This window comes from uncultured Xylophilus sp. (assembly GCA_913776965.1).
Taxonomy (GTDB): Bacteria; Pseudomonadota; Gammaproteobacteria; order Burkholderiales; family Burkholderiaceae_C; genus Xylophilus.
Map to the genome: position 1 here is coordinate 1 of CAJYQL010000019.1, position 54,374 is coordinate 54,374.

Sequence of the window (54,374 nt, forward strand, 5' to 3'; positions counted from 1 at the left end):
CCGCTGCCGCGGCCGCTGCTCTTCTGCGCGGCGCACATGCTGGGCAGCTGGCTCGCCGGCACCCTGGCCTTCATCACTGCGCAGCAGCAGGTGATGGACGTATGGCTCGGCCTCGGCCTGGTCATCGTCGCCAGCTTCATCGGCGCGAAGTTCGTCGAAGGCGCGGCCGAGCGCTACCTCGCCCGCGTACCGGGCCTGCCCGCCATTCCGCCCGTCATCCCGCCCGCCACCCCCACCAATGGAGACACCACACCATGAAGCTGACCGAGCACTTCACCTTGGCCGAGCTGACGGCCAGCAGCAAGGCCCAGACGCTGGGCATCGACAACACGCCCGAGCAGGCGATCGTGCCGCGGCTGATCCGCACCGCCGAGATGCTGGAGCGGATCCGCGCGACGCTCGGCCGCCCGGTCACCGTCACCAGCGGCTACCGCTGCGCCGAGCTCAACCGCGCGGTCGGCGGAGTCACCAGCAGCGACCACATGCAGGGCCATGCGGCCGACATCGTCTGCCCGGGCTACGGCACGCCGACGCAGATCGCGCGGACGCTGGCGCCGCTGGTGTCGGTGCTCGGCATCGGCCAGCTGATCCTCGAGGGGGTCAAGGGCAAGCAGTGGGTGCACGTCAGCACCCGCGTGCCGGCGATAGCGGCGAACCGGGTCATCACGATCACGGACCGCGGCACGCAGCTGGGCATCCAGGAGTTCGCGTAATGGGCTGGCCCGAAGCCATCGTCGCCGCGCTGGCGGCCACCGTGTTCGGCTGGTACCTCTTCACCGTGGTGCCGATGCTGCCCTACCTGTGGGAGACCGCCAGATGGTGCTGACCGATATCGCCACCGCGCCGGTGCGCGCGTCGATAGCCGGCTACCTGCTCGGCGCACTTGCCCTGCTGCTGGGCGTGTCGATATTGGGCAACGTGCTGCTGTGGAGCGCGCGCGATCGCGCCCTGCTCGCCGCGCAGGAGCGCGACCAGGCGCGCGACGCCGCGCGGATCTGCAGCGATGCCACCGAGGATCTGCGCGACCTGGCCGACGCCCGCGGCCGCGAGGCCAAGGCGGCACAGGCCTCGGCTCGGGCCCGGTCCGTCGACGCAGGCAGGCGGGCCACGCAGGAGATCGCCATGCCGCCGGCCGTCTCTGGCGACGACTACGCCAGCGCCCGGGCGCGGCTCGACCGCTGGCAGGCGGGGAGGGCGCAGCCGTGATCGCCTGCCTCATCGTCGTCGTGCTGGCGGTGCTGCTGGCCGGATGCGCCGCCGGTGCGCCGCAGCGGGTCAACGTGCCGGTGCCAGTCGAATGCCGCGTGCAGACGCCTGCACGACCAGCCATGCCGCTCGATGCGCTGCCGGCGAGTTATAGCGTCGATGTTTGGATAGCTCATGCTATAGCAGAAACCGTAATTCGTGAAAGTTATGAGAACGAGTTGATTGCTGCGTTGCGAGTCTGTCTGGGTATTAAGTACCCTTGAGCGGGGTAATTGTGAATTACTTCAACTTGCTTTCTATGCGTTCGACCAAATCGGTGAAGTGTTGCGTCGTGTGAGAGCAAATTATGGGAATAACTAGGTCGATGGTCTGCTGTCTGCTCAATCCAATATGCTTTGCAAGCTCGGAAAACTCTTGATGTTTACCGGCCGCCAAAGAATATTCTAAAAATGATGTTATCGAGTCTTCGTCGGATCCGACTGCGAGCGCAATTGCCAAAGGCATTGTTTGTGCATGCTGAATTAGCCATGACTCTGGCCAGGTTTCCCCCGGAAGATATGCCATCCGCCCAGTAATCCAGTCATTGAAATCGGCTTTCGGGGTTTCAGCCATATTCTTTGCATGGCCAATGTTATCCTCTTCCAGCTTTCTCTGATCGCCGTCGAATATTGCGATCATCTTTGTGGCATCTTGCCGTACATATGCCGCTGCGAGCTGTCGCGCCATAGCAGAGGCTGATCCAATTCTCAAAACATCGACCCGCGTACGTGTCTGGGCGTTCAGTGCCGCTGCAATGACAGCCTGAGCAATATCATCCTCGACAAGTATTTGAATCTCTTTTTTGGCTGATCCACCCATCTTGGCCATTGCAAAATCGGCAGAGATTCCACGAGTAACTTTTGTTTTGTTGTTTATACATTCCAGATAAAATCGTGCTTCGTCGGGCAAATTATTAAATATCTCAGCCGAGTGAGTTGTGCAAATTATTTGAGTCTGCTTTTTTAAACAGGCGCTTTTTAGTTCTTTCATAAATCTTTTTTGCGCCTCGGCGTGAAGACCGAGTTCAATTTCATCTATTACTATAAGCGCATTACCTCCAGATGCGTATATCGTGGAAAATATCTCGAATAATGCGTTTTCTCCCGCGCCCATATTAAATCCAGAGTACACGACGCCTTTCACTTGGACCAATGGTAAATTGTATTTTGAATGGGATAGCAATCGATATTCATCGTAATTTTTTTCAAGAATTTTTCCTACGATGATCTTTACGTCGTTTTCCCATCCCTGTACTTTAATATTTTTGAAAGATTTTGAATAGGATCGTGACTGGCTTCGCTCGCTATGAGGAACAATTCTCTCGATTCCTAGAAATACTACGCATTTTTCGAGACGCTCGTCGTAGTCATTCCATTTGCCTCCTTGGCTTTTCTTTCTAACTTGATAGCCTAAACCCTTGCCGTTCGGATAGTCTTCTGGTGAAAGATTGTTGACGGCGAACCCGTACCATATTTGGATGCCGGTGGGATTTTTTTCATCGGCAGATTGAATGAAAAAATCGCTGAATGTGTAATAGCTGTTTGTTCTTCGCGCAAGCTTATATCCTGTTTTAATATTGTGGTAAGCGCACGAAGCAATTGCAATCAAAGTAGACTTGCCCGCGCCATTTTTCCCTGCAATGGCGGCGATTGGGTAGTCGAAGTTAATTTCGAAGGGAGTTACTCCTCGCATAGAGCCCTCCATTAGCTCCATTGACCTCAACATTTGCTTTTCATATTCGCCGTTGAACCATTTTTTCAATGACTTGTCGACAGGTGAATCGTGATAGGGCATGAGTTCTCCTTGGTCACCTTTTGTAGCACATGGAGCTTCGCCTGTCTAAATTAGATTCGTGTGTACTTCCTGACCCTGTTCGTGGAACTCTTCGCTAGGCTCGCACAAGCGGTAGTTCTTTCCAAGAAGTGGTGTAGTGTGGCGTTTTTAAATCTTGACGCATCACCCACTGCCGACGCACTCCGGCTGTGCCAGCGCTCGCAATTTGGACGGTACCGCGTCCGTACCGGGCGTTGAGCTGATCAACAGCGGTCACTAGGTGGCCGCCGTCAGCGCCGCCTTCGTCGAGCGCCAGCTCAGCCTGTCCGATTGCGGCATCCTGTAGCTCTAGCAGGTGCACTCCCGCCTTAGCCATTTTGTACCCCGGACGATAGATCTGCCGCATGCCGGCGACAGCCGCCTGCACCAGCAGACCCGTATCGGCCGTCGGCCGACGCAGCGGCACGACAACGCTGCGGCTGTACTGAGGGTCCTCTCGTCTATGTGGAGACGTGTGCACGAACGTCAGCACCTTGCCCGCGTGCCCGTTCTGCCGCCGCAGCTTCTCGCCGGCTCGGGACGCGAACTCGGTCACCGCCTCGATCAGGTCCTCCAGCCGCGTGACCGGCCGGCCGAAGCTCCGCGTGCTGGCGATCTCTTTCTTAGCCGGCGGCACGTCCTCGAAGGCGATGCACGACAGGCCCTGCAGCTCGCGCACGGTCTTCTCGAGCGTGACGTTCCACCGGCTGCGGACCATCGCCGGACGGAGCCGCGCCACGTCGAGCGCCGTTGATAGTCCGGCGCCGCGCAACTGCTCGGCGATGCGTCGGCCGATACCCCAGACCTCGCCCAGGTCGGTGGCGGCCAGGACCGCATCGAAGTCCGAGGCGTGCAGGGCGGCCAGATTGGCGACCTGCGCCAGCTCGGCCGGGTAGCTGCCGGGCTTGCGCTCGGCGGTCTTGGCGACGTGGTTAGCCAACTTCGCCAGCGTCTTCGTCTGGCCGATGCCGATGCCGCAGGGGATGCCGATCCACTGGTGGATGCGCTCTCGGACCCTGCGCGCCCGGGCCGTCACGTCGCGCACGCCGGCAAGGCCGACGAAGCTCTCGTCGATGCTGTAGATCTCCTGCTCGGGGCCGAGGCCGGCCGCCAGGCTCATCATCCGATTGGAGATGTCCCCGTACAGCCCGAAGTTGGCCGACAGCGCCACGACGCCGGCATGGGGCATCTGCGTACGGATCTGGAACCAGGGCATGCCCATGGTGATGCCGAGGGCCTTCGCCTCGTTACTGCGCGCGATCGCGCAGCCGTCGTTGTTGCTCAGCACGATCACCGGCCGGCCGTTCAGCGCCGGGCGAAAGATCCTCTCGCAGCTGACGTAGAAGTTATTTCCATCGACGAGTGCGTACACGATCGGCCCCCTCCGTCCGCAGGTTTTTGAAGACGGTGATCGAGGACGTCACCACACCCCAGATCGTGAGCGACTGGCCGTCGCGCGGCACGATATCCGGATAGGTCGGGTTGGCCGCCACCAAGCGGATCTGGCCGTGGCGCAGGTGCAGGTACTTGACCGTGAAATCGTTGTCGTCGAGCACGGCGACCACGATGTCCATGTGCGCCGGCCGCAGCGCCCGGTTCACGACGACGACGTCGCCGTCAAGGATGCCGGCCTCGATCATCGAGGGGCCTGCCACGCGCAGCAGGAACGTCGCCTGCGGGTGCGTGATCAGCTGCTCGATCAGGTCGATGCGCTTGGTGTTGAAGTCCTCTGCAGGGGACGGAAAGCCCGCCGGAACGGTATGGCCGGGGAAGGGCAGCAGCTTGCGCAGCAGCACTTCCACCGCCACAGGCCGGCCAGCGAGCAAGTCGGCGTGCATGGATCGGCATCAGAACGGAACGGGGCAGGGCACGACCGCGATCGGGCCCGGGCCGCTGTAGACCTGCTCGCCCGTCTTGATCACGGTGACGGTCCAATCCTCGCCGGCGCGCCCGACCTGGTAGTCGCGAGCCGGCAGCGCCAGCGTGTTGCGCTCGGGCCAGCTGTGCATCAGGTCGTCGGTGACTTCCGCCGGAATGTCCGGCGTGCGCAGCAGCGACCAGCCGTAGCGCGGCCGGTACCGGGTGAGGTCCGCATCAGCCAAGGCGCACCTCGAAGTAGGCGATCTCGGCTTCTTCGCCCATGCCGCGCAGGCCTGCGTCGCGGGCGGACTGCGCCGACTTGCTCCACCGGGTGGCTGCGTTCGCGACCTCGGTGCTGATCTCGGACGCATCGGCATCGGCCGCCTCGCACCAGGCGCCATACGCGCGCGCCACGTCCTCCGGTCCACCGAGCAGCCGTTCCAACTCGGCGCAGTAGCGCGTCTCGGCCTTGATACGCGCGTCGGCCGGCAGGCCGTGCACGTCGCAGAGGGTCACGGTGTAGAGGGTGGTGTCGAGGGTGGCGGCGGCATTCATGGTCCAGGTCCTGTAGGCAGTGAGCGGCGTGGGCCGCGTTGTTGGGGTACTGGATAAGCATACAGGCCATGCGGCAGAATCTCGCCCCGAGATCGGGGGCTTTACCTGCCGAGCCCGCGGCGCGGCCATCTGGTTCGTCGTCACGCAACGAGTTTTGATGTTTGGCCTCACCGCAGGCCGGCATCAATGGATGGTCTAGAAGGGTGAATTCCGATTTTGTGAAGAATTGCCCACACTTGTGCTAATTTTCTAGCAAATATCTAATAGGAGTGGTATACCTGCGTTGTCCATTTATGCAAAGGAGTTATTGTGAAATCGGCATTTTCCGTTTTTGTAGGTCTGCTTGTTATTTCAGCATCTCATGCGGCCTCGGTATCAGATGTTGAGTACAAGAAAATTTCAGAATCCATTAGGATGAATGGATATTCTCCGGTGCTTATAAATATTAAATCTATTCCGCTGAGTCGTCTTGGTTCGGATTTGACTGGTGTCATTAGCGAAATTGAGAGCAGAACCAATAGGCTCAAGGCCGAATTGGGGGCTGGAATTGTCGATGGTGGCGTTTGGAGCAATGGGATCGGTCAGGTTGAGCTGAAACTCAATGCGAAGGGCTTGGAAACTCTGCGGCGTACTGTGTCTGCGGAAAGCTTTAGCGCTGGAGCTCCTTGGTATACCCGCAGTAGCTCGTCAAATTTAGACGGCCGGCTAAATTCCATCGACGAAGCATTAAAGGGTGGGCCTGTTGATGTTGAAATAATATTAAATACTGAAAATTTTCAGTTCGAACTGTCTGAGGATGGCTCAATCGCAGTTTTAAACGCAGGTGACGGCGTGAAAGATGCTCGTCAAGCCCTTTTGAAGAAAATGACATCATTAGATGTCATTGGTTTGTCGTCCTTGCAAAGCGAAGTTTTCTCCGCAAACTCTCCGATTGTTAAGTTAAAACTTACACGCCAAGGAATTGAGAAGCTTTCTCTCGAAAAATCGGTACGCAGCATGCGCTTGGTTGGTTACAAAGAACGTCGTCAGAGCGAGGTGTTGAATTTTGCGGATGCAGCAAAACCCAAGAACGGGCAGTACGATATTCTGATCACGATAGACTCTCCTGTGAGCGGAGGGCTTATTTCAAAAAGCAACGAAATCAATCAAACGGAAGCCTACACAAAGGCCGCGCGTCGATTGGTCAGCAAATATGGGGTTGATTTACGTCACCTTGACTTTATTAGGATGGGTATAGTTGCAGCGAAAGGCAGTGAGAAAAACATAGCTGCAATGGTGGCGGCCAAAGACCCATTGATCAAGCAGGTGAGTCTTAACAGGATTGCCGGGTACCCACAGCTAAATCAAAGTGGATTCACCATGAATTTGCCCGGGGCGTGGAACGTCGGCTATGTCGGTTCGGGTCAGAACATAGCAATCCTCGATACAGGCGTTCAACTAAATCACGACTTTTTTAAAGATGCTTCTGGGAACTCTCGGATATTTTTCCAAGCATGCTTCGGCACTAATTCTGGAAACGCACAATCTGTTTGCCCCGCGCAAGATGCAAATGGCGATAGCCCTTTGAACTATCCGAATTCGGGAGCACCTACGCCAAGCAACCTTTGTAGTCCGTACGCTGAGCCATGTTTTCACGGTACGCACGTCGCAGGAATTGCCGCGGGTCGTTATCAAACGACTCTGCCAACTCCGGTGCAGGGCGTAGCCTACGGTGCTCGAATTCTTGCGATTAAAGTCTCATCGTATGATCCGACCACGGCACCGAATCTACCCTATTTCACAGAAGACATTGTGGCAGCGCTCAATGCGATTATGTTAAATATGTCTGCGGGTACTACTAACAACCCATTTACAGTTAACATTAGCTCTGGTACTTCATCAACTTACGGAGGGCAATGCAATTATTTCAATGCGGCGGCAACTGCAGCAATTGACAACCTTCGCAATCTAGGTGTGCCTGTGGTGGTGGCAGCAGGGAACAGCGGCTCATACTCGTCAAATTCCCTAATCGCTTGGCCTGCTTGTATCGATGGTGCGATTAAAGTAGCCGCTTTGGACAACGACTCGTCGGGGGCAACTCTAGCCACCTACTCTAAACTGCCTTTGCCTTCTTCGTTCCCCGGGCAAGATTTGTGGGCTGCCCCCGGCGGAGGGAATACTAAAAGTATTCTTTCTTCTTCTGGTCCGGGCGCGTCTGAACTTTCCGGTGCAAGCGGTACGTCTATGGCCGCACCGCAAATCGCTGGCCTATACGCTCTTGTTAAAAGTGTAGTGCCGGGAATAAGCGTCTCGGGCGTAACAGCGTATTTGCAGGCAAGTGCCTCATTGACTGTCAATCTGCCAAGTTGCGAGGGAAGTTGCCAGCTAATTCCTTACAAGCGTCCATTAATGCCAAATTATTGAGCTCGTCCTTCACCCCGATCCTCTTGCTTTATTTTGGGCAGTTCGTCTTGTTCAATAAATTGCAGGTGACGGGATCGGGGATGTAGATGCACTAAATGTGCCCCGACAGAAGGTGTGAAGTCGTTTACTACGACGAGCTATGTGTAGCCACTACCGTACCCCCTAGAGCAGGCAGTCTTTCGCGGCACGTGGCCCGTCGAGACGCCGGCTCTCTGGACCAAGACCGACATATGGCCTGGCTACCGCGGCGTGTTCATGCGGCGGCATCCCCATGCCGACGTATGCGACGAGCCGGTGCCGCCCCTGGAGGCGCAGGCCGGTGTGTTTGGAATGCTGCCGCACTGGACCAAGGATGATGGCCTGGCAAAGCGAACCTACAACGCGCGCTCGGAAACCGTCGCCGAGAAGCCCAGCTGCCGCGATGCGTGGCGCAAGGCGCAGCACTGCATCATCCCGGCCGCCTCCATCTACGAGCCGGATTGGCGCTCGGGCAAGGCGGTGCCGACGCGGATTGAGCGCGCCGATGGCGTTGACCTAGGCATCGCCGGCCTGTGGGAGACGTGGCGCAACCCGGCCGGCGAGCTGATCTACAGCTACACGATGCTCACTATCAACGCCGACGAGCAACCGCTGATGCGGAACTACCACCGGCCCGCCGATGAGAAGCGCATGGTCGTGATCCTGCCGCGGCGGCTGTACGACCCGTGGCTCGACGCGACGACCAACCAGTCGATGGACTTCATGCGGCAATTCCCAGCGAACCGACTCACCGCCTGCGCCGAAGCGTGGCAGTAGAAGTTCGATTAAGCGAACTTGGGTCTTAAATGTGGGCAGCGCCTCAATGTATGGCCCGGCCGCTGATATGCATACCTCGGGGCACCCCAGCTCAATTTATCACCCAAAAATGAGAAAGCCTCGGAACCGAAGTTCCGAGGCTTAGGCTTATAGCTCAACCGACTACGCTAAGACGCGGTTAGACGATAGTGATGTCAGAAGCGTCCAGCGTGCCGGTCACGCCGGTAATCTTCACCACGACATCTTGCGCAGCGTCGAAGGTGGCGTTGCCGTCACCGTTGATGGCCAAGTACGTGTCGGTGCCGTAGGTGAAGATAGCAATGTTGTTCACGCCGCCAGCTGCCGTCAGCGCTGCGTTTGCAGCAGCTGTCAGGGTGGCAGCGCCGGTCACAGCAGTTTGCTGAGCAGTCGACAGGGTCACGACGGTCACCGGGGTTGCCGCGCTGGTGGTAGCCAGGTCAAACACGATCGTGTCGACACGGCCGCCGGCAGCGGAGCCACCCAGGTTCAGGTCGGTGATGGTGCTGATGTTGGCAATGGTGTTGCCTGCGCCGACGCCGAAGCCGAAGATGTCGTTGCCGGCGCCGCCGGTCAGGACGTCAGCCGAGGCAGAAGCGGTGGTGATCGCGGTGAAGGTACCGCCAGCGACCGTAGCACCCGTAGAGCCGGTGATGACGTCGTTGCCGGCGCCACCGGTGATGACGTCAGAACCTGCCGAGCCCAGCAGCGTGTCGTTGCCCGAGCCGCCGCGCAGCCCAGCACCGGTCGTCACAGCGTATGCAGCAGCATTAGCCGTCACGTTGCCGGTCGAAGCCGAAGCGTCGATCACCAGGTTGACAGCGGTGTGGCCGGCTGCAACCGTGACGGTGCTGTTGCCAGCGCTCGTCAGGGTGATGGAGTCGAGCGACGTGGCGTTCGTGGTGGTCAGCGTGACGGTGCCAGAGGTAGCAGCGACCGTGCCGTTGCCGGTCAGGATCAGCTTCTCGACGCCCGTCAGGGTCAGGCCGGTCAGGTCGATGTTGTTGGCAGCGCCAGCAGCGGTCGTGGTTGTCAGGGCAGCGCGAACCGTGTCGATCTGGCCCAGGTTACCAGCACCGTTCACACCGATGGTGATGACGCCTGCGCCAGCAGCGCCGGTAGCGGTGATCTGGACGTTGTTGGCTTGCGTAGCGGTTAGACCGGTCACGCCGGTGGCGCCAGCGCCGTCGGTGATGCGGATCGTGTCGATCGTGTTGTTGGCAGCCAGGAGGGACACGTCGGCGGTCACGCCGTCGACCACGCCCAACTGCTCGAAGCCGCGGTAGAACGCAGCGCTACCAACCGTCAGGTGCGTCGTGTCGGCGATCACCAGACGGTCGGCGGTGCCGGTGCCGGCATCAACGGACGAGCCAGCAGCCAGGACGGCGCCTGTGGTGATGACGTCGTTGCCGCTTCCGCCGACTACGGTCAGGGTGTTGGTCAGAGCGTTCAGCGTGGTGGTCAGGCCACCGGTGTTGCCAACGGCGCTGACGTTGGTGACGGTAGCAGCCAGGGTACCGATAGTGGCGGCGCCCGCACCGGTAACGGTGATGACAGCGTTGGCACCGAAGCCGGCGATGCTGGCGGCGGTAAAGTCCGTAGCAGCGTTGATGGTCAAGGCGGTCACGCCACCGCTGCCGAACGTCACAGCACCCAGGGTGTTAGCTGCGCCGGTGTTGTTGATCGTGGCGGAAGTGACAGCTGCGCCGTTGATGGTCACGGCGGGAGCAACTACGCCAGCAGCTGAACCGTTGATGCCGCCGGCTGCGTTTAGGGTAGCAGCCGATACGGTTGCGCCGTAGGCAACGGTTAGAGCGCCGGTCGCACCTGCGCCATTGCCTGCAATGCCTGCTTGCTGCCCAGCCGTGAGACCGTTGATGGTGACAGCACCGGTGGACAGGAAACTATTGACATTAGTTGCACCAAGGAAACCGCTTGCCGCATAGGTCGTTCCACCACCGCTCACGTTACGAAGGTTGATGATCTCAACGTTGCGAACCTGCCCAGCAATAACGGCACCATTGGTGTCGTTGAAGGTGAACGTATCCGTGCCCGCGCCACCGTCGACTACATCAGCAGCGCCGAAGGTTGCGCTATCGCCAACGAATGCATCATTGCCAGAGGTTCCGCCCAGGATGTCGATGCCGGTCGTCAGCACCACGGTCGATGCTGCCGACCCGCTGCCTGTTCCACCTGTCGAACCTGTGCCGCCCGTAGCGCCAGTAACGCCCGGCGTGGTGGGGCGATCGCCGACCGAATTGGCAGATGCGCTTTGTGCGTACACCAGGTTGGATGCGACAGCATTGCTGAACGCCGTGGCGGTGGTGCCGTAGGTAGCGTCACCAGTGAACGTCAGCAGGCGCTCAGCCAGGTTCAAGATGACTTGACCGCGGTTGTTTGCACCATAGATCCCGAACAGATCCGCGACGTATTGGGCGAGATCCGGGCGGTTGGTGAAGCCAGCATTCGTCACAACCAACAAGCCCAGCTGAGCGTTGGACAGACCCGAGGTGGCACCTTGGATTTGCGCAACGATGCCTGCTTCGCCGTTGGCGGCGTAATTCTGAGACAGAGCTAGGTAGGTGCTGGTTGCCGGAGCGGCGCCACGGGCGAGTTGGTAGCCAGCGATGATCGCGTTGTCTTTGGACAGTGCCATGTAAGTACCCGAAGGTCCAAGGTAGAGGGAGAAATGGAGGATGGAGGAAGCCTTGGAAGAAAAGGCAGCTTCTCTCGAACAGCCGACGGCCAAATTCGTTATAGGCCAGAAGTGACTTTTGTGCAGTGCACAGGTAATTGACCCCTCAGTTGTGTGTGGGTGTAACGTAGTATTCGTCTGTGCGGAACACTGGTGGCTGACAAAACCCGGCAACGTAAGAACACCGCAGTAATCCCTAGGCGCATGTTCAAGAAAGTCTTGCGCTTTGCATCTGGGACCACTTGATCAGTGCAGGGCCTTGAGTTGATGGTGCCCGCGTAAATCCCGCGACAATCATGCAACCCCTTGTTTTCACGCGGTTAGCGACGCTCCCCCCGCGCACCACCGAACCCGGCGGCGAACATTCGCCGCCGCGCATATCGGGTCCCATGAAGCCCGTGGCTCTTACCGGAGCCACGGGCTTTTTCCGTGGTGGCCTTGCCGCCGTGCGGCCGCGGCATGCGCCTACATCCTGCCGATGCGATCCTTCCTACGGTGGCGGTTCATTCCACCCACCAGGAGCGACCATGCGATCCCAGGATACCGACCAGCACCGAGAGCCATCGACCGCGGGCGCAAACCGCGTCGAGGCGGTCAACGACGCCGCGCAGGCGCGCGAACGCAACGGCCACCGACCCGACCGGGGCGGCACCGGCAGCGGTGCCGTGCCCGGCACCAGCGGCAGCGGCATACCGCCGGAAGACGCCGAGCGCGACCGCGATGTGCAGGCCGCGCGCTGAGGGACGCGTCGTGATGCGCCGCTTCACCCGCCTCATCCCTGCAGCCGTTGGCGCGGCCGCGCTTGCGGCGGCGACCGCTGCGGCCGCGCAGCAGACCGGGCTCGGCTCCGCAGGTACGCCCCAGACCGGTGCCGAATCGCGCAGCGGCCCGGTCGGCCAGTCGCCCGGCCGCCACGGCGCCACGCTTTCGCCCGCCCCGGCGTCCGGTCCCGCAGGCAGCAAGACGCCCCGCTACGACAACCAGGGCAACCCCCGGCCGCCGTCCGACCGCAGCGCTGCCTCGGCTGGCGGTACGACCGGCACGGCGCCCCCGGCGCCGAGTACCAGTTCGCCTCGCCAGTAAAACCGCTCTCGGCGACGGCTCGGCATCCGGGGTGATGCTGGGCAGAGGCGCGGGCGCCAGAAAGAGGGCCTGCGAGGGTTGACTACAATCGCGGGTTGACTTTCGGCGAACGTCCGATCGTTCGCCCGCGAAAACCCGCGCGAAGCGCCTGCTGCACGCCCATGCAGCAGGCCGGCGCCCTTGTGCATCCCCGTAGACCGGATTGAAAGAAGAGAGAGCAAAGATGGCCGTGAACGTTGAAACCCTCGACAAGCTGGAACGCAAGATCACGCTGTCGCTGCCCGTGGCGGCGATCCAGTCCGAAGTCGATGCACGCCTGAGGCGCCTGGCCCGCACCATGAAGATGGACGGTTTCCGTCCGGGCAAGGTGCCGATGAACGTCGTGGCCCAGCGCTACGGCTACTCGGTGCAGTACGAAGTGGTGAACGACAAGGTCGGCGAAGCGTTCAACGCCGCCGCCAACGAAGCCCAACTGCGTATCGCCGGCCAGCCCCGCATCAGCGAAAAGGAAGGTGCGCCGGAAGGCGAGCTGGCCTTCGACGCGGTCTTCGAGGTCTATCCGGAAGTCAAGGTCGGCGACCTGTCCGATGCCGAAATCGAGAAGCTGAGCGCCGAGGTGGACGACGCCGCGATCGACCGCACGCTCGACATCCTGCGCAAGCAGCGGCGCACATTCGCCCAGCGCCCGCAGGAGGAGGCTGCCGAAGACGGCGACCGCGTGACCGTCGACTTCGAGGGCAAGATCGACGGCGAGCCGTTCCAGGGCGGGAAGGCCGAGGACTTCCAGTTCCTGGTCGGCGAAGGCCAGATGCTCAAGGAATTCGAAGACGCCGTGCGCGGCATGAAGGCCGGCGAGAGCAAGACCTTCCCGCTGGCCTTCCCCGAGGACTACCACGGCAAGGACGTGGCCGGCAAGCAAGCCGACTTCCTGGTGACCGTCAAGAAGATCGAGCAGTCGCACCTGCCGGAAGTCAACGAACTGCTGGCCAAGTCGCTCGGCATCGCCGACGGCACGGTCGAAGGCCTGCGCGCAGACATCAAGAAGAACCTGGAGCGCGAAGTCAAGTTCCGCGTGCTGGCCAAGAACAAGCAGGCCGTGATGGACGCGATCGTCGCCAAGGCCGAACTCGACGTGCCGAAGGCGAGCGTGCAGGCTGAGCTCGACCGCATGATCGAAGGCGCCCGCGCCGACCTGAAGCAGCGCGGCATCAAGGACGCCGACAAGGCCCCGATCCCCGACGACGTGTTCCGCCCGCAGGCCGAGCGCCGCGTGCGCCTGGGCCTGGTCGTCGCCGAACTGGTGCGTGCCCACGAACTGCATGCCAAGCCCGAGCAGGTCAAGGCCCACATCGACGAACTCGCCGCCAGCTACGAGAAGCCGGCCGACGTGGTGCGCTGGTACCAGGGCGACCGTCAGCGCCTGGCCGAAGTCGAGGCCGTGGTGATCGAGAACAATCTGACCGACTTCGTGCTCGGCAAGGCCAAGGTCAACGAGAAGAAGGTGTCCTTCGACGAGCTGATGGGCCAGCAGCAAGGCTGATCCGGCGGGTCCCTCCGGCGCCTGCGCGCCGGGCGCACGCTCCCCTGGGGCTTGTGCTTTGCGGCGCAAGCCCCATGTCGTTTTCGATACAGTCGTTCCTTCCCTGGAGAAAAGCATGAGTGCACTGGAAACCCAAGCCCTCGGCATGGTGCCGATGGTCATCGAACAGTCGGGTCGTGGCGAACGTTCCTACGACATCTACTCGCGCTTGCTCAAGGAGCGTGTGATCTTCCTGGTCGGCGAAGTCAACGACCAGACCGCGAATCTCGTGGTCGCCCAGCTGCTGTTCCTGGAGAGCGAGAACCCGGACAAGGACATCTCGTTCTACATCAACTCGCCCGGCGGCAGCGTCACGGCCGGCATGTCGATCTACGACACGATGCAGTTCATCAAGCCGGACGTCTCCACGCTGTGCTGCGGATTCGCTGCCAGCATGGGCGCGTTCCTGCTGGCGGCCGGCGCGAAGGGAAAGCGTTTTTCGCTGCCCAACTCCAAGGTCATGATCCACCAAGTGCTCGGCGGTGCCCGCGGCCAGGCCACGGACATCGAGATCCATGCGCGCGACATCCTGCGTACCAAGGACCAGATGAACCGCATCCTGGCCGAGCGCACCGGGCAGCCGCTGGAGAAGGTGGCCCGCGATACCGAACGCGACTACTTCCTCACCGCCGACGAAGCGAAGGACTACGGCTTGGTCGACCAGGTCATCAGCAAGCGCCCCTGATAGTGCGCCCGCGTCCCGGGAACGGCGTTTTCCCCTGCGGAAGACGCCGTTTTTGTTTTCGCTATCATCTTTTCTCCACTCCTACCAGGCACGCCTCCCCATGGCCGAGAAAAAAGGCTCCTCCAGCGAAAAAACCCTGTACTGCTCCTTCTGCGGAAAGAGCCAGCACGAGGTCAAGAAGCTGATCGCCGGTCCGTCGGTCTTCATCTGCGACGAGTGCATCGACCTCTGCAACGAGATCATCCGGGACGAACTGCCGGACGGCAGTGTCGACAAGGAACCGCGGACCGATCTGCCGACCCCGGCCGAAATCAAGGCCAACCTCGACAACTACGTCATCGGGCAGGAGGTCGCCAAACGCACCCTGTCGGTCGCGGTGTACAACCACTACAAGCGGCTGCGCCACAAGGACAAGGCGAAGAAGGACGACGTCGAACTGGCCAAGAGCAACATTCTGCTGATCGGCCCGACGGGCTCCGGCAAGACGCTGCTTGCTCAGACGCTCGCCCGCATGCTCGACGTGCCGTTCGTCATGGCAGATGCCACCACCCTGACCGAAGCTGGCTACGTCGGCGAGGACGTGGAGAACATCGTCCAGAAGCTGCTGCAGAGCTGCAATTACGAAGTCGAGCGCGCCCAGCGCGGCATCGTCTACATCGACGAGATCGACAAGATATCCCGCAAGTCGGACAACCCGTCGATCACCCGCGACGTGTCGGGCGAGGGCGTGCAGCAGGCGCTGCTCAAGCTGATCGAAGGCACGATGGCGAGCATTCCGCCGCAGGGCGGCCGCAAGCATCCGAACCAGGATTTCCTGCAGGTGGACACGACCAACATCCTGCTCATCTGCGGCGGTGCGTTCGCGGGCATCGAGAAGGTGATCGAGGCACGGACTGAGGCGTCGGGCATCGGTTTCGGCGCAGCCGTCCGCAGCAAGCAGCAGCGCGCGCTGACCGACCTGTTTAAGGACATCGAGCCGGAAGACCTGATCAAGTTCGGGCTGATCCCCGAACTTGTCGGGCGCATGCCGGTGGTCACGACGCTCGCCGAACTGACCGAGGACGCACTGGTGCAGATCCTCACCGAGCCGAAGAACGCGCTGGTCAAGCAGTACGGCAAGCTGCTCGCGATGGAAGGCGTGGACCTCGAGATCCGTCCGGCGGCGCTCAAGGCGATCGCCCGCAAGGCGCTGGCCCGCAAGACTGGGGCGCGTGGCCTGCGGTCGATCCTCGAGCAGTCGCTTATCGACACGATGTACGAACTACCCAACGCCTCCAATGTGGACAAGGTGGTCGTGGATGAATCGACCATCGAGGAAAACCAGCCGCCGCTGCTGCTCTACCGCGAAGCGGCCAAGAAGGCGTAACGCCGCGCTGCTCGGGGCCGTGCTGACGCCGTCTGTTGCAGGCGGTGCCGGCGGCCCCGTATAAGCTCATCCCACACGGCCCGCTCCCGGCGGATTGAAATGGCCCGCCTGCGGGCCATATGGTGCAGGTCAACCCAAGGATTCTCATGTCCGGTCATACCCCTCTTCCTGCCGACGCCATCGACCTGCCGCTGTTGCCGCTGCGCGATGTCGTGGTGTTTCCTCACATGGTCATCCCGCTGTTCGTGGGACGGCCGAAAAGCATCAAGGCGCTCGAACTCGCGATGGAAGCGGAACGCCGCATCATGCTGGTCGCGCAGAAGGCCGCCGCGAAGGACGAGCCCGCGGTGGACGACATGTTCGACGTCGGTTGCGTCTCCACGATCCTGCAGATGCTCAAGCTGCCCGATGGCACCGTGAAGGTGCTGGTCGAAGGTCAGCAGCGGGCTTCTGTGGTCAGCATCGAGGATTCGGACAGCCATTTCGTCGCGACCGTCTCGCCGGTTCAGGACGGCGCTGCCGCGGAAAAAGGCAGCGAGGTCGAGGCGCTGCGCCGTGCGGTAATGCAGCAGTTCGACCAGTACGTCAAACTCAACAAAAAGATTCCGCCGGAAATCCTGACGTCGATCTCGAGTATCGACGATCCGGGCCGGCTGGCGGACACCATCGCCGCCCACCTGCCGCTCAAGGTCGAGAACAAGCAGACCGTGCTGGACATGGCCGACATCAAGCTGCGGCTCGAGAACCTGTATGAGCAGCTCGAACGCGAGGTCGACATCCTCAACGTCGACAAGAAGATCCGTGGCCGCGTGAAGCGGCAGATGGAAAAGAACCAGCGCGACTTCTACCTGAACGAGCAGGTGAAGGCCATCCAGAAGGAACTGGGCGAGGGCGAGGAAGGCGCGGACATCGAGGAGATCGAGAAGAAGATCAAGCTCGCGAAGATGTCCAAGGAAGCGCTGAAGAAGGCCGAAGGCGAACTGAAGAAGCTGAAGCTGATGTCGCCGATGTCCGCGGAAGCGACCGTCGTACGCAACTACATCGACGTGCTGACCGGCCTGCCGTGGAGCAAGCGGACCAAGATCAAGCATGACCTTCCGAACGCGGAGAACGTGCTCAACGAGGACCACTACGGCCTCGACAAGGTGAAGGACCGCATCCTCGAGTACCTCGCGGTGCAGCAGCGGGTGGACAAGGTGAAGGCGCCGATCCTGTGCCTGGTAGGCCCTCCGGGCGTCGGAAAGACGTCGCTCGGCCAGTCGATCGCAAAGGCGACCGGTCGAAAGTACGTCCGGATGGCACTCGGCGGCATGCGCGACGAAGCCGAAATCCGTGGGCACCGTCGCACCTACATCGGCGCGCTGCCGGGCAAGGTCCTGCAGAGCCTGAACAAGGTCGGTACCCGCAATCCGCTGTTCCTGCTCGACGAGATCGACAAGCTGGGCACGGACTTCCGCGGGGACCCGTCGAGCGCGCTGCTGGAAGTTCTGGACCCGGAGCAGAACCACACCTTCGGCGACCATTACGTCGAGGTCGACTTCGACCTGTCCGACGTGATGTTCGTGGCGACGTCCAACTCGATGAACATCCCACCCGCGTTGCTGGACCGGATGGAGGTGATTCGGCTCTCGGGCTACACCGAGGACGAGAAGACCAACATTGCGATGAAGTATCTGCTGCCGAAGCAGATGAAGAACAACGGTGTGCAGGACGCCGAGCTGCAGGTGACCGAAGAGGCAGTGCGGGACATCGTGCGCTACTACACCCGCGAAGCCGGCGTTCGTTCCCTGGAGCGTGAACTGTCCAAGGTGTGCCGCAAGGTGGTCAAGGCCCTGCTGCTGAAGAAAATGACGCCGCAGGTGGTCGTCACGGCAGAGAACCTGCACGATTTTCTCGGCGTGCGGAAGTACACCTACGGTCGTGCGGAAGCGCAGAACCAGGTCGGTCAGGTCGTGGGCCTGGCATGGACCGAGGTCGGTGGCGATCTGCTGACGATCGAAGCGGCGATCACGCCGGGCAAGGGCACCATCACCCGCACCGGTTCGCTCGGCGATGTGATGAAGGAATCGGTCGAGGCGGCACGCACCGTGGTGCGCAGCCGGGCGCGGCGTCTGGGCATCCGGGACGAGGTGTTCGAGAAAAAGGACATCCACATCCACGTACCCGATGGCGCCACCCCGAAGGACGGACCGAGTGCAGGGGCGGCAATGACGACGGCGCTGGTGTCGGCTCTGACCGGCGTGCCGGTGCGCGCCGATGTGGCGATGACCGGCGAGATCACGCTGCGCGGCGAGGTGACTGCCATCGGCGGCCTCAAGGAAAAGCTGCTGGCGGCACTGCGCGGCGGTATCAAGACGGTGCTGATCCCGGAAGAAAACTCCAAGGATCTGCAAGACATTCCGGCCAATGTGAAGGATGGTCTGGAGATCGTGCCGGTACGGTGGATCGACAAGGTCCTGGAGGTGGCGCTGGAGCGCGTGCCCGAAGCCTTGCCGGACGACGAACCGGTCGCCGCGACGGTGGAGCCCGCCGGCGGTGTTGTGGTGAAGCCGGCTTCCGTGAAGCATTGATGGCTTTTCGCGGAAAAATTGCTCCCTCGGCCAAATGAGCTCAAAACTGCGCTATACTCCCGTTCATCGCAGCAAACGACGGTAAATCGATTGATGCGGTATGCGGGAATAGCTCAGTTGGTAGAGCGCAACCTTGCCAAGGTTGAGGTCGAGAGTTCGAGACTCTTTTCCCGCTCCATTTTCCTAAGGGAAGCCTCGGCTTCCCTTTTTTGTCGGTGGATTCTCTTTTCTGGCGCGGTAGCAAAGCGGTTATGCCCCGGATTGCAAATCCGGTTAGTCCGGTTCGACTCCGGACCGCGCCTCCAGGATACTGCAAGGCCCCTCAACATCGTTGCAGGGGCTTTTTAGTTTCATGACGACCGATCGGCCTCGATGGTGGAACCGGTAGACACAGCGGACTTAAAATCCGCCGCTTCCCGAGAGGGGGCGTGCCGGTTCGAAACCGGCTCGAGGCACCACGCACAGAGATCACCATGGCAAGCTACAACCCTCCCTTCGAAATCCACGTCCACGGCGATGTGGTCCTGCGCGCGGACGTGACCTTCGAGCAGTTGCAGGATGCGCTCAAGCCGCTGTGGAAATACGCCGGCGCGCGCTCCCTGGCGGACGGTGCGGCGAGCCATTACGAGGACGAGCCGGGCATCGAATTCGACACCAAGGAGCATGTGCTGCACATCTGCTGGACGGTCAATGGCGACGACGATTTCCGCCAGAGCCTGGACGAGATGTGCATGAGCCTGAACGAGCTGTCGGAGCAGGGCGCTGCGATCGAGATCACCTTCTACGACACCGATTTCGACGAAGAAGACGAGCCGCCCGAGGCCGAGGCGCGCGACGACTTCCTGATGTTGTTCGTCGGGCCGACGCCGGCTGCCATCATGCAGGTGCAGCGCGATCTGCTGGTCCAAGACGTGGTGAACACGATGGAGCGGCATTTCGACGGTGCCGAGCTCGGAGGCGTCGTGGCCGAGATCGACAAGCTGTTCGGGCAACGCTTCGATGCGCTGGTCAATTCGCTCGAACTGGGCAAGCCGCCGCGGGGCACCGGTGGCGGGCCGGGTTCGTCCGGCCACGGCGGCAACGGTCGCCGGCCGCGTCACCTGCACTGAAGGGAAGACGCCGTCAGGGCGGCTGAGCACGCATGTGTGCAGTCCCAGTGGCGTCGGAAAGCCTTAGTCGAGCCAGCGTTGCGCTGCCGCGCGAAGCAGCGGCAGATCGCCTGAACTCAGCAGGGTAAGCGCCGCGGGATGCGCAGATGTGTCGGCCGTGCCGTCGCACAGGCGATCCTGAGCAGTTAGCAGTCGACGGGTCTGCCGCGCGACCGGTTCGCCCGTCTCCAGGAAGTGCACGTCCGGGCCGGTGCAGGCGCGTAGCGCCTCGGCGGCGAAGACATAGTGGGTGCAACCCAGCACCAGCGTGTCGATCGCGTCTTTTTCCGAGCCGAAAGGGCCCATGGCGCTCGTGTAGCGGGCGCAGAGTGCTCTTATTTCGATAGCAGAAGGTCCAGCGTCGTCACCGAGGGCACTATGCTCGATCGCGGCAGCCAGCCCGTCGCACGGCTGCACCGTGAAATGCGCCTGGGACTGCAGCGGCGCGAGCAACTGGCGGAATTTCTCGCTGCCGAGCGTGCCCCGGGTTCCGATCACACCGATGTGCCCCGTGCGCGACGCCAGCAAGGCAGGTTTGACGGCCGGCTCCACCCCGATGACGGCCAGTCCGGGATGTGCTGCCCGCAGCAGATGGATCGCCGCCGTGGTGGCCGTGTTGCATGCCACCACCAGCGCCTTGATGCTGTGGTCGCCGCGCAGGCGGTTGGCCACGGCGAGGGTCCGCTCCGTCACGAAGGCGTCGCCCCGCTCGCCATAGGGCGCGTGCCCGTTGTCGGCGAAATAGACGAAACGCTCGTGCGGCAGTTCGCGCTGCAGTGCGCGCAGCACGCTCAGGCCGCCGATGCCGCTGTCGAACACACCGATCGGCGCGTCGCGCGACACGCCGATCGGGCCGAGCACGGCGGTATCGGCAGTCGGCGGCAGGTCCACGGAGGAGTCAGGCAACCGGACTCAGGCGGTCGCAAGTTCGATCCCGCGGAATTCGCCGGAGGCGATCCGCTGCTGCCAGGCGGCCGGGCCGGTGATGTGCACGCTGGTGCCGCTGGCATCGACCGCCACGGTGACCGGCATGTCGACCACGTCGAACTCGTAGATCGCTTCCATGCCCAGGTCCTCGAAACCGACGACACGGGCGGTCTTGATCGCCTTGCTCACCAGGTACGCCGCACCGCCGACCGCCATCAGGTAGGCGCTCTTGTGCTTCTGGATCGCCTCGATCGCAGTCGGGCCGCGCTCGGACTTGCCGATCATCGCGATCAGGCCGGTTTGCGCCAGCATCATGTCAGTGAACTTGTCCATGCGGGTGGCCGTCGTCGGGCCGGCAGGTCCGACGGCCTCGTCGCGCACCGGATCGACCGGGCCGACGTAGTAGATGACACGGTTGGTGAAGTCCACCGGCAGCGATTCGCCGCGGGCGAGCATGTCCTGGATGCGCTTGTGCGCCGCGTCGCGGCCGGTCAGCATCTTGCCGTTGAGCAGCAGCGTGTCGCCCGGCTTCCAGCTGGCCACTTCCTCGCGGGTGAGGGTGTCGAGGTTGACGCGGCGGCTCTTGTTGTAGTCGGGCGCCCAGTCGATCTTCGGCCACAGGTCGAGCGACGGTGCGTCCATGTAGACCGGACCGCTGCCGTCCATCACGAAGTGGGCGTGGCGGGTCGCGGCGCAGTTCGGGATCATCGCGACCGGCTTGCTCGCGGCGTGCGTCGGGTACATCTTGATCTTGATGTCGAGCACGGTGGTCAGGCCGCCCAGGCCCTGCGCGCCGATGCCGAGCGCATTGACCTTGTCGAACAGTTCCAGCCGCATTTCCTCGGCGCGGTCGAGCTTCTCGCCGCGCGAGGACTTGGCCTGCAGCTCATACATGTCGAGGTCGTCCATCAGGCTTTCCTTGGCGAGCAGCACGGCCTTCTCGGCGGTGCCGCCGATGCCGATGCCCAGCATGCCCGGCGGGCACCAGCCGGCGCCCATGGTGGGCACGGTCTTCAGCACCCAGTCCACGACGGAATCGCTCGGGTTGAGCATCACCATCTTGCTCTTGTTCTCGCTGCCGCCGCCCTTGGCCGCGACGGTGATGTCGAGCTTGTCGCCCGGCACGATCTGCACCGAGATCACCGCGGGCGTGTTGTCCTTGGTGTTCTTGCGGTCGAACTGCGGGTCGGCCACGACCGAGGCGCGCAGGGTGTTGTCCGGATGGTTGTAGCCGCGGCGCACGCCTTCGTTGATCGCGTCTTCCAGGCCGGCCGGGAAGCCTTCGAAGCGCACGTCCATGCCGATCTTCAGGAACACGTTGACGATGCCGGTGTCCTGACAGATCGGCCGCTGGCCGGTGGCGCTCATCTTGCTGTTTGTGAGGATCTGCGCGATCGCATCCTTGGCCGCCGGGCTCTGCTCGCGGGCATAGGCGCGCGACAGGTGGGCGATGTAGTCGGCCGGGTGGTAGTAGCTGATGAACTGTAGCGACGCCGCAACAGACTCCACCAGATCGTTGTAGCGAATCGTGGTTGTCATGGTTCTTGACCGTACGTGGGGACGCGAAATTATCCACCAGGGCTCAGTGGCAGACGCTTGGGATCAGGTGCTGCCGGACTACGTGCCCACACGCGCCCACGCTCGAGAGCTGAGCTGGGCGGCCAAGGATGCGATCGCGCAGATCCTCACCAACAGCAAGCTGCGTGCTGAATGCCGTTCACCCAGACTGCTCTTAGGGTGACCCCACAAATAGATGACTACAGACTGGTTTTTGGCAGCGCGTTCATGCGCTGTTTGTACAAAAACATGAGGTACTGGGATGTCAATTTACATGCGTGGCGGCATCTGGCACTGGCGCAAGATGCTCGAGGGGCACAAGTTCTCTGCTAGCTGCAAAACAGCAGACAAAAAGCTGGCGTAGCAGATGGCTGCCGTGTGGGAAGCCGAGGCGATCACGGAGGTGCTGCTGCGGGGCACCAAGCCCATGAACCTGCATGCAGTGCTGGATGCGTTCCTGGCTGCGCGCAAAGACAAGGTAGGTGGAATCAATGCACGTGTTCATCTGCGGCATTTCTATGAGATCGCAGACCAGCGCATGAGCAAGGTCACGCTGCAGGATCTCAATGCCGTGATCGAAAAGCGGCGCAAAGCGGGCACAGCCCACAACACCCTGGCCGTGACCGTCAGCTACTGGAACGCGGTGGTCAATTACGCGGAAGCCCAGAAGTGGACCACTGCGATCAAGTTGCCTCGCCTGCAAGCTGAACGAACGAGGCTGCGATTCCTCACAGTGGAGGAGGAGGCGGCATTGTTTGCCACCATCGATCCGACGGCGGACTACCCGGGTAAATGCGCTCGCAGCGATGCCGCAAGGCAAAACAACACTGACCTATTGATTGGCCTTCTGCACTTGGGTTGTAGATACCGGGAGATCGCGCGGATGAAGTGGTCGCAGGTGGACTTCGATACCGGGCTGGTTGTCGTGTATCGGGGCAAAGGCGGCATCGACAGCAGCATGGTAATGAGCGCACGGCTGCGCGCCATGCTGACCCGGCGCCGTGCGGAAGCCACGGATGAGTGGGTTTTCCCTACCAAGCGCAAACACAACAACAACTTTGCGTGGATGCAGGACGCCCTCGCGAGGGCAGGGATCAGCGACGCGGAGGGCAAGGTCACCCTGCACACCATGCGTCACTCGTATGCCAGCCGCATGCTGCAAGGCGGGATGAAGCTCCGCGAGGTGCAGGAACTGTTGGGCCACAAGCACTATGCCTCGACGCTCATCTACGCGCATTTGGAATCCGGGGTGGTCGCGAACCGGGCTGCTGAGATCCTGAATGGGCAGTAGGGATCCCAATTTAGTTGGACGCGTATCGTGCGAGTTCAGAAAGCAAAAAGCCCCGACACTAAAGCACCGGGGCTAATGCAGATTCTTCAACCTGCTCGGGAAACGATGGTTAGACCACGGTAATGTCAGACGCGTCCAGGGTACCGGTAACTCCAGTGATCTTTACAACCAAATCTTGTGCAGCATTGAAGGTGTTGTTGCCGTCACCGTTAATAGCCAGATAGGTATCGGTTCCGTAATTGAACACGGCAACGTTGTTCACACCGCCTGCGGCTGTCAAAGCCGCATTTACCGCAGCTGCGAGGTTGGCAGCCCCGGTTATAGTACCTTGTTGAGCGGTCGACAGGTTTACGATAGTCACGGCAGTTGCAGCACTAGTGGTAGCAAGATCGAACACGATGGTGTCGACACGGCCGCCAGCAGTGGCACCTCCCAGATTCAGGTCTGTGATGGTGCTGATGTTGGCAATGGTGTTGCCTGCGCCGACGCCAAAACCGAAGATGTCGTTGCCTGCGCCACCAGTGAGGACGTCAGCCGACGCAGAAGCTGTGGTGACGGCCGTGAAGGTACCGCCAGCAACCGTCGCGCCCGTGCTACCGGTAATGATGTCGTTGCCGGCACCGCCAGTTATGGTGTCAGCACCTGCTGAGCCCCGCAGAGTGTCGTTGCCAGAGCCTCCGCGCAGATCTGCTCCGCTGGCAACATATGCAGCGGCATTGGCGGTCAAACTACCGGTCGAAGCCGAAGCGTCGATCACCAGGTTGACAGCGGTGTGGCCGGCTGCAACCGTGACCGTGCTGTTGCCAGCGCTGGTCAGGGTGATGGAATCCAACGACGTGGCGTTATTGGTTGAGAGCGTAGTGGTTCCAGAGGTGGCGGCAACCGTGCCGTTGCCGGTCAGGATCAGCTTCTCGACGCCCGTCAGGGTCAGGCCGGTCAAGTCGATGTTGTTGGCAGCGCCAGCAGCGGTCGTGGTGGTCAGGGCAGCGCGAACCGTGTCGATCTGGCCTGCGTTACCAGCACCGGCCACGCCGATGGTCACAACACCAGTGCCGCTGTTAGCTGCGGTGATCTGGACGTTGTTGGCTTGGGTAGCGGTCAGGCCGGTCACGCCGGTGGCGCCAGCGCCGTCGGTGATGCGAATCGTGTCTACGGTGTTGTTGGCGGCCAGCAGGGACACGTCTGCGGTCACGCCGTCAACGACACCCAGTTGCTCGAAGCCACGGTAGAACGCGGCGGTACCAGCCGTCAGGTGCGTCGTGTCGGCGATCACCAAGCGGTCGCCCGTTCCCGTGCCAGCATTTACCGACGAACCTGTCGCCAGGACGGCGCCGGTCGTGATTATGTCATCGCCGCTACCACCCACCACGGTCAGGCTGTTAGTTAGGGCATTCAGTGTGGTCGTCAACCCGCCACTATTTCCTGCAGCATTGACGCTAGTAATAGTCGCAGCTAATGTGCCAATATCAGCTGTTCCTGCGCCAGTTACCGTGATTGCCGCATTTGCCCCGAATCCCGCAATACTTGCAGCAATAAAGGCGGTTGTTGGGTTGATAGTTAGGGCGCTTACGCCACCGCTGCCAAACGTGATTGCGCCGACCGTGTTCGCAGCACCCGCGCTATTGATGGTTGCAGAAGTAATTGCAGTCCCATTAATGGTCACTGCAGGAGCAACTACGCCAGAGGCGGCACCGAGGATTCCACCGGCTACGTTGAGCGTGGCTGCATTGACGGTGGCGCCATAGGCTGCAGTCAGGGCACCCGTTGCGCCCGCGCCGTTGCCTGTGACTCCCACTTGCTGACCAGCTTGATAACCGTTAATCGTAACAGCGCGTGATGAAACCGAGCTGTTAATATTTGTTGCGCCGGGAAAACTGCTAGCCGCGTAAGTAGTGTCGCCACCGCTCACATTGCGAATATTAATTATTTCAATATTGCGCATTTGCCCAGCGATCGCTGCACCGGTTGTGTCAGTGAAATTGAAGGTGTCGATCCCCGCTCCACCGTCAACCACATCTGCAGCCCCATACGTCGCGCTGTCGGCGACGAAGGTGTCGTTTCCAGACGATCCGTTCAGGATATCGATGCTCGTAGTCAGCACGGCTGTCGTGGGAGTAGTCGTGGTGCCAGTTCCAGTCCCACCAGTACCGGTTCCACCTGTTCCGGTACCTGTACCGCCTGTGCCTGTTCCGGTACCTGTGCCAGTCCCCGTACCAGTTCCAGAGCTCCCAACCGTAGTAGGGCGGTCACCAACAGAAGTAGCGGATGCACTCTGGGCATATGAGAGATTGGATGCCACCGCATTGCTGAAAGCGGTAGCGGTCGTGCCATAAGTGGCATCACCGGTGAACGACAACAGGCGCTCTGCAAGGTTCAAGATCACTTGACCTCGGTTGTTTGCGCCATAGATGCCGAACAGGTCAGCAACGTACTGGGCCAGGTCGGGCCGGTTAGTGAAGCCGGCATTGGTCACTACTAACAACCCCAGCTGGGCATTGGTCAGGCCGGAAGTTGCTCCCTGTAGCTGTGCGACGATGCCAGCCTCGCCATTCGCGGCGTAGTTTTGCGACAGTGACAGGAATGTGCTCGTCGCAGGTGCGGCACCACGGGCAAGCTGGTAGCCAGCGATGATTGCGCTATCTTTGGAGAGTGCCATGGGGAAAAGCTAACGTGTAGGGGGAAGGGGATGGGTCGAGGAAGCCTTCCAGAGACAGGCGACTTTTCCACGAAAGGCGTGAGCCCCAGCTGATTTATAGGTGGGCCGCGCGTGATTTCGCTCAGGTGTAACAGATGACCATCAGAAATCCACACTATTGCGTGACAGCCAGCAGAGACTGGAGATCTAGTGTGCGGATCTGGACCGCACCCCCTCTCGTAAGGTCAATTGCCGTACAGGCTCAGCAGCGCCTAGGTGCAACTAGTCTGCAGGTGGTCAATGGCCTCCTCGACCGTAGTTGAAGGGCTTTGGCAATCTCCAAGATTGCATCTGCGGTACCCAGGCTTACGGAGCTACGGCCTACCTCACTTCCGCAAGAAGGTTCAGTCGCTCGGTGAGTCCGACAGATCGAGGTACTGGAAACTTTGCTTCGAATTTCTCTTTGATGAGTCTGCACCCTTCAATCATGCCTAGTTCCAAGCGACTTACTGCGCTGCTGCCCAGTTTGGTGCGCAAACTAAACCTGCTTTTACGAGGGTTTAGTATTTTTTCGAAGTCTTCAATTACGTCTTTTGCGTACTTTTTCCTCAGATTTTTATCGGCAAGGGTACGCAATACGTATCGCTGCATCATGGTATCTTCACCGTCTTTAATCGGGGCGTGTATGTCGCCCAAATAGGTAAAAGGATCGAGGTAATCCAGCATCGAGGCTTCAAAACGTTGGGCGGACGGGTCGGTGGCAACAACGGTGATGTTGCCCAAGTTCCGGAATGTTTTAAGGTTCATTTTGAAAATGAACGCGGTCCCTTTGTTTCCACCCTCAGCAGCCTTGCCAAATTCAAACTCATGGCCTTCTGGTGTATCCCAAGCATCTGGGCAAATGCGGTCAAAATTTCCATTAAATGCATCTGCTGCAATAATTCGACCCAGCTTTTCAAGACCTTGCGGTGCCCTCAGCGTGTCAGCGAAAGATCTAAGAGCTGTTTTGTCGCCCTCAGCGCGAGCCAGAATTGCCTTGTCAAGTCCATTTAGAGACACTGCTTCCATCTTCACCCATACATTGCCAGGATTCTTTATTCCGCTAGCTAGGGCTTGGACGGCTTCACGATGCTTGCCACTATATGCTGGTGTGTTTATGCCCGCTCCGGCGTAGTATTGGCAAACCTCCTCATGATCACTGCAGAAAGTTTCAACTGCTGTTCGTTCTGCAGGCGTTAACGTTTTAGCAGTTGCTTGTCTGTCGATTTGGCGCGCGACAGTTGCACCAAACTTCGCCTTCAGCGCGCCGGTTCCTCCCAAATATTCGCCCTTTAGGACAATTTTTGCCGTATCTCCTTCGGACCTGCCCGGTCCGGTTATAAGAAAAACCTTTCCTTCCTTTAGGTCAGAAACGGTACGAATATCGTCGCTGGAGATTGGGTTTTGCAGCGATAGGGACATAGAGGACCTCAGGAAAAAGCGATGCTCAGTTGGGTAAAAGTGCTTTAGCTAGAGTGTCGCCGCCGCTTCTACGGAGTGCAAGCAGGGTATCCAGCGAGTGACCGCACAATCAGGGGACCACCCTCAGTAGGCCACCTACTGCGAGGGGACCAGGGCATCAAGAGTCAAAGCTGGTATCGGTTGTCCACACTACGCTGAGCTTGTGCATCACGCTATCGGGCGGATGGAGTTCCAGGGGATTCGCATCGCCACGAGACATTGCACTGAGGGATCCTGCCGAGATCAGACCTGCCGTGATTGTTCTACTCAAAACGCTAGATTGACCCAGCGACTGAATCTGCGCACACGTGCCCGCGAGCTCAGCAGCTACCAAGTCGCACACTTGATCTAAAGTCATCACTTCCATCAACGCACACAACTCATCACGGGCCGCTTGCAAGTCTTCAGTGGCAACGCGCAAGTTCAGCTCCGCTATTTCCAACTGCCCCTTGGCTCGTTGCATTGACGTGTCCAGGTTCTCCACGTTGCGCTTTGCCTGGAGAGCTTGGCGAACAAGGGGATGGTGGGTGTCATTCATCCGAGTTCTCCTGTTGACTGGCGAGGATCACCTGTGTGGGATGGGCTATCGGCACCCATCTGTCACCCAGGCAAAGGTGCAGTTGCTTATCGGTGGTGTGGAAGAACAAGTCGCTGGGATTCGTGCTGGTGATTTCGAGCAGCTGTGGGCCTGAGGTCAAGTTATTGCGCACAGGATTTCGCTTCACTGCAGGAACTGCTCGATCTGGCTGCAGACGCGCGGGTAGGTGTCCGCCAAGCGTGCACGCTCGCGCATAACGGTGTTACGGCGTTCTCGCAGCCGCTTGATGCGCTGCTGGCACAGAACTGTATGGCCTTCCGGTCCCGCGATCACGTTCTGCCCGCTATGCCGCTCAGAGTTGAGTGACGCCAGTACGCGTGATGTGTGGCCTCAGCGCGCTCATCTGCGTGGCATGGAGCTTCATGTTTTCCGCTTCTTCTGGCGTGTAATCGATTTCATCCCACGCGCTTGCAAAAACATCGGTGCCCATCGCTCCGCTTTCTCCACATGGAGCCGGTGCGCTTAGCCCGTTCCGAAACACTGGCACCCCAAGCTAGGCTTTGACCTCAGGATCCCGAGTCCTTGTAGGACTGCGCCTACGCGCTTTGCGCAGAGTTTTCCAGTCGAGACGAAATCGTGGCGCTAGGTCCCTGCCGTAGGGGTTTAATCGGCCAGGTGGTACGAGCTGATGTACTGTAGGGACGCACCGATAAACTCCACGAGTTCGTGGTGCTGGATGCGAGCCGCCATGATGGGGTTTCGTCGTGAGGAGGCCGGGGTCGGGGTCTGGGCCCCGCGCGGCATTATCTGCTCGGTGCGCATCGGGCAGCGTGGTGAGGCGGCTCGCGCCGGTCTCAGGCGGGTTGCGGTGCCGGGAGTGCCACGGTCTTCGATGCCTGGTTCTGCCACCAGGCGAGCAGGGCCGGCGCCTGCATCGGCCGGGCGTAGAAATACCCTTGCAGTTCGTCGCAGCCCAGGCCGAGCAGGATGTCGCGCTGGCAGACCGTCTCGACGCCCTCCGCGACTACCCGCAGGCCGAGCGCATGCGCGAGCCGGATCACGGCTGCGACCACGGCGCGCGCGTCTTCGCTCTTCTCGAGGTCGAGGACGAAGCTGCGGTCGATCTTCAGTTGCTGTGCCGGCAGCTGGCGCAGATAGCTCAGGCTGGAGTAGCCGGTGCCGAAGTCGTCGATCGCCAGGAAGACGCCGATGCGTTCCAGCTCGGCCATGGTGGTCTGCGTCGTACGGATGTCCTCCATCGCGACCGATTCGGTGATTTCGCACAGCAGCTGCGAGGCTTGCACGCCGTGGCGGGCCAGCATTTCGGCGATGCGCTCGGCCAGCCCGTGGCCGCGCAGCTGCTGGACCGAGACGTTGACCGCCACGGAGAGGTCCAGACCCTGTGCCGACCATGCCGCGATCTGCCGGCCGGCCTCCTCGATCACCCAGTTGCCGAGCCGTACGATCAGGCCGAAGCGTTCGGCCAGCCCAATGAAGACGATCGGGCTCACCAGCCCGCGCTGCGGGTGGTTCCAGCGCAGCAGCGCCTCCACACCGCTGATGCGGCCGCTCGCGCCGTCGATCTTGGGCTGGTAGTACAGCTCGAACTGGTTCTGGTCGATCGCCCGCCGCAGGTCGCTCTGCAGTTCCAGCTGGTCGGAGGCGTCGCTGCCCATGTGGGCCTCAAACAGCGCATAGGTGCCGCCGCCGGCGCGCTTGGCGGCATACATCGCCGCGTCGGCGTCGGCCACCAGCCGCTGGCGGTCGCCCTGGTCGGGATACACCACCACACCGACCGAGCAGGCGATCTGCACCTCGCGGCCCCACAGGTCGAAAGGCTGCGACAGGATGTCGATCACCCGCTGCGCGACGATGGCACTGCCCGCGGCGTCCGGCACGCCCTCGAGCAGCAGCAGGAACTCGTCGCCGCCGATCCGCGCGACCGTGTCGCTGGTGCGCGCCAGGCCGCGCAGGCGGTCGGCGGCCGTCTGCAGGATGAGGTCGCCGGCCGCGTGGCCGAAGGAGTCGTTGATCGGCTTGAAGCCGTCGAGATCGATGAACAGCAGCGCGATCCGTTCGGCCCGTCGCACGTCACCGATCCGGTCGAGCCGCTGCAGAGCATGCTCGAGCCGGTCCTCCAGCAGCAGGCGGTTGGGCAGGCCGGTGAGCGCATCGGCGAAGGCGCGCAGGCGCAGTTCTTCGTTGGCTTGTTGGAGCGACCGGGTAAGCCGCCGCGTCCGCCCCTGCATCCGCGCATCCAGGATCGACGCGAACAGGGTACCGATCAGGAGCATCGCGGTGGCGAGCACCACCATGGTGGTGAGGCCCGATCCGCCCAGCGCGTCGACGCTCAGGCAGACCGTGCCTTCGGCAAAGCGTGCGGCGGCCATGCCGGTGTAGTGCATGCCGCTGATCGCGGCGCCCATCAGGAGCGCGGCCACCAGCTGGAAAACAACACGCCGTGCGGAGACGATCTGCAGCAGCAACTGGAACATCGCGAGTGCTGCCGCCGAGGCGCCCACCGCGACCAGCACCGACAGCGCGACGGTCGTCGGATCCCAGACAATGCCCGGCACTACGTCGAGCGCTGCCATGCCCAGGTAGTGCATTCCGCTGATCGCCGCGCCCATGGCGAGCGATCCGATGACGACCAGCCGCGCCTGGAACGCCTGCCGGCTTGCGATGCCGAGCGCGATGCCCGATGCCGCGACGGCGGTGATCCACGACAGCAGCGTCAGCCCGCCGGTGAAGCCGAGCTCGAACGGCAGCCAGACCGACAGCATCCCGACGAAGTGCATCGCCCAGATGCCGCTGCCCATCACCAGCGCCCCCACGCCCCACCAGATCCACCGGAGCGCACCGTCGTCGCTGCGGTGGACGCGCCGCGCGAGGTCAAGCGTCACGTAGGAGGCCAGCACCGCGATACAGATCGACGCGAACACGCCGCCCGGGTGATAACGGGCCGCATACCAAACGGGGGCGGAGAGATCCAAGGAAGGGAAGTGGCGATCGTGGAAGACGCTCCGGCGCATCTGCGTGCGCCGTGAACCGGGCCGCCGCAGTGTAGGCGAAGCGCGGCGTTTTCGACCCTCAGATGAGAATTGCTTTCGTTGACGGGTATGCTGGCTTTCACTTCCAACAGCTTCCCGTCTCCGGGACGACACCATGAGCCACCGTATCGAACGCGACACCTTCGGACCGATCGAGGTCCCGGCCGACCGCCTATGGGGCGCGCAGACCCAGCGCTCGCTGCAGAATTTCGACATCTCGGGCGAGCAGCAGCCGCGCGAGATCATCAAGGCACTGGCCCAGGTGAAACGCGCGTCGGCGGTGGTGAACCAGGCGCTCGGCCTGCAGGACGCGCGCAAGACCGACGCGATCGTCGCGGCCGCCGACGAGGTGATCGCCGGCCGGCATCCGGCGGAATTCCCGCTCGTCGTGTGGCAGACCGGCTCCGGCACCCAGACCAACATGAACGTCAACGAGGTGCTGGCCAACCGCGCGAGCGAACTGCTCGGCGGCGAGCGCGGCGAGTCCCGCCTCGTGCATCCGAACGACGACGTGAACCGCAGCCAGTCGAGCAACGACGTGTTCCCGACGGCGATGCACGTCGCGGCGGTCGAGGCGCTGACCCACCGGCTGCTGCCGGCCATCGGCAAGCTGCGCACGACGCTGGAACAGAAGGCGCGCGACTTCGACGACATCGTGAAGATCGGCCGCACCCACCTGCAGGACGCGACGCCGCTGACCCTCGGCCAGGAAATCTCCGGCTGGGTGGCGCAGCTGGCGCACGGCGAGAAGCATGTGCGGGACGCCCTGCCGCACCTCTACGAACTGGCGCTCGGCGGCACCGCGGTGGGCACCGGCCTGAATGCGCCCAAGGGCTATGCGGAAGGCGTCGCCACCGAGATCGCCCGCATCACCGGTCTGCCGTTCGTCACGGCGCCCAGCAAGTTCGAGGCGCTGGCCTCGGTCGACGCGCTGGTGCATGCCCACGGCGCGCTGAAGACGCTGGCGGCCAGCATGATGAAGATCGCCAACGACGTGCGCTGGCTGGCCAGCGGCCCGCGCAGCGGCATCGGCGAGATCAGCATCCCCGAGAACGAGCCGGGCTCCTCGATCATGCCGGGCAAGGTCAACCCGACGCAGAGCGAGGCGGTGACGATGCTGGCGGCACAGGTGTTCGGCAACGACGTGGCGATCAACTTCGGCGGCGCGTCTGGCAACTTCGAGCTGAACGTCTTCCGGCCGATGGTGGCCCACAACTTCCTGCAGAGCGTGCGGCTGCTGGCCGACGGCATCGTGAGCTTCAACGACCACTGCGCAGTCGGCATCGAGCCGAACCGGGAGCGGATCACCGAACTGGTCGGCCGGTCGCTGATGCTGGTCACCGCGCTCAACACCCACATCGGCTACGACAAGGCGGCCTTCATCGCGAAAAAGGCGCACAAGGAGGGCAGCAGCCTGCGCGAGGCGGCGGTGGCGTCGGGTTACCTCACGGGCGAGCAGTTCGACGCCTGGGTGGTGCCGGGGAACATGGTCGGCCGCTGACCTATCCGCGGCGGCAATTGCTACCGAATCAATAGCAAAGGGCCCGGACGCAGCGTGCGTCCCGGCCCTTTTCGCGTCCGAAATGCCGTGCTTCTCGCTGCGGCAGTCTGCCGTTCGGTCAGTGCGGCTTGCCGTGGCCGTTGACGCGGCCGGTATCCGACATCAGCCGATCGGTGTAGGCAATAGCCATCGCCGACAGCAGGAAGGCGATGTGGATCACCGTCTGCGCGATCAGCACCTTCTCGGTGTAGTTGTCGGCGTTGATGAAGGTCTTAAGCAGGTGGATCGAGCTGATGCCGATGATCGACATCGCCAGCTTGACCTTCAGCACCGAGGCGTTCACATGGCTCAGCCATTCGGGCTGGTCGCGGTGACCTTCGAGGTTCATGCGGCTGACGAAGGTCTCGTAGCCGCCCACGATCACCATGATCAGCAGGTTGGAGATCATCACCACGTCGATCAGCGCCAGCACGACCAGCATGATCACCGTCTCGTTGAGGGTGGTGATCGGCACCGTGGTCTTGTAGCCGATACTGGTGATCAGCTTCTCCAGCGCGGCGGAACTGCCAAAGGCGGCTTCGACCAGGTGCAGCAGTTCGACCAGGAAGTGCACCACGTACACGCCCTGCGCGACGATCAGGCCGAGGTAGAGCGGCAGCTGCAGCCAGCGGCTTGCGAAGATCAGGTTGGGCAGGGGCCGCAGGGGCGAGCGGGCGCGTTTGACGGGGTCTTGCATCGTGGGGGGATGGGCGGGTCGCGGGAGGCCGGCATTGTAGGCATCCGTCGATGACCGTTCGGCGGCCGCAGCAACGTAGCCGTCTGCAAGAATCCGCAGGCCGCAAGCTCCGCGTCAGTCAGTGGTCCGTAAGTGGCTGCTTGGACAGTACGCCGCAATTCCAACACCGTCAGGAGACAGTCCCCATGAGTGCCGCGCCGTCCGCCATCGAATCCACCCTGGTCGAGAACCGCGTCTTCCCGCCGCCGGCGTCGGCCCAGCAGGGCGCGCGCATCGCCGGCATGGCGGCCTACGAGGCGCTGTGCGCCGAGGCCGACGCCGACTTCGAAGGTTTCTGGGCCCGCCAGGCGCGCGACAACGTGGTCTGGACGAAGCCGTTCACCCGCACGCTCGACGAATCCCGCGCGCCGTTCTTCGAATGGTTTGCCGACGGCGAATTGAACGCATCGGCCAACTGCCTGGACCGCCACATCGGCACGCCGGTCGAGCACAAGACTGCGATCGTGTTCGAAGCCGACGACGGCACGGTCACCAAAGTCACCTACCGCGAGCTGCTCGAGCGGGTGGCGCGCTTCGCCAACGCGCTGAAGGCCCAGGGCATCGGCAAGGGCGACCGTGTCGTCATCTACATGCCGATGACGATCGAGGGCGTGGTCGCGATGCAGGCGTGCGCCCGGATCGGCGCGACCCACAGCGTGGTGTTCGGCGGCTTCTCGGCCAAGGCGCTGACCGAGCGCATCGTGGACGTGGGCGCCAAGGCGGTCATCACCGCCAACTTTCAGATGCGCGGCGGCAAGGAACTGCCGCTGAAGGCGATCGTGGACGAAGCCCTCGCCGCCGGCGGCTGCGAGGCGGTGACGACCGTGCTGGTGTACGAACGCACCGCCAGCGCCTGGAACCGCGTGGAAGGCCGCGACCGCACCTTCACGGAAGCGTTGGAAGGCCAGTCGGCCGACTGCGCGCCAGTGCCGGTCGGCGCGGAGCATCCGCTGTTCATCCTCTACACCTCCGGCTCCACCGGCAAGCCGAAGGGCGTGCAGCATGCCACCGGCGGCTTCGTGCTGTGGGCCAAGCTGACGATGGAATGGACCTTCGACCTGCGGCCGGAGGACGTGTTCTGGTGCACCGCCGACATCGGATGGATCACCGGCCACACCTATGTAGCCTACGGTCCGCTGGCAGCTGGCGCGACGCAGGTGGTGTTCGAGGGCGTGCCCACGTACCCCGACGCCGGCCGCTTCTGGCAGATGATCGAGCGCCACAAGGTCAGCATCTTCTACACCGCGCCGACCGCGATCCGCTCGCTGATCAAGGCGGCCGAGGCCGACGAGAAGGTGCATCCGGCGCGCTCGGATCTGTCGTCCCTGCGCATCCTTGGATCGGTCGGCGAGCCGATCAATCCCGAGGCGTGGATGTGGTACTACCGGAACGTGGGCGGCGAGCGCTGCCCCATCGTCGACACCTTCTGGCAGACCGAGACCGGCGGCCATGTGATTACGCCGCTGCCGGGGGCGACGCCGCTGGTGCCGGGCTCCTGCACGCTGCCGCTGCCGGGCATCGCCGCAGCGATCGTGGACGAGACCGGCAACGACCTGCCGAACGGCGCGGGCGGCATGCTGGTGATCAAGCGCCCGTGGCCGTCGATGATCCGCACCATCTGGGGCGACCCGGAGCGTTTCAAGAAGAGCTACTTTCCCGAGGAGATGGGCGGCCGCATCTACCTAGCGGGCGACGGCGCGGTGTGCAGCGCCGACCGCGGCTATTTCCGGATCACCGGCCGGATCGACGACGTGCTGAACGTCTCGGGCCACCGCATGGGCACGATGGAGATCGAGTCCGCGCTGGTCGCCAAGACCGACCTGGTGGCCGAGGCCGCAGTGGTGGGCCGGCCCGACGACATGACCGGCGAGGCGATCTGCGCCTTCGTGGTGCTCAAGCGCGCACGGCCGACCGGCGAGGAGGCCAAGGCGATCGCCAAGGAACTGCGCGACTGGGTGGCCAAGGAGATCGGGCCGATCGCCAAGCCGAAGGACATCCGCTTCGGCGACAACCTGCCCAAGACCCGCAGCGGCAAGATCATGCGGCGGCTGCTGCGCAGCATTGCCAAGGGCGAGGCGATCACCCAGGACACCAGCACGCTGGAAAACCCGGCGATTCTGGACCAGCTGGCGCAGACCAACTAATTGGGGGGCGGGCGGGACCGCCCGCCGGCCAGGGCGCTGTTTTCGGCACGGCCGGTTACTGGCTGCGCGGGCGGCGGCGGTACAACCGGCAGCCTCAGCATCCACCGCAGGGCCGCCCCATGATCCGTTCCGTCATCCTCCTTCTCATCGCGCTGGCGATCGCGCTGCTGGCGCTGCTCAACTGGGGCACGCTTGCGGCACCGTCGGTGGTGTCGCTGGGCGTGGCGACGGTCAATGCGCCGCTCGGCATCATCATGCTGGGGCTGACGGTGCTGCTCGCGGCGTTCTTCGTCGCCTACGTGCTGTATCTGCAAAGCTCGGTGCTGATGGACACGCGCCGCCACAACAAGGAGATGCAGAACCAGCGCGAACTGGCCGACAAGGCCGAGGCCTCGCGCTTCACCGACCTGCGCAATTTCTTGGAAACGCACCACCAGCAGGATGCGCTGGAAGCACGCACCGCCCGCGAGGCACTGCTGGAGCGCATCCAGCGGCTGGAATCGACCATCGCCGCGCGCATGGAGCAGTCCGATGCGGCTACCGCGGCCTATCTCGGCGAGCTGGAAGACCGGCTGGAGCGGCATGCGGTCGTCTCGCCCGCACGCCCGGTGCCGGTCGCGTCTGCTACCGTGGTCGATCCGGCGACCGGCACGCCGCGCTGAGGCGGCGGGCCGGCTGCGGCCGTCAGACGTTCATTTCAGGCCGAGGATCCAGGCCGCGAGCCGCTTGGACTCGGCCTCGCTGACCTGCGCATTCGCCGGCATCGGCACCGGGCCCCATACGCCGGCGCCGCCCTTGACGATCTTGGAGGCCAGCTTGTCCGTGACGTTCTGGCCGGCGTACTTTTCCGCGACCGCCTTGTACGACGGCCCGACCACCTTGCGGTCCATCGCGTGGCAGGCCATGCAGTTGCGGCTGGTGGCCAGTGCCAGATCGGCCCGGGCCGGCAGGCACGCGGAAGCGAGCAGCGGCAGCAGGAAAAGGGCGGAGGGGCGTCGGAGGATCTGCATCGTCGGTGGCTCGGCTACAGTGCGCGGATTGTAGGGAGCGCCCCCATGCTGTTTCTCGCACTCGGAATTGCCCTGCTCGTGCTCAAGCTTCTGGAATTCGGTCCGGTGGCGGGCTGGAGCTGGTGGATCGTGCTGCTGCCGTTCGCGCTGGCGACGGTCTGGTGGTGGTGGGCCGACAGCAGCGGCTATACCGCGCGACGCGCGATGGACCGGATGGATCGCCGTAAGCAGGACCGCCAGGACCGGCAGTACGACGCCCTCGGCCTGGGGCTGCGCAAGAAAAAGGGGCGCCGGCGCTGATGCGGGCATGAAAAAGCCCGCTGGCGCAGGTCCAGCGGGCGCTTTTAGCTATCGTTTCGATAGCATTTCGGCTCAGAAGTCGTCGAGCACGGCGCCCTTGCTGGCGCTCGATGCATTGAAGGCGAACTTGGCCTGCACGCCGCGGGTGTAGCGCGGCGCCGGCGCGGTCCAGCCTTCGCGGCGGCGGGCCAGTTCTTCCTCCGCCACATGCAGTTCCAGCACCAGCCGGTGGGCGTCGATGGTGATCGTGTCGCCTTCCTGCACGAAGGCGATGGTGCCGCCCGCCGCCGCTTCCGGCGCGACGTGGCCGACCACCATGCCCCAGGTGCCACCGGAGAACCGGCCGTCGGTGATCAGGCCGACCGATTCGCCCAGGCCCGCACCGATCAGCGCGCCGGTGGGTGCCAGCATCTCGGGCATGCCCGGACCGCCTTTGGGGCCGAGGTAGCGCAGCACCATCACGTCGCCGGCGACGATCCTGCCGTCGAGGATCGCCTTCAGCGCCGACTGCTCGTCGTCGAACACCCGGGCCGGGCCGGTGATGACCGGGTTCTTCAGGCCGGTGATCTTGGCGACCGCGCCTTCGGGGCTCAGGTTGCCCTTCAGGATCGCGAGGTGGCCTTCGGCATACATCGGTTGGTCGATCGGGCGGATCACGTCCTGGTCGGCGCGCAGCGCGGGCACGTCGGCCAGCGTCTCGGCAATCGTCTTGCCGGTGATCGTGATGCAGTCGCCGTGCAGCAGGCCGGCGTCGAGCAGCACCTTCATGACCGCGGGGATGCCGCCGGCGCGGTGCAGGTCGACCGCCAGGTACTTGCCGCTCGGCTTCAGGTCGCAGATCACCGGGATCTTCTTGCGCATGCGCTCGAAGTCGTCGATCGTCCATTCCACGTCTGCCGCGTGGGCGATGGCGAGGAAGTGCAGCACCGCGTTGGTCGAGCCGCCGGTCGCCATGATCACCGCCACCGCGTTCTCGATCGCTTCCTTGGTGACGATGTCGCGCGGCTTCAGGTCCTTCTTGATCGCCTCGATCAGCACCTTGGCCGATTCCTTGGCCGAGTTCTCCTTCTCGTCGTGCGGGTTGGCCATGGTGGAGGAGTAGGGCAGCGAGATGCCCAGCGCCTCGAAGGCGCTCGACATCGTGTTGGCGGTGTACATGCCGCCGCAGGAGCCGGTGCCGGGAATCGCGCGCTTCTCGATCTCGGTCAGGTCCTCGTCGCTCAGAGTGCCGGCGGCGTTCTGGCCCACCGCCTCGAACACGCTGACGATGTTCAGGTCCTGGCCCTTGTAGCGGCCCGGCAGGATGGTGCCGCCGTAGACGTAGATCGCCGGGACGTTGGCGCGCAGCATGCCCATCAGGCCGCCGGGCATGTTCTTGTCGCAGCCGCCGACCACCAGCACGCCGTCCATCCACTGGCCGCCGACGCAGGTTTCGATGCAATCGCTGATGACTTCGCGGCTCACCAGGCTGTACTTCATGCCTTCGGTGCCCATCGCCATGCCGTCGGAGATCGTCGGCGTGCCGAAGACCTGCGCGTTGCCGCCGGCTTCCTCGATGCCGGCGATGGCTGCGTCGGCCAGTTTCTGCAGGCCGGAGTTGCACGGTGTGATCGTGCTGTGGCCGTTGGCCACGCCGACCATCGGCTTCTTGAAGTCGCCTTCCTGGTAGCCCATGGCGTAGTACATGGAACGGTTCGGGGCGCGCGACTTGCCTTCGGTGATGTTGGCGCTGCGGCGGTTGATCGGGATGACTTTGGTGTCCATCGTCGGCTCTTTCATCGGGGTTGTGCGGGACGAAGGCGGAGTATGCGCCGGCCGATTGATTGGCTCCAATCCGTTTTTGCAGGTCGATTGATATGCTGGGCGAATGAAAGAGACGCCCTGGATCGAGCTGCGCGTGTGGCGCCAGTTCCTCGCGCTGGCCGAGGAGCTGCATTTCGGCCGGGCAGCGGCGCGGCTGCACATGACCCAGCCGCCGCTGACGCAGGCGATCGCCCAGCTCGAAGCGGCGCTGGGCGTGACACTGTTCGACCGTACCCGGCGCCGGGTGGCGCTCGCGCCGGCCGGCGAAGCGCTGGTGCCCGAAGTGCGCACGCTGCTGGCGCAGGCGCAGCGGCTGCCGGCGCAGGCCCGTGCCGCGGCCGGCGGCGCGGTGGGCCGGCTGCGGCTCGGCTTCGTCTCCACCGCCGGCTTCGAGCCGCTGCCGGCCTGGGTGCGGGCCTACCGCACGCTGCGGCCGCAGGTCGCGCTGGAGCTGGTCGAGGCGACCGGCGACGTGCAACTGCAGGCCTTCACGCGCGGCGAGCTCGATGCGGGACTGATGCTGCATGCGCCGGGCCTGCCGCCGCCCGGCCTGCGCCACCTGCGGGTGACGACCGAGCCGGTGGTGCTGGCGCTGTCGGCCCACCATCCGCTGGCCGCGCAGGAGGCGCCCGACTGGGCGGCCGTGCTGGCCGAGCCGCTGGTGATCTTTCCGCGGCGGATCGTGCCGTCGCTGCACGACGCCGTCTTCGCGCTGTACCACCAGGCCGACCGCCAGCCGATAGTGGCGCAGGAGGCGATCCAGATGCAGACCATCATCAACCTGGTCGCTGCCGGCATCGGCGTGGCCTGGGTGCCGCGCAGTGTGATGCAGTTCCGGCGAGAGGGGGTGGTGTTCCGCACGCTCGCATCGCCGGCGCAGGGCCGTGGGCGGAGCGGCGGGATGCCCGCGCTGCCCGTGTGCGAGACCAGCCTGGTCTGGCCGCCGGAGGCCGAGAATCCCACGGTGACGGCGTTCGTGGAGTTCGTGCGGGGCCAGAAGATCGACTCGGGTTGATCGCTATCAATCTGGTAGCTGGATGCGTATATCAGGCGGGCGCAAGGGTCCGATTTTCCTGCTGTAACGTCCGCTGCCGGCGCGCCGGCGTCGGCGGGCACAATACCGCCCATGCTGATGTACCCCACCATCGATCCCGTCGCCCTGCAGCTCGGGCCGCTCGCCGTGCACTGGTACGGGCTGACCTACCTCGCGGCCTTCGGCCTGTTCCTGTTCCTCGGTACGCGGCGGCTCCGCCACGAGCCTTTCGCCTCGATGACCGGCCCGGCCGCCTGGACTCGCAAGGACGTGGAGGACATCCTGTTCCTCGGCGTGCTGGGCGTGGTGGTGGGCGGGCGGCTCGGCTACTGCCTGTTCTACAAGCCCGGCTACTACCTGTCGCATCCGCTGGAGATCTTCTTCATCTGGCAGGGCGGCATGAGCTTCCACGGCGGGCTGCTCGGCGTGATCGCGTCGATGGTCTGGTTCGCCCGGTCGCGCGGCCGGCCCTGGCTGCAGGTGGCGGATTTCGTCGCGCCCTGCGTGCCGACCGGCCTGGCGGCCGGGCGGATCGGCAACTTCATCAACGGCGAGCTATGGGGCCGCTTCGCCGATCCGGCGCTGCCATGGGGCATGGTGTTCCCGCAGAGCGGCTCGATGCTGCCGCGCCATCCGTCGCAGATCTACCAGTTCCTGCTCGAAGGCCTGCTGCTGTTCATGCTGCTGTGGGTCTATGCGCGCAAGCCGCGGCTGCAGGGGCAGGTGGCAGGAGCCTTCCTGGTGGGCTACGGTGCGTTCCGCTTCATCGCCGAATACTTCCGCGAGCCCGACAGCTTCCTCGGCCTGCTGCCGCTCGGCCTGAGCATGGGCCAGTGGCTGTGCGTGCCGATGATCGCCTTCGGCATCTGGCTGTGGGCGTCGCCGCGCCGCGGCGTGCCGGCTGCACCGGTCGCGGCGGCGCGCCGCTGACCGCCGGGCGCCACCGGTCGCCCGTCAGCCATTCGAGATCACAACAGACGAGACAAGCGTTTTCTTCCCATGGCTTCCAACGACAACCTCTTCTGCGCGCTGCGCGCCGCCTTCCCCCGGGACTCCGCCGCCACGGCAATCGAAACCGACAGCGGCCTGACCTACACCTGGGACGACATCGAACGGACCACGGCCCGCATCGCCAACCTGCTGGCGTCGCTCCAGCTCGCGGCCGGCGCGCGGGTGGCGGTGCAGGTGGAGAAGTCGGTCGAGGCGGCACTGCTCTACCTCGCGACGCTGCGGGCTGGCTATGTCTTCCTGCCGCTCAACACCGCCTACCAGCAGGCGGAGATCGCCTACTTCATCGGCAATGCGGAGCCGGAGCTGATCGTCTGTGCCTCGCGCAACGCCGGCTGGATGGCCGAGGTCGCGTCGGCCGCCGGCTGCCGGCATCTGCTCACGCTCAACGACGACCGCACCGGCAGCCTGCTCGACGCGGCCGCGCCGATGCCGGACCAACACGCGCCGGCACAGCGCAGCGCCGACGACCTCGCCGCCATCCTCTACACCAGCGGCACCACCGGCCGCAGCAAGGGCGCGATGCTCAGCCACGGCAACCTCCTGAGCAATGCGCAGGTGCTGAAGACCTACTGGGACTGGCAGCCGGGCGACGTTCTGATCCATGCGCTGCCGATCTTCCACGTCCACGGCCTGTTCGTCGCGCTGCACGGGGCACTGCTCAACGGCAGCCGGATGATCTGGATGTCGAAGTTCGACGCCGCCCGGGTCGTCGCGCGGCTGCCGGACGCCACCGTCTTCATGGGCGTGCCGACGCTCTACGTCCGCCTGCTGCAGGAGCCGGGCCTGGACCGCCACGCCGTCCGGAACATGCGGCTCTTCGTCTCCGGCTCCGCACCGCTGCTGATCGAGACCTTCCGCGACTGGCAGGCCCGCACCGGGCACACCATCCTCGAGCGCTACGGCATGAGCGAGACGGCGATGCTCACCTCCAACCCCTGCCGGCCCGAGGACGGCGAACGCCGCGGCGGGACGGTCGGCTTTCCGCTGCCCGGCGTGTCGGTGCGGGTGGTGGGCGACGACGGCCGGCCGGTGCCGGTCGGCGAGACGGGCGGCGTCGAGGTGCAGGGGCCGAACGTGTTCTCCGGCTACTGGCGCATGCCGGAGAAGACCCGCGAGGAGTTCACCGCCGACGGATATTTCCGCACCGGGGATGTCGGCCGGTTCGACGCCGACGGCTATCTGACGATCGTCGGGCGCAGCAAGGATCTGATCATCAGCGGCGGCTACAACGTCTACCCGGCGGAGATCGAGTCGGCGGCCAACGAACTGCCGGGTGTGGCCGAAACGGCGGTGGTCGGCGTGCCGCATCCGGACTTCGGCGAAGTGGGCGTCGCGGTGATCGTGGCCCGGCCCGGTGCCGCGGTCGATCCCGACGGCGTGCTCGCCGCCCTGCGGCCGCGGCTCGCCAACTTCAAGCTGCCGAAGCGCTGCTTCGTCGTCGCCGACCTGCCGCGCAACGCGATGGGCAAGGTCCAGAAGAATCTGCTTCGCACGCAATACGCCGACCTGTTCGTCGCCCCCACGACATAACGACGTTTTGTGGCCGAAATACCGCGTCGTTACCGCGGGTGACAGCGCTGTCCGTGCGCGCCGTAACATGGGTCACAACTAGGCTAAAGTTGTTGCTGCTTGCATACAGTCGCGCATCACACGCCCGCTCTCTCATGGACGAAGGTTCCTCACTGCCGATCGAGGTCCACTTGCTGCGCAAGGGGATGTTCGTGCGGCTGGATCTCGGATGGATGGACCATCCGTTTCCACGCAACAGTTTCAAGATCACGACGGACGATCAGTTGCAGACGATCCGGTCGCTCGGCCTGCAGACGGTGCGGTACTTCCCGGACCGCAGCGATCCCGAGCCGGCCGCGATGGAGCGCGAAACGCTCGCCGCACCGGCCGTAGCTGCTCCTCCCGACGACCCCGAAGCCGAGGCCCGCGCCCGCAAGGCCGAGCTGCTCGCCGCCCAGCGCGAGCAGCTGGCTGCGTGCGAGCGCCAGTTCACCGACGTGGCCCGCGGTTACCGCCGCGTCGCGGAAGACGTGCTCCACAAGCCGATGCTGGCGCGCCAAGCGAGCGAGGAGCTGGTCGGCCGATGCGTCGAGGAACTCATCGACAACGGCGAATCGGTGATCCGGCTGCTGTCGGAGAGCGTGGGCGAACGCAGCGCCCAGCATCCGGTCAACGTGATGGCGGTGTCGCTGCTGCTCGGCCAGGCGCTCGGCATGGAAAGGGGCCCGCTTGAACAACTGGGCCTGGCGGCGCTGCTGCACGACGTCGGCAAGAGCGAGCTGCCGGACCGTTTCCGCGTTTGCGAAGACAGTTTCAGCGCGGCCGAAATGCGGCTGTACCAGGAGCATGTGCCGCGCGGCGTCGGGATCGCGCGCCGCATGGGCCTGGGTGCCGAAGCGGTGGCCGGCATCGCCGAGCACCACGAGATGGTGGACGGCAGCGGCTTCCCGCTGCGGCTGACCGGCGAACGCATGGCGCTGTGCGGCAAGATCCTGTCGCTGGTCAACCGCTACGACAACCTGTGCAACCCGGCGCGCCATGCGGTCGCGGTGACACCGCACGAGGCGCTGTCGGCGATCTTCGCGCAGATGAAGGCGCGCTTCGATCCGACGGTGCTCAGCGCCTTCATCCGGATGATGGGCGTCTACCCGCCCGGCTCGATCGTGCAACTCGTGGACGAGCGCTTCGCGCTGGTCGTGTCGGTCAATCCGGCCCGGCCGCTGCGGCCGCGGATCATCGTGCACGATCCGGCTGTGCCGGCGGTCGATGCCCTGGTGATGGACCTGGAAGGCCGGCCGGATCTGGGCATCCGCCGCAGCCTGCGCCCGGCCCAGCTGCCGAAGGCGGCGCTCGACTACCTGTCGCCGCGGACCCGCGTCTGCTACTACTTCGAGCGCGCGGTCTATGTAGGGGAGATCGTGTGACCGAGTCCGCCGTGCCCCGGGTGGGCATCGACGGACTGCTGGAGGCGGTCTGGATCGTCGATGCGGCGGATCTGCGTATCGTCGAATGCAACCGCGCAGCCCAGACCCTGATGGGGACGGAAGCGGACACGGTATGTGGGCGGCCGGTGACCGATGTGTTCGGCGCACCGGAAGACCGCGCGTTCTGGGCCGAGGTGTCGGCCGGGACGGCGGGCGAACTGCATTCCGATACGCGTCTCTCGAAGCCCGGGGGGGGCACCATCGCGGTCGAGCGGCGTGTGCGGCCTGCCGGCGACGGCGCTCCGCCGCGCCACTGGCTGGTCGGGGCGGTGGACCGCAGCCGGCAGCAGGCCAGCGAGGAGGAACTGGAGACGCTGGTCGCCGAACTGCGCGCCACGCTCGAGTCCACCGCCGACGGCATCCTGGTGTGCAGCCTGAGCGGTGCGATCCGGGCCTTCAACCGCCGCTTCGCCCAGCTTTGGGACGTGCCGAAGGAACTGCTGATACAACGCGACGACGCGGCCGTGCATGCCCAGTTGGAGCGGCAGGTGGTCGATCCGGAGGGCTACCGCGCCCGTCTCGACCTGCTGCTGAAGAATTCCGAGCCGGAAGCCACCGACGTGCTGCTGCTGCGCTCGGGCCGCACGCTGCAGCGGCTGTCCACGCCCCAGTTCAGCCGCGGCCGGGTGATCGGCCGGGTGTTCTCGTTCCGGGACGTGACCGACCGGCTCGCCGCCGAGAACGGTCTGCGGCTGGCGGCCAAGGTGTTCGAATCCAGCCCCGACGCCGTCTTCATCGCCGATGCGCAGCACCGCATCGTGGCGGTCAACCCGGCCTGCCGCCGTCTCGCGCGCCAGGAGGGCGACGCGCTGGTCGGCACGCACGCGGTGGACCTGTTCGAGGACCGCGACGCCGGCCGGCTGTTCACCGACATCCAGAAATGCTGGCAGACGTCCGGTCTGTGGGACGGGGAGGTCTGGCACCGCCGCGGCGACGGGTCGACCTGCCCGGTGCGGCTGTCGTGGGTGGTGCTCTACGGCACTGCGGGGGAGATGCTGCAGAGCATCGGCTTCTTCCGCGACCTGTCGGCCCAGCGCGCCGCGCAGCAGCGCATCGAGGAACTGGCGTACAGCGACACCCTGACCGGCTTGCCCAACCGCCTGTTGCTGGCGCGCCGCGTCGAGCGGGTACTGCAGCAGCAGCGCGGCGACGCACAGCAGCCGTTCGCGATCCTGTTCATCGACCTGGACCGCTTCAAGAACATCAACGATTCCCTCGGCCACCAGTTCGGCGACCGGGTGCTGGTCCATGTGGCGGAGCGGGTCAAGGCCTGCCTGCGGCTGGCCGACACGCTGTGCCGGGTGGGCGGCGACGAATTCGTGGTGCACCTGCACAACGCCGATGCCCTATCCGCGGAGCACGTGGCCCAGCGGGTCCAGCAGGCGCTGGCGCAGCCGTTCGCGCTCGACGACCTGCGGTTTTCGGTCAGCAGCAGCATCGGCATCGCGCTGCATCCGCGCGACGGCCATTCGCTCGACGACCTGATCCGCCATGCCGACACGGCGATGTTCCGGGTCAAGGAGCGGGGCCGCGGCAGCTACCGCTTCTACCAGCCCGACATGAAGGTCGATCTGCTGTCGCGTATGCGGATGGAGCATGCGATGCGCGAGGCGATGGACCAGCGCCGCTTCGAATTGCACTACCAGCCGCAGATCGAACTGGCCACCGGCCGGCTGATCGGGGTGGAGGCGCTGATTCGCTGGACCGACGAGGCGATGGGTCCGGTATCGCCCGGCGTGTTCATCCCGCTCGCGGAAGAGTCGGGCTTCATCGTCACCATCGGCGCCTGGGTGCTGGAGGAGGCGGTGCGGCAGGCGGCCCAATGGCAGCTGGCCGGGACGCCGGTGCGGGTGTCGGTCAACGTGTCGGCGCTGCAGTTCCGGCAGGCCGATTTCATCGAACGCGTGGCCGCCGGCATCCGCATCTCGGGGCTGGCGCCGCATCTGCTGGAGCTGGAATTGACCGAGACTATCCTGATCCAGGATGCGGACGAAGTGCTCGAGCGGCTGCATGCGCTGGCGGCGATCGGCGTGCAGCTCGCCATCGACGATTTCGGCACCGGCTATTCCAGCCTGGCGTACCTAAAGAAATTTCCGATCCACCGGCTGAAGATCGACCAGTCCTTCGTCCGCGGACTGCCGCACGACGAGAGCGACCTGGCGATCGTCACCGCGATGACCAGCATGGGCCGCGCCCTGCGGGTCGAGATGGTCGCGGAAGGCGTGGAAACGGCGGCCCAGCGCGAATGCCTGCGCACCCTGCACTGCGACCATTTCCAGGGATTCCTGTGCGCGCCCGGCCTGCCGGCCGCCGAAATGACGCAGCGGCTGCGCCACGAGCCGCCGTTCATGCGCGGCTGATGCGGGCCGTGGGCGCAGCCCCGCAGGGCGCTTTCAGCCGGTGATGCCTTTCCACAGCATGTAGGCCGCCAGCAGGTAGAGCAGGCAGCCGAAGATACGCTTGAGCTTCGCTACCGGCAGCGCATGGGCCGCCCGCGCGCCGAGCGGCGCCAGCAGCATGCTGAAGACCGCGATGACCGCCAGTGCCGGCAACCAGACATAGCCGACCGACGCGGGCGGCAGACCGTCCACCTGCAGGCCGCTCGCCACGTACCCCACCACGTTGGCGAGCGCGATCGGGAAGCCGAGCGCCGCGCTGGTGGCGACGGCGGCGTGGATCGGCACGTTGCGCCGGGTCATGAACGGCACGCTGATGAAACCGCCGCCGGCGCCGACCAGTCCCGAGAGGAATCCGATGCCGCCGCCGGCGGCCCACAGTCCGGCCATCCCCGGCATCCTCCGGTCGGGTGTGGCGGCCGATGCCAGGAGCATGCGGGTGGCAGAGAAGCCGACGAACAGGCCGAAGAAGATCGCCAGCGGCCGACCTTTGAGCAGGGCGAATACGCCCGCACTCGCGACCAGGCTGCCGAGGACGATGCCGGGCGCGAGATGCCGAAAGATGTCCCAGCGCACGGCGCCCCGCCGGTGATGCGCGCGCACGCTGGAGGCGGAGGTGAAGACGATGGTCGCCATCGACGTAGCGATGGCCATCTTGACGGCCAGGTCGGCAGGCACGCCGCGATGGCCGAGCATGGCGGTAATGAACGGCACCATGATCATGCCGCCGCCGATGCCGAGTAGTCCGGCCAGAAAGCCGGCGACGATGCCCAGTGTCGCCAATTCGGCGACCAGAAGAATGTCGAGCATCGCAAGTCCCGTCGTGTGCCGTCAGGGGAGGCGGCGCCTCCGGAAGGCGGCAGTGTAGCGGCGCCTGCGGCCGCTTGCAGGAGCGACTTAGCCCAGCGGCTTCCAGGCGGGTGGGTCCGGCAGCGGATAGTCCGGTCCGCGGTACTGCTGCATGGCTTCGCGTTGCCGCATACGCTTCAGATACCGCGGCTTCGGCTTGCCTTCCGATTCGTGGGTGCGGGTCTTGGACATGGTGCGCTCCTCACATCGATGCGGAAGGGGAGGGAACGGCCGCCGTCATGCGGCGAATGCCGAGACCCGGTGTGCGACCTTGTTGATGTCGGCCGCTCGCCGATGGGCGGCGTTTGGCAGCCATCTGCGCGCGGTCCGAGGTTTCCAATGCTTCGTACTGACCGAGTTGGGTCGGGGCAGGCTTGTGTCGGATCGGCGTGTTCATGTCGTGCTCCTGTTGATCAATGCTAAGAGCCGACGCTGTCCGAGCCGTGGCGGACGCAACCCTTTCTCGAATGCAGCTTTGGCCTACAGGAACGGTACGCGGCAGCGACGGCGACGGATCGGTCCTACGTCCAGCAAGCCCGGCGGCTTGCGGGCCCTGCGCGGCTCAAAGGAATAAGTTTGATAGCCAAGGGGTCAGTTCTGGCCGCATCTCTCTTCACCCATCAAGGAGTTCTCATGCAACGTTCTTCAGTCTTCCGTACTTCTTCCGGTATCGCTGCGGCGGTCGCCCTTACGCTGGCGTGCACGGCGCTCCCCGCCGCCGCGCAGTCGTCGCTCGGCATGTCCAACAGCACGTCCACGACGTCGACCATCGGCGGCACGAACAGCCTGCAGGGCCAGGCGATCGGCGGGACCACGGCCAATGACCGGGCACGCGCAGGCGGTGCGCTGGGTGTCGGCAGCACCGGTACGACCAGCACCTTGCCGGCGACGCCGGGCAACGCAATGCGCGATGCGACCGGCACCGGCACGACGACCGGCGTGGGCGCTGCCAGCGGCATCGGCGCTACCGGCGCAGCCTCGGGACTGAGTACGCCCATCGGCGGTGCGGCTGTGCCGGGTAGCACCTTGGGTAGCCCCACCGGTGCCGGTGCGATGGGCACGGGGGGCGTGGGGGCTACCGGCACGATCGGAGGCACGGGCGTGGGCGCGGGTGTCGGCGCAGGAGCCGGTGCGGGCATCGGAGGCGGGACCGGTGCCGGTGCGGCCGGCGGGGCAGCCGGTGCCGCCGCGGGAGGCGCTGGCGGACGCTGATTCTGTCCGACACCCGACGCTCGCCAAAACGAAAACGGCAACCGAAAGGTTGCCGTTTTTTTATGGGATGCCGGCAAAGCCGTCATCCCGAAGAAGGTGCCTGCGAGTGCCACCGGACCGGCATCCTGAACCGGGGGTTCAGGTGGGCCAGGGCAGCCAGCCGTTGGGTTCATCTGACGCGAGACGATCACGCTCAGCTGGCGATGTACCTAGTCCGTGCTCAGAGAGCATTGGTTCAAGGAAATATAAAGCCCGGCGAGCACCGCAGACGCCGTCATTCTACGCCGACGGGCGCTACAGCGTGCGAGCCGAACGTTACAGCGCGCGACCTGCGTCGTCCTGCAGCGCGTCGTCGAGCCGCTGTACCAGATCGGCCCAGCGGGCATCGTCGGGCCCTGCCGCAGACGATGCAGCGGGCGCCGCGGCGCCCGCTGGCCGGTCGCTCACGTCGAAGGCCAGGTTGAGTGCCGTCAGCACCGCGATACGGTCGCGTGCCCGCACCTTGCCGGCGTCGCGGATGCGGGTCATCGTGTCGTGGACCCGGGCCACGGCGGCCCGCAGCCGTTCCTCGCCGCCTTCGGGGCAACCGAGCAGATAGCTCTGCCCCATGATCTGTACTTCCAGCTGCTTCATGCTGATGCCCGGCTTTCCGCTTCGTCGAATGCATGCGCCTCGCTGCCGGCCGGCAGGCGCGCGATCAGCGCGTCCACGCGGTCGCGTGCGGTGTCGAGGCGGGCCCGCAGATCGTCGCGTTCAAGCGCCAGTGCGGCGGCTTCCTGGACGAGCGCCGCATGGGCACGCTGCAGATCGGCGTGCCGTGCGAGCAGGCGCTCGACGCGTTCTGCGACCTGGTCGATGGGGTGGGGGAGCGCGGATGCCATGGAGCCGCCGATTGTAGGGTGGGGTGATCGCCTTCCGGCGGCCGCGCCGGGCGGCCGCGTCGCGGAAAGCGCTCGCTTAGAATCCGCCGGTTGGTGCTCGCATGCCGGTTCACGGGATGCAGTTCAACGGGAAGCAGGAGGGCGTCATGCCCGACCTGCGCTGCCCCCGCAACGGTCGGTGGAAGAACCGCAAGGTTCCGCATCCCTCACACAGCCACTGGAGCTGCGCCGCAGGCACACTCTGGGAAGGCGACGGATGCCGTTTCCGCCCAGCCCGGATACCGGCCAACGAGGTTGCCGTGCGTCGTCCCTGTGGCGGCGCCCGGCTTGTGGTCCAGAGCGGCGGGGAGGTCGCTCAAGGACGCTCCTGCGATCTCTTTCCGATGCAACGTTCCATTTCCGGCCTGCCCCTGGCCGTTCTTTCGCTGGCGCTCGCCAGCGCCTTCCCCGCGCACGCCCAGACGGCGGCGACCCCGCAACTCGGCGAAACCGTGGTGACCGCCACGCGTGTCGCGCAACCGCTCGCCGACCTGGTGGCCGACGTGTCGATCGTCGACCGCGACACGATCGAGCGCAGCGGCGCTGTCGGCGTGGCCGATGTGCTCGCGCGGCTGCCCGGCATCGAGATCTCGCGCAACGGCGGGCCGGGCAATGCCAGCAGCGTGTTCCTGCGCGGGGCCGAATCGCGCTTCACCGCCGTCTACATCGACGGCGTGCGGGTCGATTCGCAGTCCACCGGCGGCGCGCAATGGGAGCAGATTCCGCTCGCGCAGATCGACCGGATCGAGGTGCTGCGCGGCCCGGCCGCCGCGGTGTACGGATCGGACGCGATCGGCGGCGTGATCCAGCTCTTCACCAAACGCGGCGAGCCCGGCGTCGCGCCGTCGGTCGGCGTCGGTTTCGGCACCCACGGCACGCGCCGCGCGGAAGCCGCGATCAGCGGCGCGACCGGCACCGACAACGTGTTCGACTACGCGCTCGGCATCGCGCACGAGGAGAGCAAGGGTTTCAACATCCGCCCGATCGCCGGGCAGAACCCCGACCGCGACGGTTACCGCAGCACGTCGGCGAACGCCCGGCTCGGCTTCCAGGTCAACCGCCGGCACCGCCTGGAGGGCACGCTGCTCGCCAACGACCTGAATTCGCAGTACGACAGCAGCCTGCGCGCCGACGACCGCAACCTGCACCGGCTGCGCACCGGCGGCCTGTCGTGGGCCGCGCAGTGGACCGACGCCTACCGTACGCGGCTGCAGGTGACCGATGCCGACAGCCGGTACGAGACCACGCCGTCGGCCTACATCACCAACACCCGGCTGCGCAACTACCTGTTCCAGAACGAATACCGCACCGGCCCGCACCTGTTCACCGCCGCGCTGGAGCGGCGCGAGGACCGGCTGCGCAATCCGCTGGAGCGGCCGGTGGCACTCGACCGCGAGCGTCATCAGAACGCACTGGCGCTCGGCTACGGCCTGAATGCCGGCCGGCACACGCTGCAACTCAATGCCCGGCACGACGACGACAGCGAGTTCGGCGGCAAGAGCACCGGCAGCGCGGCCTACGGCTTCGCGGCCACGCCGCAGTGGCGCGCGACCGCGTCGGCGGCCACCGCCTTCCGCGCGCCGACGCTCTACCAGCGCTTCAGCCAGTACGGCACCGCATCGCTGGCGCCGGAAAGCAGCCGCAACGTCGAGGCCGGCCTGCGCTGGACCCAGGGCCCGAGCAGCGCCGGCGTCGTCGTCTACCGCAACCGCGTGGAGAACCTGATCACCTTCGCTTCGGCGTCGCAGTGCCCGCCGGCGCAGAACCAGGGCTGCTACCGCAACGTGGCCCGCGCCGAATACGCCGGCCTGACGCTGTCGGGCAGCCACCGCGTGGGCGACGTGGCGCTGCGCGGTTCGTTGGACCTGCAGGACCCGAAGGACCTCGACACCGGCCGCCAGCTCGCGCGGCGTGCGCGCCGCCACGCCACGCTCGGCGCCGACACCCGCGTCGGCGGCTGGAACATCGGCGCCGATGCGCAACTGTCGGGCTACCGCTGGGACGACGGCGCCAATACCCGCCGCCTGGGCGGCTACACGCTGCTGAACCTGTACGCCAGCACCCGCATCGCCCGCGACTTCACGCTGCTCGCACGGGTCGACAACCTCGCCGACAAGCAGTACGAGCTGGCACGGACCTACGCGACGCCGGGCCGGGTGTTCTACCTCGGGGTGAAGTGGCAGCCGCTGTGAACGACGGCCGCGTCCGATGCCCGGCCGTGCTGGTCGCGGCGCCTGCGTCGGGGCAGGGCAAGACGACAGTAGCGGCGGCCATGGCGCGGCTGCATGGCCGCGCCGGCCGGCGGGTGCGGGCCTTCAAGTGCGGACCGGACTTTCTCGATCCGTTCTGGCTGGCGACCGCCAGCGGCGCGCCGGTCGATGCGCTCGACCTCTGGATGACCGGCGAGGCCGACTGCGCCGCCCGGCTGCGCGCCGCGGCAGCGGACGCCGACCTGCTGGTCGTCGAGGGGGCGATGGGCCTGTTCGACGGCACGCCGAGCGCGGCCGACATCGCGGCCCGGTTCGAGCTGCCGGTGCTGGCGGTGATCGACGCCCAGGCGATGGCCGGCACCTTCGGCGCGCTCGCCTTCGGCCTGAAACACTACCGGCCGGAGCTGCCCTGGGCCGGCGTGCTGGCCAACCGGGTGGCGACCGAGCGGCATGCCGGCATGTTGCAGGCCGGACTGCGCGACGCCGGCGACTGGCTGGGCGCGCTGCCACGCGGCGCGGCGTGGGCGCTGCCCGAGCGGCACCTCGGGCTGGTCGCGGATCTGCCGCAGGCCGATGCGCTGGCGCGGCTCGACGCTGCCGCCGACGCTCTGGCGGCGACGCCGCTCGGCCGCCTCGACAGCGCCGGGCTGCAGCGCTGGTCGGTCGATTTCGGTGCGGCCGACACGGCGCCGGTCACGGCACTGCCGCCGCTGCTGCGCGGCCGGCGCATCGCCGTCGCCCGCGACGCCGCCTTCTGCTTCCTCTACGGCGCCAACCTCGACTGCCTGCGGTCCTTGGGCGCCGAGACGGTCTTCTTCTCGCCGCTGGCCGACGCGCCCCTACCCGACTGCGACGCGGTCTGGCTGCCCGGCGGCTATCCGGAACTGCACCTGCCGGCCCTGGCCGCGGCCCGCACCACCCGCGCCGGGCTGGCAGCCCACATCGCGGCCGGCCGGCCGGTCTGGGCGGAATGCGGCGGCATGATGGCGCTGATGGACACGATCGTCGATGCGGCAGGGGCCGCCCACCGCGCCTGGGGACTGCTGCCGGGCACCGTCACGATGCAGCGGCGGCTCGCGGCGCTGGGGCCGCAGCGGCTGGAACTGCCGGCGGGCACGCTGCGCGGCCACACCTTCCACTACTCGACTGCCGACACGCCGCTGGCCGCGGTCGCCCGCACCGCGCGGCCGGAGGCGCCGGTCGCCGCGGACGCGGGCGAAGCGCTCTACCGGCAGGGTCCGGTGCAGGCGAGCTATTTCCACGCCTGGTTCCCGTCGTCGCCACAGGCCACCGCCGCTCTCTTCGGAGGCGCGCCATGACGCCGATCGTCGCCCGCAGCGAACTGGTGCTCGGCGGCCAGAAGAGCGGCAAGTCGCGCCGCGCCGAGATGCTGGCCGAACGCTGGCTGGCAGCGTCGCCCGACCACGGCGCGGTCTTCGTCGCCACCGCCCAGCCGTGGGACGACGAGATGCGCGCCCGCATCGACCGCCACCGGGCCGACCGTGCGGCGCGGCTGCCGGGGATGCGCACCGTCGAGGAGCCGCTGCGACTGGCCGAAGCGATCACCGAGGCGAGCCGGCCGGGCGTGCTGGTGGTCGCCGACTGCCTGACGCTCTGGCTGTCGAACTGCAGCATGGCCGACGCCGAGGTTGCGGATGCAAATCCGGCTTCTGCGCAGGCGCAGCAAGCGCGGGTAGCTCTGCTTTCGATAGCAATCGAGTCCGCGCCCGGGCCGGTGGTGCTGGTGTCCAACGAGATCGGGCTGGGCGTCGTGCCGATGGGCCGCGAGACGCGGGCCTTCGTCGATGCGCTCGGGCTGCTGAACCAGCGGATGGCGGCGGCCTGCCACCGAGTCACGCTGATGGCGGCCGGCCTGCCGCTGACGCTGAAGGACGCACCATGAGCCGCCGCCTGCTGCGCTTAGCCGGCGCCCTGCTGCTGGCCGCAGCCTGCGGTCTGGCGCAGGCCGCCGACATCGTCGACGGTCGCGGGCGCACCATCGCCTTCGCCCAGCCGCCGCAGCGCATCGTCAGCCTGCTGCCGTCGCTGACCGAAAGCGTGTGTGCGCTCGAGCAGTGCAGTCGGCTGGTGGGGGTGGACCGGTATTCCAACTTTCCGGAGAGCGTACGCCGCCTGCCGCAGGTGGGCGGCGGCATCGATCCGAACATCGAGGCCATCGTCGCGTTGAAGCCCGACGTGGTGCTGCTCGCGGTGTCCTCGCGCGCCAGCGAGCGGCTGGAGGCGCTGGGCATCAAGGTGGTCGCGCTGGAGCCGAAGAGCCATGCCGACGTGCGCCGGGTGCTGGAAACGGTGGCGCGGCTCCTGCAGGTGCCGGACGAGGGCGCGGCGCGGCTCTGGCGCACCATCGACGCGGCGGTGCAGGCGGCGGCCCAGTCGCTGCCGGCGCGCCGCCCGCCGACGCGGGTGTACTTCGAGGTCAGCCGCGGGCCGTACGCGGCGGGGGCCTCGTCCTTCATCGGCGAGACGCTGGCGCGGCTCGGGGCGCAGAACGTGGTGCCCGCCACGCTCGGGCCGTTCCCCCGGCTCAACCCGGAATACGTGGTGCGCGCCGATCCGGACGTGATCATGGTCGGCAACCGGAGCATGCAGGCGATGGTGGCGTATCCCGGCTGGCAGGGGCTGCGGGCGATGCGCACCGGCCGCACCTGCGTCTTCGGCCCGGACGAATCCGACGTGGTGGTGCGGCCCGGCCCGCGCATGGCCGAGGCGGCCCGCATCATGGCGCGCTGCCTGGCGGAGAAGGCGCCGTGAGCGTCGCCGCGCCGGCGCGGACCGGCCGCGCGGCTGCGCTCGGCGCCGGGCTGCTGGTGCTCGGCGCGGCGCTGCTGGCGCTGGGCGCGGCGATAGGCAGCACCGGGATCGAGAGCCTGGCCGCCGTGCGGGA

General features: G+C 64.8%; 49 protein-coding genes, 3 tRNA genes, 1 other RNA gene and 1 riboswitch. Of the genes, 31 read left to right on the forward strand and 22 right to left on the reverse strand.

The features are described from left to right. From QZ500_RS02345 to QZ500_RS02360, 4 genes are all read left to right on the forward strand, one after another. Window positions 1-258, forward strand: a 258-nt coding sequence (locus tag QZ500_RS02345; RefSeq protein ID WP_295850292.1) for a hypothetical protein, incomplete at its 5' end; no start/stop codon positions are given. Then, window positions 255-713 carry a D-Ala-D-Ala carboxypeptidase family metallohydrolase gene (locus tag QZ500_RS02350; protein ID WP_295850294.1) on the forward strand — a complete coding sequence of 153 codons (459 nt, stop codon included), beginning with the start codon at window positions 255-257 and terminating at the stop codon, window positions 711-713. The genes QZ500_RS02345 and QZ500_RS02350, both read left to right, overlap by 4 nt. A 103-nt stretch (window positions 714-816) precedes the next feature. After that, a complete protein-coding gene (locus QZ500_RS02355) occupies window positions 817-1,206 on the forward strand; it encodes a hypothetical protein (RefSeq protein ID WP_295850295.1) in 390 nt (129 codons plus the stop codon). Then, window positions 1,203-1,469: a hypothetical protein gene (locus tag QZ500_RS02360; RefSeq protein ID WP_295850297.1), complete on the forward strand. Its 267-nt coding sequence runs from the start codon at window positions 1,203-1,205 to the stop codon at window positions 1,467-1,469. The genes QZ500_RS02355 and QZ500_RS02360 overlap by 4 nt, the downstream gene beginning before the upstream one ends. A 16-nt stretch (window positions 1,470-1,485) precedes the next feature. Here the strand turns inward: QZ500_RS02360 and QZ500_RS02365 are convergent, their stop codons facing one another. The 5 genes from QZ500_RS02365 to QZ500_RS02385 form a co-directional block, all read right to left on the reverse strand. Further along, window positions 1,486-3,039 carry an AAA family ATPase gene (locus QZ500_RS02365; protein WP_295850298.1) on the reverse strand — a complete coding sequence of 518 codons (1,554 nt, stop codon included), beginning with the start codon at window positions 3,037-3,039 and terminating at the stop codon, window positions 1,486-1,488. A 94-nt stretch (window positions 3,040-3,133) separates the two neighbouring features. Further along, window positions 3,134-4,429 (reverse strand): Y-family DNA polymerase, encoded by a 1,296-nt coding sequence (locus tag QZ500_RS02370; RefSeq protein WP_295850301.1) that lies wholly within the window; start codon window positions 4,427-4,429, stop codon window positions 3,134-3,136. After that, window positions 4,404-4,895 carry a translesion error-prone DNA polymerase V autoproteolytic subunit gene (gene umuD / locus QZ500_RS02375; protein ID WP_295850303.1) on the reverse strand — a complete coding sequence of 164 codons (492 nt, stop codon included), beginning with the start codon at window positions 4,893-4,895 and terminating at the stop codon, window positions 4,404-4,406. The genes QZ500_RS02370 and umuD overlap by 26 nt, the downstream gene beginning before the upstream one ends. A gap of 9 nt (window positions 4,896-4,904) precedes the next feature. Continuing rightward, window positions 4,905-5,159 carry a hypothetical protein gene (locus QZ500_RS02380; RefSeq protein ID WP_295850305.1) on the reverse strand — a complete coding sequence of 85 codons (255 nt, stop codon included), beginning with the start codon at window positions 5,157-5,159 and terminating at the stop codon, window positions 4,905-4,907. After that, window positions 5,152-5,472, reverse strand: coding sequence for a hypothetical protein (locus QZ500_RS02385; RefSeq protein ID WP_295850307.1), 321 nt, complete (start codon window positions 5,470-5,472; stop codon window positions 5,152-5,154). The genes QZ500_RS02380 and QZ500_RS02385 overlap by 8 nt, the downstream gene beginning before the upstream one ends. Before the next feature lie 309 nt (window positions 5,473-5,781). Here QZ500_RS02385 and QZ500_RS02390 point away from each other — a divergent pair, with 309 nt between their 5' ends. Both QZ500_RS02390 and QZ500_RS02395 read left to right on the forward strand, forming a co-directional pair. Continuing rightward, window positions 5,782-7,875 (forward strand): S8 family serine peptidase, encoded by a 2,094-nt coding sequence (locus QZ500_RS02390; protein WP_295850309.1) that lies wholly within the window; start codon window positions 5,782-5,784, stop codon window positions 7,873-7,875. Between the two features lie 255 nt (window positions 7,876-8,130). After that, window positions 8,131-8,670 (forward strand): SOS response-associated peptidase family protein, encoded by a 540-nt coding sequence (locus tag QZ500_RS02395; protein WP_295850311.1) that lies wholly within the window; start codon window positions 8,131-8,133, stop codon window positions 8,668-8,670. Window positions 8,671-8,848: 178 nt separating this feature from the next. On the opposite strand, the gene QZ500_RS02400 is transcribed toward QZ500_RS02395, so the two are convergent. Then, entirely contained in the window at window positions 8,849-11,344 is a 2,496-nt protein-coding gene (locus QZ500_RS02400) for a calcium-binding protein (RefSeq protein WP_295850312.1), read from the reverse strand. Window positions 11,345-11,910: 566 nt separating this feature from the next. On the opposite strand from QZ500_RS02400, the gene QZ500_RS02405 reads away from it, so the two are divergent. From QZ500_RS02405 to QZ500_RS02450, 10 genes are all read left to right on the forward strand, one after another. After that, a complete protein-coding gene (locus QZ500_RS02405; protein WP_295850314.1) occupies window positions 11,911-12,123 on the forward strand; it encodes a hypothetical protein in 213 nt (70 codons plus the stop codon). A 13-nt stretch (window positions 12,124-12,136) separates the two neighbouring features. Beyond that, entirely contained in the window at window positions 12,137-12,466 is a 330-nt protein-coding gene (locus tag QZ500_RS02410) for a hypothetical protein (protein ID WP_295850316.1), read from the forward strand. Between the two features lie 223 nt (window positions 12,467-12,689). Continuing rightward, the gene (gene tig / locus QZ500_RS02415; RefSeq protein WP_295850318.1) at window positions 12,690-14,006 is read left to right on the forward strand and encodes a trigger factor; all 1,317 of its coding nucleotides are present in this window, start codon (window positions 12,690-12,692) and stop codon (window positions 14,004-14,006) included. Between the two features lie 115 nt (window positions 14,007-14,121). Then, window positions 14,122-14,730, forward strand: a complete 609-nt coding sequence (gene clpP / locus QZ500_RS02420) for an ATP-dependent Clp endopeptidase proteolytic subunit ClpP (RefSeq protein WP_295850321.1) — start codon at window positions 14,122-14,124, stop codon at window positions 14,728-14,730. 100 nt (window positions 14,731-14,830) lie between these two features. Further along, a complete protein-coding gene (gene clpX / locus QZ500_RS02425) occupies window positions 14,831-16,096 on the forward strand; it encodes an ATP-dependent Clp protease ATP-binding subunit ClpX (protein WP_295850324.1) in 1,266 nt (421 codons plus the stop codon). Between the two features lie 146 nt (window positions 16,097-16,242). Then, window positions 16,243-18,666 carry an endopeptidase La gene (lon, locus tag QZ500_RS02430; protein WP_295850328.1) on the forward strand — a complete coding sequence of 808 codons (2,424 nt, stop codon included), beginning with the start codon at window positions 16,243-16,245 and terminating at the stop codon, window positions 18,664-18,666. Between the two features lie 102 nt (window positions 18,667-18,768). Further along, window positions 18,769-18,844, forward strand: a tRNA-Gly gene (locus QZ500_RS02435). Window positions 18,845-18,897: 53 nt separating this feature from the next. Beyond that, window positions 18,898-18,971: transfer RNA gene (locus QZ500_RS02440), tRNA-Cys, on the forward strand. Window positions 18,972-19,032: 61 nt separating this feature from the next. After that, a tRNA-Leu gene (locus QZ500_RS02445) sits at window positions 19,033-19,124 on the forward strand. A 15-nt stretch (window positions 19,125-19,139) separates the two neighbouring features. Further along, window positions 19,140-19,775 (forward strand): DUF6806 family protein, encoded by a 636-nt coding sequence (locus tag QZ500_RS02450; protein WP_295850330.1) that lies wholly within the window; start codon window positions 19,140-19,142, stop codon window positions 19,773-19,775. Between the two features lie 63 nt (window positions 19,776-19,838). On the opposite strand, the gene murI is transcribed toward QZ500_RS02450, so the two are convergent. Together murI and QZ500_RS02460 are read right to left on the reverse strand one after the other, a co-directional pair. Next, the gene (gene murI / locus QZ500_RS02455) at window positions 19,839-20,699 is read right to left on the reverse strand and encodes a glutamate racemase (RefSeq protein ID WP_295850417.1); all 861 of its coding nucleotides are present in this window, start codon (window positions 20,697-20,699) and stop codon (window positions 19,839-19,841) included. A gap of 27 nt (window positions 20,700-20,726) precedes the next feature. After that, window positions 20,727-22,280 carry a fumarate hydratase gene (locus QZ500_RS02460; protein ID WP_295850333.1) on the reverse strand — a complete coding sequence of 518 codons (1,554 nt, stop codon included), beginning with the start codon at window positions 22,278-22,280 and terminating at the stop codon, window positions 20,727-20,729. Between the two features lie 385 nt (window positions 22,281-22,665). On the opposite strand from QZ500_RS02460, the gene QZ500_RS02465 reads away from it, so the two are divergent. Next, window positions 22,666-23,589 carry a site-specific integrase gene (locus tag QZ500_RS02465; RefSeq protein ID WP_295850335.1) on the forward strand — a complete coding sequence of 308 codons (924 nt, stop codon included), beginning with the start codon at window positions 22,666-22,668 and terminating at the stop codon, window positions 23,587-23,589. A 109-nt stretch (window positions 23,590-23,698) separates the two neighbouring features. Here the strand turns inward: QZ500_RS02465 and QZ500_RS02470 are convergent, their stop codons facing one another. The 5 genes from QZ500_RS02470 to QZ500_RS02490 form a co-directional block, all read right to left on the reverse strand. Beyond that, on the reverse strand, window positions 23,699-26,245 hold the full coding sequence (locus QZ500_RS02470) for a calcium-binding protein (protein ID WP_295850338.1): 2,547 nt from the start codon (window positions 26,243-26,245) through the stop codon (window positions 23,699-23,701). 360 nt (window positions 26,246-26,605) lie between these two features. Beyond that, on the reverse strand, window positions 26,606-27,685 hold the full coding sequence (locus QZ500_RS02475) for a hypothetical protein (protein WP_295850341.1): 1,080 nt from the start codon (window positions 27,683-27,685) through the stop codon (window positions 26,606-26,608). Between the two features lie 157 nt (window positions 27,686-27,842). Then, the gene (locus QZ500_RS02480) at window positions 27,843-28,262 is read right to left on the reverse strand and encodes a hypothetical protein (RefSeq protein ID WP_295850343.1); all 420 of its coding nucleotides are present in this window, start codon (window positions 28,260-28,262) and stop codon (window positions 27,843-27,845) included. 352 nt (window positions 28,263-28,614) lie between these two features. Further along, window positions 28,615-28,752, reverse strand: a complete 138-nt coding sequence (locus QZ500_RS02485) for a hypothetical protein (RefSeq protein WP_295850346.1) — start codon at window positions 28,750-28,752, stop codon at window positions 28,615-28,617. A 364-nt stretch (window positions 28,753-29,116) separates the two neighbouring features. Beyond that, entirely contained in the window at window positions 29,117-31,255 is a 2,139-nt protein-coding gene (locus QZ500_RS02490) for an EAL domain-containing protein (protein WP_295850351.1), read from the reverse strand. 172 nt (window positions 31,256-31,427) lie between these two features. Between QZ500_RS02490 and fumC the strand changes: the two genes are divergently transcribed. Further along, window positions 31,428-32,813 carry a class II fumarate hydratase gene (fumC, locus tag QZ500_RS02495; protein ID WP_295850354.1) on the forward strand — a complete coding sequence of 462 codons (1,386 nt, stop codon included), beginning with the start codon at window positions 31,428-31,430 and terminating at the stop codon, window positions 32,811-32,813. A gap of 118 nt (window positions 32,814-32,931) precedes the next feature. Here fumC and QZ500_RS02500 read toward each other — a convergent pair whose 3' ends face one another. Beyond that, window positions 32,932-33,549: a TIGR00645 family protein gene (locus QZ500_RS02500; RefSeq protein WP_295850358.1), complete on the reverse strand. Its 618-nt coding sequence runs from the start codon at window positions 33,547-33,549 to the stop codon at window positions 32,932-32,934. Between the two features lie 185 nt (window positions 33,550-33,734). On the opposite strand from QZ500_RS02500, the gene acs reads away from it, so the two are divergent. Beyond that, window positions 33,735-35,732, forward strand: a complete 1,998-nt coding sequence (acs, locus tag QZ500_RS02505) for an acetate--CoA ligase (protein WP_295850361.1) — start codon at window positions 33,735-33,737, stop codon at window positions 35,730-35,732. Between the two features lie 119 nt (window positions 35,733-35,851). Next, window positions 35,852-36,394: a LapA family protein gene (locus QZ500_RS02510; RefSeq protein WP_295850363.1), complete on the forward strand. Its 543-nt coding sequence runs from the start codon at window positions 35,852-35,854 to the stop codon at window positions 36,392-36,394. 30 nt (window positions 36,395-36,424) lie between these two features. Here QZ500_RS02510 and QZ500_RS02515 read toward each other — a convergent pair whose 3' ends face one another. Beyond that, window positions 36,425-36,742 carry a c-type cytochrome gene (locus QZ500_RS02515; protein WP_295850365.1) on the reverse strand — a complete coding sequence of 106 codons (318 nt, stop codon included), beginning with the start codon at window positions 36,740-36,742 and terminating at the stop codon, window positions 36,425-36,427. 45 nt (window positions 36,743-36,787) lie between these two features. Here QZ500_RS02515 and QZ500_RS02520 point away from each other — a divergent pair, with 45 nt between their 5' ends. Beyond that, entirely contained in the window at window positions 36,788-37,042 is a 255-nt protein-coding gene (locus QZ500_RS02520; RefSeq protein ID WP_295850368.1) for a TIGR04438 family Trp-rich protein, read from the forward strand. 72 nt (window positions 37,043-37,114) lie between these two features. Here the strand turns inward: QZ500_RS02520 and ilvD are convergent, their stop codons facing one another. Continuing rightward, complete coding sequence (ilvD, locus tag QZ500_RS02525) at window positions 37,115-38,806, reverse strand: dihydroxy-acid dehydratase (protein ID WP_295850373.1); 1,692 nt, start codon at window positions 38,804-38,806, stop codon at window positions 37,115-37,117. Window positions 38,807-38,909: 103 nt separating this feature from the next. Between ilvD and QZ500_RS02530 the strand changes: the two genes are divergently transcribed. From QZ500_RS02530 to QZ500_RS02550, 5 genes are all read left to right on the forward strand, one after another. Further along, window positions 38,910-39,860: a LysR family transcriptional regulator gene (locus QZ500_RS02530; protein WP_295850377.1), complete on the forward strand. Its 951-nt coding sequence runs from the start codon at window positions 38,910-38,912 to the stop codon at window positions 39,858-39,860. 111 nt (window positions 39,861-39,971) lie between these two features. After that, window positions 39,972-40,808, forward strand: a complete 837-nt coding sequence (gene lgt / locus QZ500_RS02535) for a prolipoprotein diacylglyceryl transferase (protein WP_295850381.1) — start codon at window positions 39,972-39,974, stop codon at window positions 40,806-40,808. Window positions 40,809-40,877: 69 nt separating this feature from the next. Beyond that, on the forward strand, window positions 40,878-42,419 hold the full coding sequence (locus QZ500_RS02540) for a malonyl-CoA synthase (protein WP_295850383.1): 1,542 nt from the start codon (window positions 40,878-40,880) through the stop codon (window positions 42,417-42,419). 134 nt (window positions 42,420-42,553) lie between these two features. After that, complete coding sequence (locus QZ500_RS02545) at window positions 42,554-43,822, forward strand: HD-GYP domain-containing protein (protein WP_295850386.1); 1,269 nt, start codon at window positions 42,554-42,556, stop codon at window positions 43,820-43,822. After that, on the forward strand, window positions 43,819-46,242 hold the full coding sequence (locus tag QZ500_RS02550; protein WP_295850389.1) for an EAL domain-containing protein: 2,424 nt from the start codon (window positions 43,819-43,821) through the stop codon (window positions 46,240-46,242). The genes QZ500_RS02545 and QZ500_RS02550 overlap by 4 nt, the downstream gene beginning before the upstream one ends. Window positions 46,243-46,275: 33 nt before the next feature. Here the strand turns inward: QZ500_RS02550 and QZ500_RS02555 are convergent, their stop codons facing one another. From QZ500_RS02555 to QZ500_RS02565, 3 genes are all read right to left on the reverse strand, one after another. Further along, window positions 46,276-47,088, reverse strand: coding sequence for a sulfite exporter TauE/SafE family protein (locus QZ500_RS02555; RefSeq protein WP_295850392.1), 813 nt, complete (start codon window positions 47,086-47,088; stop codon window positions 46,276-46,278). Window positions 47,089-47,175: 87 nt separating this feature from the next. Then, entirely contained in the window at window positions 47,176-47,319 is a 144-nt protein-coding gene (locus QZ500_RS02560; protein WP_295850394.1) for a hypothetical protein, read from the reverse strand. A gap of 10 nt (window positions 47,320-47,329) precedes the next feature. Continuing rightward, window positions 47,330-47,524, reverse strand: coding sequence for a hypothetical protein (locus QZ500_RS02565; RefSeq protein WP_295850396.1), 195 nt, complete (start codon window positions 47,522-47,524; stop codon window positions 47,330-47,332). Window positions 47,525-47,760: 236 nt separating this feature from the next. Here QZ500_RS02565 and QZ500_RS02570 point away from each other — a divergent pair, with 236 nt between their 5' ends. Beyond that, window positions 47,761-48,339 carry a hypothetical protein gene (locus QZ500_RS02570; protein WP_295850399.1) on the forward strand — a complete coding sequence of 193 codons (579 nt, stop codon included), beginning with the start codon at window positions 47,761-47,763 and terminating at the stop codon, window positions 48,337-48,339. A 93-nt stretch (window positions 48,340-48,432) separates the two neighbouring features. Here the strand turns inward: QZ500_RS02570 and ssrS are convergent. The 3 genes from ssrS to QZ500_RS02585 all read right to left on the reverse strand — a co-directional run bounded on the left by ssrS (window position 48,433) and on the right by QZ500_RS02585 (window position 49,220). Next, a non-coding RNA gene (gene ssrS / locus QZ500_RS02575) (6S RNA) lies at window positions 48,433-48,613 on the reverse strand. A 41-nt stretch (window positions 48,614-48,654) separates the two neighbouring features. After that, window positions 48,655-48,972: a cell division protein ZapA gene (locus QZ500_RS02580; protein ID WP_295850401.1), complete on the reverse strand. Its 318-nt coding sequence runs from the start codon at window positions 48,970-48,972 to the stop codon at window positions 48,655-48,657. Next, entirely contained in the window at window positions 48,969-49,220 is a 252-nt protein-coding gene (locus QZ500_RS02585) for a DUF904 domain-containing protein (RefSeq protein WP_295850404.1), read from the reverse strand. The genes QZ500_RS02580 and QZ500_RS02585 overlap by 4 nt, the downstream gene beginning before the upstream one ends. Before the next feature lie 74 nt (window positions 49,221-49,294). Further along, window positions 49,295-49,525: riboswitch (cobalamin riboswitch) on the forward strand. A 78-nt stretch (window positions 49,526-49,603) separates the two neighbouring features. On the opposite strand from QZ500_RS02585, the gene QZ500_RS02590 reads away from it, so the two are divergent. Genes QZ500_RS02590 through QZ500_RS02605 form a run of 4 tightly spaced genes read left to right on the forward strand, consistent with a single transcriptional unit; the run spans window position 49,604 to window position 54,241 of the window. Continuing rightward, window positions 49,604-51,451, forward strand: a complete 1,848-nt coding sequence (locus tag QZ500_RS02590; RefSeq protein ID WP_295850407.1) for a TonB-dependent receptor — start codon at window positions 49,604-49,606, stop codon at window positions 51,449-51,451. Then, on the forward strand, window positions 51,448-52,788 hold the full coding sequence (locus QZ500_RS02595; protein ID WP_295850409.1) for a cobyrinate a,c-diamide synthase: 1,341 nt from the start codon (window positions 51,448-51,450) through the stop codon (window positions 52,786-52,788). The genes QZ500_RS02590 and QZ500_RS02595 overlap by 4 nt, the downstream gene beginning before the upstream one ends. Further along, window positions 52,785-53,372 carry a bifunctional adenosylcobinamide kinase/adenosylcobinamide-phosphate guanylyltransferase gene (locus tag QZ500_RS02600; protein ID WP_295850412.1) on the forward strand — a complete coding sequence of 196 codons (588 nt, stop codon included), beginning with the start codon at window positions 52,785-52,787 and terminating at the stop codon, window positions 53,370-53,372. Before QZ500_RS02595 ends, QZ500_RS02600 begins: the two co-directional genes overlap by 4 nt. Next, window positions 53,369-54,241, forward strand: coding sequence for a helical backbone metal receptor (locus QZ500_RS02605; protein WP_295850414.1), 873 nt, complete (start codon window positions 53,369-53,371; stop codon window positions 54,239-54,241). The genes QZ500_RS02600 and QZ500_RS02605 overlap by 4 nt, the downstream gene beginning before the upstream one ends. Window positions 54,242-54,374: the final 133 nt, after the last annotated feature.

Coding starts and splice junctions, on each gene's coding strand:
- QZ500_RS02350 (WP_295850294.1), top strand. CDS start 255: ATGAAGCTGACCGAGCACTTCACCTTGGCCGAGCTGACGGCCAGCAGC.
- QZ500_RS02355 (WP_295850295.1), top strand. CDS start 817: ATGGTGCTGACCGATATCGCCACCGCGCCGGTGCGCGCGTCGATAGCC.
- QZ500_RS02365 (WP_295850298.1), bottom strand. CDS start 3,039: ATGCCCTATCACGATTCACCTGTCGACAAGTCATTGAAAAAATGGTTC.
- umuD (WP_295850303.1), bottom strand. CDS start 4,895: ATGCACGCCGACTTGCTCGCTGGCCGGCCTGTGGCGGTGGAAGTGCTG.
- QZ500_RS02385 (WP_295850307.1), bottom strand. CDS start 5,472: ATGAATGCCGCCGCCACCCTCGACACCACCCTCTACACCGTGACCCTC.
- QZ500_RS02395 (WP_295850311.1), top strand. CDS start 8,131: ATGCGGCGGCATCCCCATGCCGACGTATGCGACGAGCCGGTGCCGCCC.
- QZ500_RS02400 (WP_295850312.1), bottom strand. CDS start 11,344: ATGGCACTGTCCAAAGACAACGCGATCATCGCTGGCTACCAACTCGCC.
- QZ500_RS02405 (WP_295850314.1), top strand. CDS start 11,911: ATGCGATCCCAGGATACCGACCAGCACCGAGAGCCATCGACCGCGGGC.
- QZ500_RS02410 (WP_295850316.1), top strand. CDS start 12,137: ATGCGCCGCTTCACCCGCCTCATCCCTGCAGCCGTTGGCGCGGCCGCG.
- tig (WP_295850318.1), top strand. CDS start 12,690: ATGGCCGTGAACGTTGAAACCCTCGACAAGCTGGAACGCAAGATCACG.
- clpP (WP_295850321.1), top strand. CDS start 14,122: ATGAGTGCACTGGAAACCCAAGCCCTCGGCATGGTGCCGATGGTCATC.
- clpX (WP_295850324.1), top strand. CDS start 14,831: ATGGCCGAGAAAAAAGGCTCCTCCAGCGAAAAAACCCTGTACTGCTCC.
- lon (WP_295850328.1), top strand. CDS start 16,243: ATGTCCGGTCATACCCCTCTTCCTGCCGACGCCATCGACCTGCCGCTG.
- QZ500_RS02450 (WP_295850330.1), top strand. CDS start 19,140: ATGGCAAGCTACAACCCTCCCTTCGAAATCCACGTCCACGGCGATGTG.
- QZ500_RS02460 (WP_295850333.1), bottom strand. CDS start 22,280: ATGACAACCACGATTCGCTACAACGATCTGGTGGAGTCTGTTGCGGCG.
- QZ500_RS02465 (WP_295850335.1), top strand. CDS start 22,666: ATGGCTGCCGTGTGGGAAGCCGAGGCGATCACGGAGGTGCTGCTGCGG.
- QZ500_RS02470 (WP_295850338.1), bottom strand. CDS start 26,245: ATGGCACTCTCCAAAGATAGCGCAATCATCGCTGGCTACCAGCTTGCC.
- QZ500_RS02475 (WP_295850341.1), bottom strand. CDS start 27,685: ATGTCCCTATCGCTGCAAAACCCAATCTCCAGCGACGATATTCGTACC.
- QZ500_RS02480 (WP_295850343.1), bottom strand. CDS start 28,262: ATGAATGACACCCACCATCCCCTTGTTCGCCAAGCTCTCCAGGCAAAG.
- QZ500_RS02485 (WP_295850346.1), bottom strand. CDS start 28,752: ATGGGCACCGATGTTTTTGCAAGCGCGTGGGATGAAATCGATTACACG.
- fumC (WP_295850354.1), top strand. CDS start 31,428: ATGAGCCACCGTATCGAACGCGACACCTTCGGACCGATCGAGGTCCCG.
- QZ500_RS02500 (WP_295850358.1), bottom strand. CDS start 33,549: ATGCAAGACCCCGTCAAACGCGCCCGCTCGCCCCTGCGGCCCCTGCCC.
- acs (WP_295850361.1), top strand. CDS start 33,735: ATGAGTGCCGCGCCGTCCGCCATCGAATCCACCCTGGTCGAGAACCGC.
- QZ500_RS02510 (WP_295850363.1), top strand. CDS start 35,852: ATGATCCGTTCCGTCATCCTCCTTCTCATCGCGCTGGCGATCGCGCTG.
- QZ500_RS02515 (WP_295850365.1), bottom strand. CDS start 36,742: ATGCAGATCCTCCGACGCCCCTCCGCCCTTTTCCTGCTGCCGCTGCTC.
- QZ500_RS02520 (WP_295850368.1), top strand. CDS start 36,788: ATGCTGTTTCTCGCACTCGGAATTGCCCTGCTCGTGCTCAAGCTTCTG.
- ilvD (WP_295850373.1), bottom strand. CDS start 38,806: ATGGACACCAAAGTCATCCCGATCAACCGCCGCAGCGCCAACATCACC.
- QZ500_RS02530 (WP_295850377.1), top strand. CDS start 38,910: ATGAAAGAGACGCCCTGGATCGAGCTGCGCGTGTGGCGCCAGTTCCTC.
- lgt (WP_295850381.1), top strand. CDS start 39,972: ATGCTGATGTACCCCACCATCGATCCCGTCGCCCTGCAGCTCGGGCCG.
- QZ500_RS02540 (WP_295850383.1), top strand. CDS start 40,878: ATGGCTTCCAACGACAACCTCTTCTGCGCGCTGCGCGCCGCCTTCCCC.
- QZ500_RS02545 (WP_295850386.1), top strand. CDS start 42,554: ATGGACGAAGGTTCCTCACTGCCGATCGAGGTCCACTTGCTGCGCAAG.
- QZ500_RS02555 (WP_295850392.1), bottom strand. CDS start 47,088: ATGCTCGACATTCTTCTGGTCGCCGAATTGGCGACACTGGGCATCGTC.
- QZ500_RS02560 (WP_295850394.1), bottom strand. CDS start 47,319: ATGTCCAAGACCCGCACCCACGAATCGGAAGGCAAGCCGAAGCCGCGG.
- QZ500_RS02565 (WP_295850396.1), bottom strand. CDS start 47,524: ATGAACACGCCGATCCGACACAAGCCTGCCCCGACCCAACTCGGTCAG.
- QZ500_RS02570 (WP_295850399.1), top strand. CDS start 47,761: ATGCAACGTTCTTCAGTCTTCCGTACTTCTTCCGGTATCGCTGCGGCG.
- QZ500_RS02580 (WP_295850401.1), bottom strand. CDS start 48,972: ATGAAGCAGCTGGAAGTACAGATCATGGGGCAGAGCTATCTGCTCGGT.
- QZ500_RS02585 (WP_295850404.1), bottom strand. CDS start 49,220: ATGGCATCCGCGCTCCCCCACCCCATCGACCAGGTCGCAGAACGCGTC.
- QZ500_RS02590 (WP_295850407.1), top strand. CDS start 49,604: ATGCAACGTTCCATTTCCGGCCTGCCCCTGGCCGTTCTTTCGCTGGCG.
- QZ500_RS02600 (WP_295850412.1), top strand. CDS start 52,785: ATGACGCCGATCGTCGCCCGCAGCGAACTGGTGCTCGGCGGCCAGAAG.
- QZ500_RS02605 (WP_295850414.1), top strand. CDS start 53,369: ATGAGCCGCCGCCTGCTGCGCTTAGCCGGCGCCCTGCTGCTGGCCGCA.